Origin of the sequence: Streptomyces sp. NPDC048514 (genome assembly GCF_043199955.1) — a bacterium.
Lineage (GTDB): Bacteria > Actinomycetota > Actinomycetes > Streptomycetales > Streptomycetaceae > Streptomyces.
On record NZ_JBICWT010000005.1, the window covers coordinates 413,558 to 469,995 of the forward strand.

The following is a 56,438-nucleotide window of genomic DNA, read 5'->3' on the forward strand; positions in this document are numbered from 1 at the left end:
CCCGCGGGGCCCCCCCCCCGGGCCCGCGCCCCCCCCCCCCACCCCCCCCCCCCCCCCCCCCCACCCCCCCGCCCCGCCCCCGGCCCCCCCCCCCCCCCCCCCCGGGGGGGGGGGGGGGGCCCACGCCGGGAAGCAGGGGCCGCTCAGAAGTCCTCGTCCAGATCGACGGTGCCCTCCACCGCGACCTGGTACGCCGACGGGCGGCGCTCGAAGAAGTTGGTCAGCTCCTGGACGCCCTGCAGCTCCATGAAGGAGAAGGGGTTCTCGGAGCCGTAGACCGGCGCGAAGCCCAGCCGGGACAGCCGCTGGTCCGCCACGCACTCCAGGTACTGCCGCATCGACTCGGTGTTCATGCCCGGCAGGCCCTCACCGCACAGGTCGCGGGCGAACTGCAGCTCGGCCTCGACGGCCTCCTTCAGCATGTCGACGACCTGCTGCCGCAGCTCGTCGTCGAAGAGGTCCGGCTCCTCCTTGCGGACGGTGTCGACCACGTCGAAGGCGAAGGACATGTGCATCGTCTCGTCGCGGAACACCCAGTTGGTGCCGGTCGCGAGGCCGTGCAGCAGACCCCGGCTGCGGAACCAGTAGACGTAGGCGAAGGCGCCGTAGAAGAACAGCCCCTCGATGCACGCGGCGAAGCAGATCAGGTTGAGCAGGAAGCGCCGGCGGTCCGCCCTGGACTCCAGCCGGTCCAGCTTCTCCACCGAGTCCATCCACTTGAAGCAGAACTCGGCCTTCTCGCGGATGGACCGGATGTTCTCCACGGCCGCGAAGGCGGCGTTGCGGTCCTCCGGGTCGGGCAGGTAGGTGTCGAGCAGCGTCAGATAGAACTGGACGTGCACGGCCTCCTCGAACAGCTGGCGCGACAGGTACAGGCGCGCCTCCGGGGAGTTGATGTGCTTGTACAGCGTCAGCACCAGGTTGTTCGCGACGATCGAGTCGCCCGTGGCGAAGAACGCCACCAGACGGCCGATCAGGTGCTGCTCCGACGGCGTCAGCTTCGCGAGGTCGGAGACGTCCGAGTGGAGGTCGACCTCCTCCACGGTCCAGGTGTTCTTGATGGCGTCCCGGTAGCGCTCGTAGAAGTCGGGATAGCGCATCGGGCGGAGAGTCAGCTCGAAGCCCGGGTCGAGCAGGTTGGTGTTACGCGTCATTACTGGCAGGCCTCGCAGGACTCGGGGTTCTCAAGGGAGCAGGCGACCGCGTCGGGGTCGTTCACCTGCTGGACGGGGATGGACGGCTGCGCCTGTGCCTGCGCCTGGGCGGCACGGGCGATACGCGTCGCCGGGCGGGAGCGCAGGTAGTACGTCGTCTTCAGGCCCGACTTCCAGGCGTACGCGTACATCGAGGAGAGCTTGCCGATCGTCGGCGTCTCCAGGAACAGGTTCAGCGACTGCGCCTGGTCCAGGTACGGGGTGCGGGCCGCGGCCATGTCGATCAGGCCGCGCTGCGGGATCTCCCACGCCGTGCGGTACAGCGCCCGCACCTCGTCGGGGATCCAGGCGAAGTCCTGCACCGAGCCGTTGGACTCGCGCAGCGCCTCGCGGGTGCGCGCGTCCCAGACGCCGAGGTCCTTCAGCTCCTGCACCAGGTACGAGTTGACCTGGAGGAACTCACCGGACAGCGTCTCGCGCTTGAACAGGTTGGACACCTGCGGCTCGATGCACTCGTACACGCCCGCGATGGAGGCGATGGTGGCCGTCGGGGCGATGGCGAGCAGCAGCGAGTTGCGCATGCCGGTGGCCGCGATCCGCTCCCGCAGCGCCGCCCAGCGCTCCGGCCAGGTGAACTCGACGCCGTAGTGGTCGGGGTGCAGCACACCCTGGGCGGTGCGGGTCTTCTCCCAGGCCGGCAGCGGCCCGTTGCGCTCGGCGAGATCGGCGGAGGCCTCGTACGCGGCGAGCATGATGCGCTCGGCGATCCGCGTGGACAGCGCCTTGGCCTCGGGGGAGTCGAAGGGCACGCGCAGCTTGAAGAAGACGTCCTGCAGCCCCATCGCACCGAGGCCGACGGGACGCCACCTGGCGTTGGAGCGGCCCGCCTGCTCGGTCGGGTAGAAGTTGATGTCCACCACGCGGTCGAGGAAGGTGACGGCCGTGCGGACCGTCTCGTCCAGCCGCTCCCAGTCGATGTCCCCGCCGGTCACGAAGGCGCCGAGATTGACCGAGCCCAGGTTGCAGACCGCGGTCTCCCCGTCGTCGGTGACCTCCAGGATCTCCGTGCAGAGGTTGGAGGAGTGGACGACGTGGCCCGGGACCGCCGTCTGGTTGGCGGTGCGGTTGGCGGCGTCCTTGAAGGTCATCCAGCCGTTGCCGGTCTGCGCCAGGGTGCGCATCATGCGGCCGTACAGCTCACGCGCCGGAATCGTCTTCTTCGCCAGGCCCTTCGCCTCGGCCTCGCGGTAGGCGGCGTCGAACTCCTCGCCCCACAGGTCCACCAGCTCCGGCACGTCCGCGGGGGAGAACAGCGACCATCCGGCGTCGGCGTTGACCCGGCGCATGAACTCGTCCGGGATCCAGTGCGCCAGGTTGAGGTTGTGCGTACGCCGGGCGTCCTCACCGGTGTTGTCGCGCAGCTCCAGGAACTCCTCGATGTCGGAGTGCCAGGTCTCCAGGTACACCGCGGCCGCGCCCTTGCGCCGGCCGCCCTGGTTCACCGCGGCCACCGAGGCGTCGAGCGTCTTGAGGAACGGGACGATGCCGTTGGAGTGCCCGTTGGTGCCGCGGATCAGCGAACCCCGGCTGCGGATGCGGGAGTACGACAGACCGATGCCCCCCGCGTGCTTGGAGAGGCGGGCGACCTGGTGGTAGCGGTCGTAGATGGAGTCCAGCTCGTCCAGCGGGGAGTCGAGGAGGTAGCAGGACGACATCTGCGGATGCCGCGTACCGGAGTTGAAGAGCGTGGGGGAGGACGGCAGGTAGTCGAGGCGGCTCATGAGCCGGTAGAGCGCGGAGACCTCGTCCACCGAGCGGGCGGTGTCGTCCTCGGCCAGGCCGGCGGCGACGCGCAGCATGAAGTGCTGCGGCGTCTCGACGACCTTGCGGGTGATGGGGTGGCGCAGCAGATAGCGGCTGTGCAGGGTGCGCAGGCCGAAGTAGCCGAAGCGGTCGTCGGCGTCCGGGTCGGTCAGCGCGTCGAGCCGGGCCGCGTGCAGCCGTACGAACGCGGCGGTCCGGTCGGCGATGAGCCCCTCCCGGTGCCCGACGGCGACGGACTGCGTGAAGGAGGTGACGCCCTGCGAGGCGGCCTCGTCGCGGATGGCGAGGGTCAGCAGGCGGGCGGCCAGCCGGGAGTAGGCGGGGTCCTCGGAGATCAGTCCGGCGGCCGCCTCCGTGGCCAGCTCGCGCAACTCCGCTGTGATTTCGGAGGCAGCCCGTGCGGACCGGCCGCGCAGCGCGGCGGCGGCGACCCGGCCGGGGTCGGCGTCGGGGAGGTCGGCGGTCAGCTCGGTCAGGGTCCGCAGCAGTGCGGCACCGGGACCGTCGGTCTTCAGCTCGCCGACTGAAACCGGTTCGGCTGGCGCGATGGTCACGTGGGGCTCTCCCTCGCTCGGCACGGGGGCCTGGCGGAGGGCAGGGGGCAGCCACGAGCGCGCACGGCGTCGCGTCCACCGGCCCACTCCACGAGGCCCGGACGTCTCAAGGCACCCGGACCGGACGGCCGGGTGCGCTGTGGGCAGGTCCTCGGACTGAACAGGCGTGCGGATGCACGCAAGTACACCGTTGCGGGACAGTTCCGGATTCACACCGGATTCCCCTGCGGTGACAGCGAGGATGAGCATACATCTGGTGCCAGGCTGTCGTTGCACCCCCACATCTAGTGTCTGTTGCGTGTTGCGGTGGTGTCAGAGCGTCAACCCGCGGCAGCACGGCGGGCCGCCGGGTACGTGCGTCCCGGCGGCCCGCCGTGGCTGGTGTCAGGCTTCCCGAGGGCGGCTCAGTGAGCGGTTCCCGCGGTCGCGGGCGGAAGCTCCACCTGGACTCCCGCGTCGCCCGCGTCGGCCGTGTAGTCCTCCGGACGGGTCTCGTCGAGGCCCTCCGGAGCCTTCACGGCCTTCAGTGCGAAGGTCAGCACCACGGTGACGGCGACGTTCAGGACGAACGCCGTGAGGCCGATGTAGCCGATCTCGCCGATGCCGGGGATCTCCTTCGCGGAGCCGCCGAAGTGCGCCTGGGTCGGCGAGGCCACCCCGTACGCGGCGACCGTGCCGTACACCATGCCGACCGCCCAGCCGGCCAGCAACGCCCAGCGGTGGAACCAGCGGGTGAACAGGCCACCGACCAGGGCCGGGAAGGTCTGCAGGATCCAGATGCCGCCGAGCAGCTGGAAGTTGATGGCGACCGTCTTGTCCATGGTGAGGACGAAGACCAGCGCGCCCACCTTCACCAGCAGCGACACCAGCTTGGAGACCTGCGCCTCCTGCTTCGGCGTGGCGTTCGGCCTGAGGAAGTCCCGGTAGATGTTGCGGGTGAAGAGGTTCGCCGCCGCGATGGACATGATCGCCGCCGGCACGAGGGCACCGATGCCGATCGCCGCGAACGCCACGCCCGCGAACCAGTCCGGGAACATGTCCTCGAACAGCTGCGGGATCGCCAGCTGCCCGTTGGTGACCTTCACCCCGGCCGCGATCGCCATGAAGCCAAGCAGCGCGAGCAGGCCCAGCATGAGCGAGTACAGCGGGAGGATGGTGGTGTTGCGGCGGATCACCTCACGGCTCCTGGACGACAGGGTCGCGGTGATCGAGTGCGGGTACATGAACAGCGCGAGCGCCGAGCCGAGCGCCAGGGTGGCGTACGTCCACTGGCCCGCCTCCGGCGGGACGAGCGCGCCGCGCGGCTTGTGGGTGACCGGGCTGATCTGGCCGAACGCGTCCGAGGCCTTGGCGAAGATGTCGTCGAAGCCGCCCAGCTTGATCGGGATGTAGATGATCGCCACCGCGATGACGATGTAGATCAGCGCGTCCTTGACGAACGCGATCAGCGCGGGCGCGCGCAGTCCGGAGGAGTAGGTGTAGGCCGCGAGCACACCGAAGGCGATGAGCAGCGGGAGGTCCTTCACGAACCAGTTGGTGTTCTCGCCGCCGCCGACGCCCATCACGTCCAGCACCGCCTGGATGCCCACGAGCTGGAGCGCGATGTACGGCATCGTCGCCAGGATGCCGGTGACCGCCACCGCCAGCGACAGGCCCTTGGAGCCGAACCGGCCGCGCACGAAGTCCGAGGTGGTCACGTAGCCGTGCCTGTGCGAGACCGACCACAGCCGGGGCAGGAACGTGAAGATCAGCGGGTACACCAGGATCGTGTAGGGCACCGCGAAGAAGCCGGACGCGCCCGCCGCGTAGATCGCCGCCGGTACGGCGACGAAGGTGTACGCCGTGTACAGGTCGCCGCCGAGCAGGAACCAGGTGACCCAGGTCCCGAACGACCGTCCGCCCAGACCCCATTCGTCCAGCGAGTGCTCGTTCTCGGCCTTGCGCCAGCGCGCGGCCAGGAAGCCCATGACCGTGACGGCCAGGAAGAAGAAGATGAAGACGCCGAGGGCGACGCCGTTGACTCCGTCCTTCACTTCGCGACACCCCCCTGCGCGTGCTTGCGGGCGCGCTCGTCACGCCGCCACAGCGCGTACGCGGTCACCGTGAGCGCCGTGGAGATCAGCACCCAGAGCATCTGGTACCAGTAGAAGAACGGGATCCCGATGAAGGCGGGATCCGTCTTGGCGTACGAGCCGACCCACAGCATCGCCACGAAGGGCGCGACGAGACAGAGGCCGATGACCACCCGGGCGGGTGTGACGGTGGGTGGTCTCACTTCAGGCGCTTCGGACATGTCACGGCTCCGTCCCCTCGTTGATCACCTGTGTAATGCGCAGGCAATCTAGGTGACGCCGTCGTGGCACGGGAAGACCCCGTCCGCATAACGGTATGTCGATTTCGGGATCGCGGAGTGAAGAACCGTGGTCCGCGGACGCCCGTCCGCTCAGTCCTGCGGTCGCTTCAGGCGGGCCACGAACTTGTACCGGTCGCCCCGGTACACCGACCGCACCCACTCGACCGGCTTGCCCTCGTGGTCCACGGAGTGGCGGGAGAGCATCAGCATCGGCAGGCCCACGTCGGTGCCGAGCAGACCCGCCTCGCGGGGGGTGGCCAGGGAGGTCTCGATGGTCTCCTCGGCCTCGGCGAGGTGGACGTCGTAGACCTCGGCCAGCGCGGTGTACAGGGACGTGTACTTCGCCAGCGACCGGCGCAGTGCCGGGAAGCGCTTGGCGCTCAGGTGGGTGGTCTCGATCGCCATGGGCTCACCGTTGGCCATGCGCAGCCGCTCGATCCGCAGCACGCGCCCGCCGGCGGTGATGTCCAGCAGCTCGGCGAGCCGGTCGTCGGCGGTGATGTAGCCGATGTCCAGCAGCTGCGAGGTCGGCTCCAGGCCCTGGGCGCGCATGTCCTCGGTGTACGAGGTGAGCTGCAGCGCCTGGGAGACCTTCGGCTTGGCGACGAACGTGCCCTTGCCCTGGATGCGCTCGAGCCGGCCCTCCACGACCAGTTCCTGCAGAGCCTGGCGGACGGTGGTGCGGGAGGTGTCGAACTCTGCGGCCAGCGTGCGCTCGGGCGGGACCGGCGTGCCCGGCGCCTGCGTCTCCGTCATGTCGAGCAGGTGCTTCTTCAAGCGGTAGTACTTGGGCACGCGCGCGGAGCGGACGGTGGGGCCGGCCTCGTTCTCCGCACTGCTGACCTCGGTGCTCATGCTCTGCCTTCCCGGCTCCGAATGCCGAAAGCGACCGACCTGGCATCGGCCGCGGCTCACATCGTGGCACGGCTTCGTGGGTCAGGAGTCCATCCGCACGCTCCGTGATCTCCTCTGTATACCGGCGCACCCGCTGTTGGTCTAGTCCATCGCGTCAGGGCGTGCGCGGCGGCGGCGTCCCGCGGCGGCGGCCTGCCGCCGCCGCTGCCGCGGCTAGATCCCCTGCCAGTCCGGCTTGTCAGCGTAGGTGTGCCGGAAGTAGTCGGCCAGCTTGAGCTTGGCCGCCGCCGCTTCGTCGGCGACCACGGTGGCGTGCGGGTGGAGCTGGAGCGCGGAGGCCGGGCAGACCGCCGCGACGGGCCCCTCGACGGTCGCGGCGACCGCGTCCGCCTTGCCCTCGCCGGTCGCCAGCAGCACCAGGTGCCGGGCCTCCAGGATCGTGCCGATGCCCTGCGTGATGACGTGGTGCGGGACCTGCTCGATGTCACCGTCGAAGAAGCGGGCGTTGTCGATCCGCGTCTGCTCGGTCAGCGTCTTGATCCGGGTGCGCGAGGCGAGCGAGGAGCACGGTTCGTTGAACCCGATGTGCCCGTCGGTGCCGATGCCGAGCAGCTGCAGGTCGACCCCGCCGGCCGCGGCGAGCGCACGGTCGTAGGCCTCGCACGCAGCCTGCACGTCCTCGGCCGCGCCGTCCGGGCCCAGGAAGGCGTCCATACCCATCCCGAGCGGCTCCAGCACCTCCCGGCGCAGCACCGAGCGATAGGACTCGGGGTGGTCGGCCGGCAGCCCCACGTACTCGTCGAGCTGGGCGATCCGGGCCCGTGAGACGTCCACGGCACCGGAGCGCACCTTGGCGGTCAGTGCCTGGTAGACGGGCAGCGGGGTGGAGCCGGTGGCCACGCCGAGCAGGGCGTCGGGCCTACGTCGCAGCAGCTCTGCCATTGCCTCGGCGATCAGTTCCCCGCCCGCCGCGGCGTCCGGAACGATGACAACTTCCACGCTGGGCCTGCCGTTCTGAAGAGGGCTCTGTGCGTCTCTATGTGGTTTAGACCAATCTAACAGAATCGGCGTTCGGCGGGGTGTCCGGCGGACGGTTCCGCGCGGGTGGCCGGGGAGACGGAGGCGTGCGCGGAAATTGCCATGGCCATCTGGCCCCACGACCGACCGGGGCGGGCTAGGCTGCGTGGCATCGCGTGCCATTTTGCGGTGCGTGCTGTACGACCCCGGTACAACCATGGACACCACTTCGTGGTCTAGTCCACAATCCAAGTGAATCAAGCCTCCGTCTTCCCCGCACAGGAAGGCGGATCGAGGAACCGGCGCTCTCTGCCCTGACTGCCCCGGCTCCTCGACCTTCGGCCGGTCGGGACCGCACACCCCGCGGCCGATGATGCTCCGGGCTGCGGTGCCGGGAGGGTTGAGGGTCCCTTCCAGGCGCCGCGGCCCGCGGGTGTTTTTCGGCCACTCGCGAGGCCCCGGGTACGCTCGCACACGTGCCCTCCATGAACGAACTCGTACGCCAGCACACGGCCCTCGACGACTCCGATCTCGAGTGGCTCCACCTGCTGGTCTCGGAGTGGCAGCTGCTCTCCGACCTCTCCTTCGCCGACCTGGTCCTGTGGGTCCCCACCCGCGACGGCACCCGGTACGTCTCGGTCGCCCAGATGCGCCCCAACACCGGCCCGACCTCCTACCAGGACGACATGGTCGGCCACCTCGTCCCGCGCGGCCGCCGGCCCATGCTGGACGCGGCGCTGGACGAGGGCCGGATCGTGCGGGAGGGCGACCCGGAGTGGCGCGAAGAGGTCCCGGTACGGGTCGAGTCCATCCCCGTACGGCGTGACGGACGCGTCCTCGGCGTCATCGCCCGCAACACGAACCTGCTCACCGTCCGCACCCCGAGCCGTCTGGAGCTCACCTACCTCCAGAGCGCCGCGGACCTCGCGCAGATGATCGCGGCCGGCTCCTTCCCCTTCCCCGGCCAGCAGGTGGACATGGACGCCTCGCCGCGCGTCGGTGACGGCCTGATCCGGCTGGACGCGGAGGGCGTGGTCCAGTACGCCTCCCCGAACGCCCTGTCCGCCTACCACCGTCTCGGCCTCGCCGCCGACCTGGTCGGCCACCACCTCGGGCACACCACCGCCGAACTCGCCCCGACCCGGGGCCCGGTGGACGAGGCGCTCGCCAAGGTGGCCAGCGGCTGGGCGCCGCGCGAGTTCGAGATCGAGGCGCACGACGGGGTGATCCAGTTCCGGGCCATCCCGCTCAAGCCCAAGGGCACCCGGATCGGCTCGCTGGTGCTGTGCCGGGACGTCACCGAACTGCGCCGCCGCGAACGTGAATTGATCACCAAGGACGCGACCATCCGGGAGATCCACCACCGGGTGAAGAACAACCTCCAGACGGTCGCCGCCCTGCTGCGCCTCCAGGCCCGGCGCATCGACTCGGAGCGCGGCCGGGAGGCCCTGGAGGAGGCCGTACGGCGGGTCGGCTCCATCGCCATCGTGCATGAGACGCTGTCTCAGAACCTGGACGAGCGGGTGGAGTTCGACGACATCGCCGACCGGGTGCTCGCGATGGTCGCCGAGATCTCGCCGGGCAAGGTGGCGGGCCGGCGCACCGGACGCTTCGGGATACTCGACGCCGAGGTCGCCACTCCGCTGTCGATGGTCCTCACCGAGGTTCTGCAGAACGCCCTGGAGCACGGCTTCCGCGAGGGGGACACCGGCACGGTCGAGGTCTCCGCGGTCCGCGGCGGCACCTCGAAGGAGGCGCGTCTGCTGGTCACCGTCCAGGACGACGGCGTCGGCCTGCCCGACGGCTTCGACCCGCACCGCTCGGGCAACCTCGGCCTGCAGATCGTACGAACCCTGGTGGAGGGCGAGTTGGGCGGCTCGTTCGACATGGTCCCGGCGCCGGAGCGGGGGACGCGGGTGATCCTGGACATTCCGGTGCCGTCGCAGAAGTAGACGGCGGTGTCGGCACACGCAGAAGTAGACGGCGGTGTCGGCACACGCAGAAGCAGAGGGCGGTGTCGGCACAGCAAAAAGCCCCGGACCACCATTGGTCCGAGGCTCGTGCTCGTTGCTGCTCCGCTGTAGGGCTAAGCGCATCGGGGGATACTGCGCGCTGCGGCTCGGGGGCGGGAGATGCGTACGTACTGTCTACGGAGTAATGCCGTCAGGCATACGCGCCGCCAAGCTCAGGCTGTCAGCAGGGGTGGGAGTGTCAGGCGGAGGCCTGACGAGCCCGGTTGCGGGCGGCACGGCGCTTCATCGCGCGACGCTCGTCCTCGCTGAGACCACCCCAGACGCCGGAGTCCTGACCGGACTCGAGCGCCCACTGCAGACACTGCTCGATCACCGGGCAGCGACGGCAGACGGCCTTGGCTTCCTCGATCTGCAGCAGCGCAGGACCGGTGTTGCCGATGGGGAAGAAGAGCTCGGGGTCTTCCTCGCGGCAAACGGCGTTGTGACGCCAGTCCATGGCTGCTACCTCTCCTTGGTATTACGTGCAAGTTGCTTGTGAATGTGAACGCTTTCACGAATCCCTCAACAAGTGAAGGGCCGACCGCCGAGTCTTCCCCGGCGTGGTCCTTGGTTTGGAGAGGGGTTCTGTCGTTCAGTGGAGGCCGGTGTTGCGGGCCGTCCCGAGCGACATGTAGAGACTCGCAAACCTCAGCGGCGGATACAACCCCTTCCGGAAAGTTTTTTTTGATTCCTCGGTGTCGACTGGGTCACAGCCGTACTTCCATGGGGTGGATCCTGGCCTAAACGTTCGAGTGAAAGGACTTTCGCCCGTTCCGCTCACACAATCACACGCAGTGCGCGGCGTACGCCTGTGAACGTCACGCTGGTTCGCAGTCCCAGGTGGTCGCCGTCCATCTGAAGGGGGAGGGGCGCCTTCGAATGCAAGGTGAACCGGTCCAGATCGTGCAGTGAGAGCGCGTGCCTGCCGTGGGGTCCGCGCTCGGGGGACGAAGCGAGCAACTGGGTGCCATACCGGGCAACCGCGGCCGTCGACAGACGGCTGAGACCGAGCACATCGATGCCGCTGTCGAACGAGGCCTTAGGTGATGTGTACATGGGGCGATTGCCGAGATACGTCCACGGGGACGTGTTCGAGACTATGGCGACGACGAGATCGCCGACCGGGTCAGCGCCGGCGCGCTCCAATGTGATCGCGCCGTGCCGGCGGTTCGGCTCGCCGAGGAACTGCCGGACCACCTGACGTACGTACAGCGCGTGCGTCGACTTCTTGCCGCGCTCGCGCTGCTGCTCGACCCTGCCCACCACGCCCGCGTCGAAGCCGAGCCCCGCGTTGAAGGTGAACCAGCGGTCCGGGACCGCCTCGTCCTCGGTGCCGGGTGTGCCGGAGGTCAGCCCGAGGCCGACGACCCGCTCCCGGCCCTCGCGCAGGGCGTCCAGCAGGGCGCCGGTGGCCTCGACGGGATCGTTGGGCAGGCCGAGGGCGCGGGCGAACACGTTCGTGGAGCCGCCGGGGACGACCGCGAGACCGGGCAGCCGCCCCAGGTCGGGGCCGGCGTGCAGGAGACCGTTGACGACCTCGTTGACCGTGCCGTCGCCGCCGAGGGCCACCACCATGTCGATGTCGTCGCTCTCCGCCGCCTGCCGGCCGAGGTCGCGCGCGTGGCCGCGGTACTCGGTGGTGACCGCGTCCAGCTTCATCTCGCTCGCCAGCGCGTGGATCAGGACGTCACGCCTGCGTGCGCTTGTGGTGGTTGCCGCCGGATTGACCACGAGAAGTGCACGCATGCATGGCAGCGTACCTACTGGGTGGTACCGGGCCCAGACCGAGGGTAGGGATCCGGTAAGAGGTGGACGCGTGAGCCTGGACACCCCGAGGGGTGCGGGTGCGGGGAGACCCGGTCTGCGGGGCGGGGGCGCGGGCTACCCTGCTGGGGTGAGTACTGACCAGAACCGAGCCGAGGACGGCGCCGGAGCCGCCGCCGACGAGCCGCGCCCGCGTCGGCTGACGTACGCGGCCGCACTCACTGCGGTCGAGGGGATCGCCCTGGTGGCCGGCGGAGTATGGGTGCTCGTCCTCGGACTCACCGGCGCCCCGGACGACCGGCAGCAGGCCGTGACCCTGGGGATCACCCTGGCCGTGCTCGCGCTCCTGCCGCTGCTGGCCGCGCGCGGGCTGCTGCTCCGCCGTGGCTGGAGCCGCGGCCCCGCGGTGATCACGCAGCTGATGGCGCTGCCCGTGGCCTACAGCCTGCTCCAGGCCGACAGCATGGCCGTCCCGGCGGGTATCGGCCTCGCGGTGGTCGCCGTGGCGGCGCTGGTGCTCCTCGTCAACGGCGAGACGACCCGGGCCCTGGGCATCAAGGGGCCGGGCCGGGCCGACTGACCGACCACGCTCGCCACCGGCCTGCCCGCCGGCCGAGCGACCGGCCGTTCTTCGAGGAGGATCTCCTCGTCCTACTCCTCCACCAGCAGCTTCTCCCGAAGCTGGGCCAGGGTGCGGGCCAGCAGCCGGGAGACGTGCATCTGGGAGATGCCGACCTCCTGTGCGATCTGCGACTGCGTCATGTTCCCGAAGAAGCGCAGCAGCAGGATCCGCTTCTCGCGCGGCGGCAGGTCCTCCAGCAGCGGCTTGAGGGACTCGCGGTACTCCACGCCCTCCAGTGCCTCGTCCTCGGCGCCGAGGGTGTCGGCGACCGCGGGGGACTCGTCGTCGGTGTCGGGGACGTCCAGGGACAGCGTGGAGTACGCGTTCGCGGACTCCAGGCCCTCCAGGACCTCCTCCTCGGAGATGGCGAGCTTCTCGGCCAGTTCGTGGACCGTGGGCGAGCGGCCGTGCAGCTGTGACAGTTCGGCCGTCGCCGTGGTCAGCGCCAGCCGCAGCTCCTGGAGCCGGCGCGGCACGCGGACCGCCCAGCCCTTGTCGCGGAAGTGCCGCTTGATCTCGCCGACGACGGTCGGGGTGGCGTACGTGGAGAACTCCACGCCGCGCTCCGGGTCGAACCGGTCCACCGACTTGATCAGGCCGATCGTGGCGACCTGGGTCAGGTCGTCCAGCGGCTCGCCGCGGTTGCGGAAGCGGCGCGCGAGGTGCTCGACGAGCGGCAGGTGCATACGGACCAGCTGGTTGCGCAGCTCCGCGTACGCCGCGCTGCTCGCGTCCAGCTTGCGCAGCTCGACGAACTTCGCCCGCGCCCCGCTGCGGTCGTGCGGGTCGTGCGCCGCGGCCTGTACGGCCTTCTTGCCCGGCGCGTCGTCCTCGGCGTCCCGCTGGTGCTCGCTCATCGTCCCGCCCGTAGCCCTTCCCCGAGGCCCCGCCTTCGCGCGGCCGGCGGGTTCGGCCCCGCCACGCCCCCGCGAGGGTGTGCCCTGCACGGCACCGTCACCGCCGCCCGGCGTCGAGTCGTCCTCCGGGTGCGGCCTGGCCTGCTCGGGGATGCCGTCGATGCCGTCCGCCATGCGCCGGGAACCGTCGCGGGGGCTCTCCCCGGACGTCTCGGCTCCGGAGCGGGGGGCACCCCCGTCCCCGGCCGGCAGCTCCCGTGTGCCGCGCTCTTCGTCCCGCACCGGACCGTCCCCGTTCCTCACGCCGGCCCGGGACCCGCGCCGCGCTGTTTGTAGAGGCTGATCGACACGGTCTTGTCCTCGTCGACGGCGGACGAGACCTTGCCCGCGAGGGCCGACAGCACGGTCCAGGCGAAGGTGTCCCGCGAGGGGGCGTGCCCGTCCGTGGTCGGCGCCGACACCGTGACCTCGAGCGAGTCGTCGACCAGCCGGAAGACGCAGCTGAGCACGGAGCCCGGTACTGCCTGCTGAAGCAGGATCGCGCAGGCCTCGTCCACGGCGATGCGCAGGTCCTCGATCTCGTCCAGGGTGAAGTCCAAGCGGGCCGCCAGACCGGCCGTGGCCGTCCGCAGCACCGACAGGTAGGCACCCGCAGCCGGAAGCCGGACTTCCACGAAGTCCTGGTTCGCCACGGGCTCGCCTGCGATCTGGGACACCCTCACCTCCATGGTGGTACAAGCTCTACGGGGCCGAGGGTCGCCCCTCGGGGTAACGCATACGTGGTTCCGCGGTGACGCTATCGCGCTCCGAACGTTCCTGTCCCCGGGACCCCGACCCCCTGGCGTCACTCACAGTAAAGCTGTGGATACGCTCCGTGTCTAGAGGGTCTGCGGGCCCAAATGGGAGAACCGAGCGCCGGGTTGACGTACCCAGACGTCAGATGCTCGAACCGTCGTGCGGCCGCGGTCGCCAGTGTCACACGAAAACCCGGTGGGCGGGAACGCGCTCAGACCAGGACGTGGTCGACGAAGCACCACCGCCAGTCCTCGCCCGGCTCGTACGTCCGCATCACCGGATGACCGGACTGCGCGTGGTGCTGCGTCGCGTGCCGGCCCTGCGAGGAATCGCAGCAGCCGATGTGGCCGCAGGTCAGGCACAACCGCAGTTGCACGGGGTGCGTGCCGTCCCGCAGGCACTCCGGGCAGGTGTCGTGCAGCGCCTCCGGTTCGGGGTGCGGCAGCGCGTCGGCATGCGTGCACTGTTTCATGATTGCCAGGTTACGACGGGTGTGCGGGTGGCCGCGCGGAAAAAGAGGGTGGGCGAGGACATGGACGTGATGCCGCTGCTTCTGCTGGTGGCGGGCAGCGCCGCGATCGCGGCGGCGGCCCGGCGGAGCCCGGTTCCCGCGCCGCTGCTCCTGGTGGCGGTCGGCCTGGTGGTCGCCTACGTCCCCGGGATCCCCGACTACACCCTCGAACCCGAGGTGGTCCTGCCGCTGCTGCTGCCGCCGCTGCTCTACACCTCGGCGAGCGACAGCTCCTACCTGGACCTGCGCGCCCAGTTGAGACCGGTGGCCCTGCTGTCGGTGGGGTACGTGCTCTTCGCGACCGTCGTCGTCGGCTGGGCCGCCTATCTGATCATCCCCGGGATGCCGCTGACCGCCGCGCTGGTCCTGGGCGCGGTCGTGGCACCCCCGGACGCGGTGGCCGCAACGGCGGTCGCCCGGCGGGTCGGGCTGCCGTCCCGCATCACCACGATCCTGCAGGGCGAGTCCCTGCTGAACGACGCGACCGCGATCACCGCCTACAAGGTGGCGCTGGCCGCGGCCGTCGGCGAGGGCGCGACCTGGGCGGGCGGAGTCGTCGAGTTCCTGATCGCCGCGGTGGGCGGCGTCGGGGTGGGGCTCGTCCTCATGGCGCCCCTGCACTGGCTGCGCACCCACCTCAGGGAACCGCTCCTGCAGAACACGCTCTCCCTGCTCATCCCGTTCGTCGCCTACGGAGTCGCCGAACAGGTGCACGCCTCCGGAGTCCTCGCCGTGGTGGTCGTCGCCCTCTACCTCGGCCACCGCGCGTGGGAGGTCGACTTCGCCACCCGGCTCCAGGAGGAGGCGGTGTGGAAGATGGTCGCCTTCATCCTGGAGTCGGCGGTCTTCGCCCTGATCGGCCTGCAGCTGCCGGTCGTCCTGAAGGGGCTCGGCGCCTACGAGGGCGCGGCGGCCGCCGGGTACGCCGTCGTACTCTTCGTGGTCGTCGTCCTGACCCGGTTCGTCTGGGTCTTCCCGGCGGCGTTCGTGCCCCGGCTGCTGTCCGAACGCATCCGCGAAAGCGAGGAAAACCCCACCTGGCGGGGCGCGGCGGTCACCTCGTGGGCCGGCATGCGGGGCGTGGTCTCCCTGGCCATCGCCTTCTCCATCCCGCTCACCGTGCACGGCGGCCGGCCCTTCCCGCAGCACAGCCTGATCCTGTTCCTGACCTTCACCACCGTCATCGGCACGCTGGTCGTCCAGGGGCTGAGCCTGCCCCCGCTGATCCGCCTGCTGAAGTTCCCCGGCCGCGACCGGCAGGCCGAGACGCTCGCCGAGGCCAACGCCCAGGCCCAGGCCTCACGGGCCGCCGAGACCCGCCTGGACGAACTCCTCGCCGACGAGCGCAACACCCTGCCCCCGCCGCTCGCCGACCGGCTGCGCCAGGTTCTGGAGCGCCGCCGCAACTCCGTCTGGGAGCGCCTCGGCCAGACCAACCCGGTCACCGGCGAGTCCGTGGACGACACCTACCGCCGGCTGTCCCGCGAGATGATCAGCTCCGAGCGCGAGGTCTTCGTCCGGCTCCGCGATCTGCGCTACATCGACGACGAGATGCTGCGGGCCCTGCTGCGCCGGCTGGACCTGGAGGAGGCGGCGGCCTACCGGGAAGCCGGCTAGCCGGGCGGCGGCTACGGGAACGGCCGGCCCGTGACGACGGCCGCGATCGTGGTCCCCCGCGGGAAGGCGCCCTCGGCCGCGAGAGCGGTCAGTCCGTAGAGCAACTTGGCGACATAGAGACGTTCGACGGGCAGGCCGTGACGGCACTCGAAGTCCTGTGCGAACGCGTCGAGTTCGGGGGTCGTGCGGGCGTAACCGCCGAAGTGGAAGCTGTCGTCGAGCGACCAGGAGCCGGTGCGGGCGCCGAAGGCGCGCTCCTGCAGGGCCTGCACGTCGGCTGCCAGGAAACCGCCTCTGAGGACGGGTATGCCGAGGGCGCGCTGGTCCGGGGCCAGCCCGGCGGCGAGCCCGGCGAGCGTGCCGCCGGTGCCGCAGGCGACCGCCACGACGTCGGCCGCGCCGCGCAGTTCCGCGCCCAGGGCACGGCAGCCGCGCGCGGCCTCGGCGTTGCTGCCCCCCTCCGGGACGACGTACGCCTCCTCGGCACCCACCGCCCGCAGGAGACGGGCCAGCGTCGGCGGCTCGGTCTTGCGCCGGTACGTCGCCCGGTCCACGAAGTGCAGCCGCATGCCGTCGGCCGCACACCGGGCCAGTGAGGGGTTGCGGGGACGGTCGGCCAGCTCCTGGCCGCGGACCACGCCGACCGTAGGGAAGCCGAGCAGCCGGCCCGCGGCGGCGGTGGCCCGCAGATGGTTGGAGTAGGCGCCGCCGAAGGTGACCAGTGGGCGTCCCGCGGCCGCCTCGATGGTGGGCGCCAGCTTGCGCCACTTGTTGCCGATCAGCTCCGGGTGGATCAGGTCGTCCCGCTTGAGCAGCAGCCGCAGACCACGGCGGTCGAAACGGTCGTCGCGCACCTCCTGGAGGGGCGAGGGGAGGCGGGGGGAGAGCGGGGCGGTGCTGGTCACGCGCCCATTGTCGCCCGCCTCCGCGCGCTGCCCCGAGGGACCACCCGCGGACCACCCCGGGGGGGGGGCCACCCCGCGCTGTCCCGTGGGCCCGCCCGCCCGCCCGCGCGCCGGCCGGCGGGACCGCCGCGTGCCGCCCTGAGGGACCGTCCCCCGCGCTGCCCCGAGGGGTCGTCTCGCGTCGCTACCCCTTGAGGCGTTCCGCCACGCGGTCGCGCAGCCAGGCCATCGTGAACCCTCGCGGATCCACCTTCCCCGGCTGCCACTCCCGGTGGCCGATGACCGACCGTTCCGTCCAGTCGTGCCGCCGGCACACCGCGGCCGCGGCCCGCACGATAGCTTCCAGCTGCTCCGCGGGCCAGGGGTCCTCGCCGTCCCCCAGGTTCTCGCACTCGAAGCCGTAGAAGTACCGGTTGCCGTCGGTGTTCGCCTCGTTGTCCGCCGGCAGCCCCTTCTCGGCGATGACCGCCCGCAGTACCTCGTCGTCGCCCAGGCCGGCGTGGTTGGTGCGGCCGTATCCGACCAGGTGGACCGTGCCGTCCTTGGTGATCACCCCGTGGCAGAGCGGTCCGGGCAGCGACGCGTGACCGTCGCGGCAGATCTCCACCGTGCGCTCGCTGCCGTGCGTCACCGTGTGATGGATCATCACGCCGTGCACGGGGCCCCAGGGGCCCTTGTGGTTGCGGTTGTGGTGCTGCCAGTCGCCGACCTCGACGACCGTGCCGCCCTCCGCCCTCAGCGTGTCCAGAAATGCGCTCGCGGACATGGGTGGGGCCATGACCGACTCCTTCGTGCCCGGTGGCCGCCGGTCGCGGCCCGCTCGTACCGCAGCTTTCTACCGAAACCGGACGTGTCCGGCCACATCGTTCGCACGCTGTGCGAGCCGATCCGGACAGAGGGGGCACGGGGTGCCATGTGGACGGGATCCCTCTTACTGCCCACTCGTGTGATGATCCATTCCCGCTCTTTCGGGTAATGGCGGGCGCACGTTGCGTGATGGAAGCCTTGTCCGCGAGACCGGTGTGCGATTCGGCGCCGGGCATACATGGGAGGGCGTTTCCTTATGTCGGTAGGCGAAGAGGTCCGCACGGAGCAGGGCAAGCCGCAGCAGTCCCTCGGGACGGCGGCGGCGCGGAACCTGGCCACCACCACCAAGTCCGTTCCGCAGATGCAGGAGATCAGCTCCCGCTGGCTGCTGCGTACGCTCCCCTGGGTGGACGTCCAGGGCGGCACGTACCGGGTGAACCGGCGCCTGACGTACGCCGTCGGTGACGGCCGCATCACCTTCGTGAAGACCGGGGACCAGGTGGAGGTCATCCCGGCCGAACTGGGCGAGCTGCCGGCTCTGCGGTCGTACGAGGACGAGGAGGTGCTGGCGGAGCTGGCCCGGCGGTGCCGGCAGCACGAATTCGCGCCGGGTCAGGTGATCGCCGACTTCGGCAACCAGACCGACGAGGTGTACCTGCTCGCCCACGGACGGGTGGAGAAGGTCGGCACGGGTCCCTACGGCGACGACGCGGTCCTCGGCGTGCTCGCCGACGGCGCCTACTTCGGCGAGCAGTCGCTGGTCGACCCGGACGCCATCTGGGAGTACACCGTCCGCGCGGACACCGCGACCACGGTGCTGATCCTCAGCCGGCAGGACTTCGAGCAGGTGGCGGAGCGCTCCGACTCGCTGCGGGACCACCTCGAGCAGGTGCGCGCCGTCCCCGAGCAGCAGACGAACAAGTACGGGGAGAAGGAAGTCGCCCTGGCCGCCGGCCACTCCGGCGAGCCCGACATCCCGCACACCTTCGTGGACTACGAGTCCCGGCCCCGCGAGTACGAACTGAGCATCGCCCAGACCGTGCTGCGCATCCACTCGCGCGTGGCCGACCTGTACAACCAGCCGATGAACCAGACCGAGCAGCAGCTGCGGCTCACGGTCGAGGCGCTCAAGGAGCGCCAGGAGCACGAGCTGGTCAACAACCGCGAGTTCGGCCTTCTCAACAACTGCGAGTACGACCAGCGGATCCAGCCGCACGACGGCGTACCCGGCCCGGACGACCTGGACGAGCTGCTCAGCCGCCGGCGGGGCACCAAGCTGCTCCTGGCCCACCCGCGCGCCATCGCCGCGATCGGACGCGAGCTGAACAAGCGGGGCCTGGTCCCGGAGACGGTCGACATGGCCGGCAACCGCATCCCCACCTGGCGCGGTGTGCCGATCTACCCGTGCAACAAGATCCCGATCAGCGAGGCCCGTACGACCTCCATCATCGCCATGCGTACCGGCGAGGCGGAGCAGGGCGTCATCGGCCTCAGGCAGTCCGGTATCCCGGACGAGATCGAGCCGAGCCTCTCCGTCCGGTTCATGGGCATCAACGAACAGGCCATCATCAACTACCTGGTGACGGCCTACTACTCGGCGGCCGTCCTGGTGCCGGACGCGCTCGGCGTGCTGGAGAACGTCGAGATCGGCCGGTGGAGGTGACGTTTCCGCACGTCACGGCAGCGTCCCCGCCCACCGGGGCGGGGGCACCCTCGGGACACGCGTCCGGCCGGGCCGGCGCCGCCGGTGCCCGCGGGTCCGGCGAGGGGAAGGCATGGCCGAGTACATGACGGAGACCGAACAGCGTGCCCCCGGCGTGCCGCCGGCCGGCACGCCGGGGGTGCCACGGGGGCGGGCCGGCGACGGTGCCGCCGGCCCGCCCGACGGGCAGGAGGCGGCGGCACTGCTGGAGGGCACCCGTGCCCTGGTCGACCCGGCGTTGCGCGCGGCCGTGGAGTCGCTGCCCGGCACCATGCGCCGGGCGGCGCTCCACCACTTCGGCTGGCAGCACGCGGACGGCACCGCGGCGGCGGGCAACGCCGGCAAGGCGATACGGCCGGCGCTCGTCCTCGCGGCGGCCGCCGCGCTCGGTGGCCCAGCGGCCCGGGTGGCGGCCGTCCGGGCGGCAGCCGCGGTGGAACTGGTCCACAACTTCACCCTGCTGCACGACGACGTGATGGACCGGGACACCTCCCGGCGGCACCGGCCCACGGTGTGGACCGTGTTCGGTGTCCCGGACGCGATCCTCGCCGGGGACGCCCTGCAGGCACTCGCCCTGGGGCTGCTCGCCGGGGACGCGCATCCGGCCGCCGTCCCGGCCCTGGCCCGGCTCACGGCGTGCGTCGTGGAACTGTGCGAGGGCCAGCACACCGACACGGGCCTGGAACGCCGTGCCCCCGAGGAGGTCACCCTCGACGAGGTGCTCGTCATGGCCGAGGCGAAGACCGGCGCGCTGCTGGGCTGCGCCTGCGCCATCGGCGCGCTCTACGCGGGCGCCGGGGAGGAGGAGGTGAGCGCGATGGACGGCTTCGGCCGGCAGGCCGGGCTCGCCTTCCAGCTGATCGACGACGTCATCGGCATATGGGGCGACTCGCGGCAGACCGGCAAGCCGGTCGGCGCGGATCTCGCGGCCCGCAAGAAGTCGCTGCCCGTGGTGGCGGCGCTCACCTCCGGCACTCCGGCGGCGGCCGAACTCGCCGAGCTGTACGGGAAGCCGTACGCGGCGGAGGACGCGGAAGCCGCCGGGGAGATCGCCCGCACCGCACAGGCCGTGGAGCGGGCCGGCGGCCGGGACTGGGCACAGGCCGAGGCGGCCGACCGGATGGCCCGCGCCGTGCAGGAACTGGCCCGCGCGGTCCCCGCCCCCGAGGCCGCTGGTGGTCTGCTGGCGCTCGCCGAGTTCGTGACCCGGCGCAGCGGCTGAGCACCACCGCCCCCGCCCCCGGCAGCCGGGCAGAGCCGCCGGCCGAAACGTCGAAGTCCCCGGGGCCGCACGGCTGCTGACCGCACGCGCTCCTCGGACACTCGTGCTCACCGGGTACTCGTGCTCCTCGGACACTCGTGCCCACCGGGTACTCGTGCTCCTCGGACACCCGTGCCCACCGGGTACTCGTGCTCACCGGGCACTTGTTCTCGGGCACCAGCGCTCACCGGGCGCTTCGACCGGCCGGGCCCCGCACGTCTTCACCGCGTGCGGGGCCCGCCGCCGTGTGCGCCGAAATCCCTTGCGGTCACCTCCATGGGAGTACTACAAATGAAGCACTACAGACGGAGTGGTCAATCGGCCGCGCCGAACCTTCACATAGAGGGACCAGCTTGCGCAAGCTCACGTACTTCATCGCCTGTTCGCTCGACGGCTTCATCGGCGACGAGCACGGCGACGCCACGGCGATGCACCGCTTCCTGGACGAGGAGTACATCCAGTTCCTCACGGCGGAGTTCCCGGAGACGCTGCCCACGCACGTCCGGGAGCAACTCGGCATCGGTGGAATGGAGAACAAGCGGTTCGACACCGTCGTCCAGGGCCGGGCCAGCTACCAGGTGGCTCTCGACGAGGGCATCACCAGCCCCTACGGTCACCTGCGGCAATACGTCGCCTCCCGCCGCCTGGGGGAGTCGCCCGACCCGGCCGTCGAGATCATCGCCGACGACCTGGCCGGCCGGGTCCGCGCCCTCAAGGCCGAGGAGGGCGGCGCGGGCATCTACCTGTGCGGCGGATCGCGGGTCGCCGGAGAACTGCTGGACGAGATCGACGAACTCGTCATCAAGTCCTACCCGCTCGTCTACGGCACGGGCATGCCGATGTTCGCCACCGGGCTCGACATCAAGGAGTTCACCCTCGACGAGGTGCGCGTCTTCGCGAACGGGGTCGTCGTGCGGACCTGCACGAGGAAGCGCTGAGTCTGCCGGGGAGCACCGAGTCCGGGAGCGCTCTACCCTGAGGACATGGACAGGGAGGAATCCGTCTGTCCCGTCTGCGGACAGCCCGTCGCAACCGTCGTACGGCGGCACAAGACCCTGGGCGCCTGGGTGCCGGTCTGGGGCCCGGCCCCATGCGGCAATCCCGACTGCGCGGCCGGTACGGGCACCGACGTCGCCGCCACGCCGCCCGCCGAGCCCCCCGCGCGGCGACAGCCCGGGGAACCCGCCGGGAAGTGAGTGCGGGACACGGCCGTAGCGTGGGTGCATGCCGAAACTGCCCCGCATCTTCCACGTCACCGAACGCGCCCTGTGGGAGGCCGCCCGCGAACGCGGCACCTACGAGATGTCCACCCGTGGTCGCACGCTCGACGAGGAGGGCTTCATCCACTTCTCCACCCGTGACCAGCTCCCGCGCATCGCGGACCTCCTCTACGGCGACTACGCCGGCCCGGACGAACTGGTCGTCCTGGTCGTCGACCCGGCCCGGGTCGGAGTCCCGGTGAGGTACGAGGCGGTGCAGCCGGGCGGAGAGGAGTTCCCGCACGTGTACGGGCCGGTGCCGGTCGGCGCCGTGGTGGACGTGGAGCCCTGGGGCTGACGGGCCACAGGGAGGCCCACCCCGGGCTCCGGGCGGGCGGCGGGTGTCACCGCGCGGGCCGCTGCAGGAACCTCAGCTGGTTGCCCGCCGGATCGCGGAAGGCGCAGTCCCGCACCCCGTACGGCTGGTCCGTCGGCTCCTGCAGCACGTCCGCCCCGGACTCCCGCACCCGGTCGAAGAGCGCGTCGCAGTCCTCGGTGGTGAAGATGACGCCGCGCAGCATGCCCTTCGCGAGCAGTTCCGCCATCGCCTGCCGGTCGGCCGGGGAGGCGTCCGGGTTCGCGCCGGGCGGCTCCAGCACGATCTCCACGTCCGGCTGGAGCGGCGAGCCCATCGTCACCCACCGCATGCCCTCGAAGCCCACGTCGTTGCGGACCTCCAGGCCGAGCACATCCCGGTAGAAGGCCAGCGCCTTGTCGTGGTCGTCCACCGCGATGAAGCACTGCTTGAGTTTCACGTCCATGGGGCCACGGTAGGCCGCTTCGCGCCGCACCGCGCGAAGATCGGTTCGGTACGGTCGGTGGCGGACGGGTGTCAGTACGGCCGGCGGCGCGGGCGGGTGAACGTACGGGCCACGCAGCTCGGGATCACCGCGCTCGGCTCGTGGTCACGGGCCCGGTAGGCGCTCGGCGTCTCGCCGACCAGCTCGGTGAAGCGGGAGCTGAAGGAGCCCAGCGAGGTGCAGCCGACGGCGATGCACACCTCGGTCACGGTGAGGTCGCCCCGGCGCAGCAGTGCCTTGGCCCGCTCGATCCGGCGGGTCATCAGGTAGCTGTACGGCGTCTCGCCGAAGGCCTTGCGGAAGCTGCGCTGGAAGTGGCCGGCGGACATCAGGGCGTCGCGGGCCAGCTCGGTCATGTCGAGCGGCTCGGCGTAGTCGCGGTCCATACGGTCGCGCACGCGGCGCAGCCGTCTGAGGTCCTCCAGGACGGTCATCGCCCCAGCCTCGCACACGACCGCAAGACCGCACCCGGCCCGCTGTGGACGCCGTGTTCGGCGCACTGCGGACCGGGTGCGGACCGGGAGACCGTGCGGTCAAGGAAACCGCGGGCCGAAAGCAGGATCGAAGATCAGGCCTTCTTGGTCTCCCAGAAGATCTTGTCGATCTGGGCGATGTAGTCCAGCGCCTTCTGGCCCGTCGCCGGGTCGGTGGACGCCTTGGCGGCCGAGAGGGCCTTCAGGGTGTCGTTCACCAGCTGGTGCAGCTCGGGGTACTTCTCGAAGTGCGGGGGCTTGAAGTAGTCGCTCCAGAGCACGGAGACGTGGTGCTTGGCGAGCTCCGCGCGCTGCTCCTTGATGACGGTGGCACGCGTCTGGAAGTGGGGGTCGTCGTTGCCGGCCATCTTTTCCTGGACAGCCTTGACCGACTCCGCCTCGATGCGGGCCTGGGCCGGGTCGTACACGCCGCAGGGCAGGTCGCAGTGGGCGCTGACCTTGACCTTGGGGGCAAACAGGCGGGAAAGCATGGAGCATTCCTTCCTCGTGATCGTCTTCTCAGGTGCGACATTACTCCCTGAGCAAGGTGATTTCTCGGGTGCCCCCTAGGGCTTAGGACAAAAGTCCAGGGTCAGACTGAGACTGGTGGAGGAACGGACCGGGGAGGTGCCGGGATGCCGGAGCCGTCGCAGGACACCGAGCGGGGGAGGGCCGCCGCGCCCTTGGGGCTGGCCGAGGTCACGGGCCCGTCGATGGCGCCCACGCTCCAGCACGGCGACCGGCTGCTGCTGCAGTACGGGGCGGTCGTCCGGCCGGGGGACGTGGTGGTCCTGCGCCATCCGTTCCAGCAGGACCTGCTGGTCGTCAAGCGGGCCGTGGAGCGGCGCGAGGGCGGCTGGTGGGTGCTCGGGGACAACCCGTACGCGGGTGGGGACAGCACCGACTACGGGGTCGTGCCGGACGAACTCGTGCTGGGCAAGGCGCGGTTCAGGTACCGGCCCCGGCCCGCCGGTCAGCGCTCGCCGCTGACGCTGGCGCGCTGGGCGCTCTCGGCCGCGCGGCCGCTGTTCTCCGACCGGTCGGCCTCCAGGCGCTTGCGGGCCCGGTAGGCGGCCACGTTGGCGCGGGTCGCGCAGCGGTCGGAGCAGTAGCGGCGGGAGCGGTTGGTGGAGGTGTCGAGGTAGGCGTTGCGGCACGGGGACGCCTCGCACAGGCCGAGCCGGTCCACGCCGTACTCGGTCAGATGGAAGGCCAGGCCCATCGCCGCGATCGCCGCGAAGCCCGCGGTGGCGTTGGACGGGTGGTCGGCCAGGTGCATGTGCCACAGGGGGCGGTCGTCCTCGTCGCGGTGGTCGTGCCCGGAGATCTGCGGGCTCACCGGGAACTCCAGCAGCAGTGAGTTCAGCAGGTCCACGGCGAGGGTCTCGTCGCCCTTGTCGGCCGCTTCGAAGACCGCGCGCAGCCGGGCCCGGACCGAGCGGAAGCGGGTGACGTCGCCGTCGGTGGCGCGGCGGGCCGCCGACGCGTTGGCCCCGAAGAGGTCGCGGACGGCCTCGACCGAGGTCAGCGAGTCCTTGCCCCGGACCGGTTCCTCGCTGTTGACGAGGCGGACGGCGTAATCCGAGTAATAGGCCAGTTGCACTTGTAGTCCTTACGGGCGCGCTCTATGGTCATGTCTGCGGTCGGGTAACAGCCGGTCGTCTATCCAGGGTATTACGCGCGACGAGGGGAGAGAGGTTCCATGACCACGAGTACGGGAACCGACTGGGCGGCCTGGCAGGAAAGCTGGGACCGGCAGCAGGAGTGGTACATGCCGGATCGCGAGGAGCGCTTCCGGATCATGCTCGACATGGTCGAGGCGCTCGTCGGCCCCGCGCCGCGCGTCCTCGACCTGGCCTGTGGCACCGGCAGCATCACCGCCCGGCTCCTCGCCCGGTTCCCCCAGGCCACCAGCACCGGCGTCGACCTGGATCCGGCCCTGCTCGCCATCGCGCGCGGCACCTTCGAGGGCGACGACCGGGTCTCCTTCGTCACCGCCGACCTGAAGGACCCCGAGTGGCCGGCGAAGCTGCCGTACGACTCCTACGACGCCGTCCTGACCGCCACGGCCCTGCACTGGCTGCACAGCGAACCCCTCACGGCCCTCTACGGTCAGGTCGCGGAACTCGTCCGCGACGGCGGTGTCTTCATGAACGCGGACCACATGATCGACGAGACGACGCCCCGGATCAACGAGGCCGAGCGCGCCCAGCGCCACGCCTGTATGGACCAGGCCAGGCGGGACGGCGCCCTGGACTGGGCCGAGTGGTGGCGGGTGGCGGCCCAGGACCCCGTCCTCGCCGGGCCGACCGCCCGCCGTTTCGAGATCTACGGCGAGCACGCGGACGGGGACATGCCGTCGCCGGCGTGGCATGCGAGGACGCTCAGGGAGCAGGGGTTCGGGGAGGCCCGGCCGGTGTGGTGTTCCCCGTCGGACACCTTGCTGCTGGCGCTCAAGTAGGGCCCCGAACGTGAGCGAAGGCCGGGGCGGAAGGGGGACTCCCCTCCGCCCCGGCCTTCACTAATCCCCGGTGGTCAGAGGACCTTCGACAGGAACGACTTGGTCCTGTCGTGCTGCGGGTTGGTCAGGACCTCGCGCGGGTGACCGGACTCGACCACCACACCGTCGTCCATGAACACCAGCGAGTCGCCGACCTCACGCGCGAAGCCCATCTCGTGCGTGACGACGATCATCGTCATGCCGTCCTCGGCCAGGTCCCGCATCACGTCGAGCACCTCGCCGACCAGCTCCGGGTCGAGCGCCGAGGTCGGCTCGTCGAAGAGCATCAGCTTCGGCTGCATCGCCAGCGCACGGGCGATGGCGACACGCTGCTGCTGTCCGCCGGACAGCTGCGCGGGGTAGTGGCCCTTGCGCGGGCCGAGGCCGACCCGGTCCAGCAGGCGCTCGGCCCGCTCCCGGGCGACCGCCCGGGTCTCGTGCTTGACCTGGACCGGCGCCTCCATGACGTTCTCCAGGGCCGTCATGTGCGGGAAGAGGTTGAAGCGCTGGAACACCATGCCGATGTCCCGCCGCTGCGCCGCGACCTCCCGCTCCTTCAGCTCGTGGAGCTTGTCGCCCTTCTGCCGGTAGCCGACCAGGTCGCCGTCGACGTACAGCCGGCCGGCGCTGATCTTCTCCAGGTGGTTGATGCACCGCAGGAAGGTGGACTTGCCGGAGCCGGACGGGCCGATCAGGCAGAACACCTCGCGCGGGTTCACCTCCAGGTCGATGCCCTTGAGGATGTGCGCCAGCCCGAAGGACTTGTGCACGCCCTCGGCCTTGACCATCGGTCCGCCGCCGCTCGGGGCGATGTCCTTGCTGAGACTGCTCATCGGGCCACCTCCGGGCGACGGAACGAACCGAACAGACGGAGGTTCTTCTTCAGACGCTGGAACGGCGTCGGCGGCAGGCTGCGCGTCGAGCCGCGGGCGTAACGGCGCTCCAGGTAGTACTGGCCGATGCTGAAGATCGTGGTCAGGATCAGGTACCAGATGGAGGCCACGAAGTACATCTCCACGACCGCCAGCGAGGTACTGGAGATGTCCGTGGAGCGTTTGAGGAGTTCGGGGAACTGCACCGAGTAGGCGAGCGAGGACGTCTTCAGCATGTTGATGAACTCGTTGCCGGTCGGCGGCACGATGACCCGCATCGCCTGCGGCAGGATCACGCGCCGCAGCGTCCGGCCCTGGGTCATGCCCAGCGCGTGCGCGGCCTCGGTCTGTCCCTCGTCCACCGACTGGATGCCGGCCCGGACGATCTCCGACATGTACGCCGCCTCGTTCAGACCGAGACCCAGCAGAGCCGCCAGGAACGGGGTCATCACCTGGTTCATCTCGTCTTTGTAGAACCCCAGGTTGAGGATGGGGAAGATGAGCGAGATGTTGTACCAGAGCAGCAGCTGGACCAGCACCGGAGTGCCGCGGAAGAGCCAGATGTACAGCCAGGCGACGGTGCTGGTGACCGGGTTCGAGGACATCCGCATCACGGCGAGGACGATGCCGAGGGCGAGACCCAGGACCATCGCGAGCACCGAGATGTACAGCGTGTGCCAGACGCCGGACAGGATCGTCCCGTCGGTGAGGTAGTCCGGGATGATGTCGTAGTTGATGTTCGCGTTCGAGAAGGCGAGGCCGATCAGCACCAGGACGGCGATGACGGCCGCGCCCGCGACCCAGCGGCCGTAGTGGCGAACGGGTATGGCCTTGATCTGCTCCGGCGGCACCGACGGCGCCGGAGTCTTGTCGACCGTGTCAGTCACAGTGACAGCCCTTCAGGATTGCTCGAGGCTGCATCAAGAGCCGCCGTTGATCTTCGCCTCGGTGACCCCGCCCTGGGTGACGTTCCACTTCTCGAGGATCTTCTTGTACTCGCCGTTCTTGATGATCGCGTCCATGGCGGCCTGGATCGCGTCGCGCAGCTGGGTGTCGCCCTTGCTGATCGCGATGCCGTACGGGCCGGCCTCGATCTGCTCGCCGACCACCTCGAAGTCCTTGCCGCCGCCGGAGGTCTTGGCGTTGTAGGCCGCGACGGGGAAGTCGTTCAGGTCGGCGACCGACGCACCCTGCTTCAGCCGGAGCAGTGCCTCGGGGTCGGTGTCGAAGGTCTGCAGGTCGATCGCCTGCTTGCCGTCCTTCTTGCACTTCGTGTTCTGTGCCTTGGCGATGCCCTCAGAGGTGGTGCCGCGCTGCAGCGCCACGACCTTGCCGCACAGGTCGTCCAGGGTGGTGATGCCCTTGGGGTTGCCCTTCTGGACGAGGATCGAGGTGCCGGCGGTGAAGTAGTCGACGAAGTCGACGCCGTTGCCGACCTTCTTGCCGGAGTCCGAGTCGATGCCGTTCTGGCGGTCCTTGGTGTCGTTCATCGCCGACATGATCGCCTTGGCCCGGCCGCTCTGCAGACCCACGATGAGCTGGTCGAACTTGCCGTTCTGGAAGTCGAACCTCACGCCCAGCTGCTTGCCGAGGGCCTCCGCGATGTCCGGGTCGATGCCGACGGCCTTGCCGCCCTGCATGTACTCGACCGGCGGGTACGCGATGTCGGAGCCGACCTTGATGACACCGGCCTTCTTGATGTCCGCGGGGAGCTTGCCGGCGAGCGGTGCGGCGCCGGCCGACGAGCCGGTGCCGGCGTCGTTGCCCTTGTCCGTCTGGTCACCGCACCCGGTGAGGATCAGGGCGCCGGCGACCGCGATCGCACCGACCGCGGCAGTCCGGGTGCGAGCGGTCGTACGACGGGTGGAGCTTGCGGTCATGGTGGTTCCTCCGGCGGAAGGGAGTGGAGATGCCGTTGGGTCGACGACAGCACACACCATCGGGTGTCGCGACCTCGTGGGTTTACGGCATCCTGCCATTCGGACTGCGCCAATCAGGCGACTCGATATGTCAAAATCGGATAACGGGTGACCCCCGTGTTGCGTCAGGTCCTGTGGGTACGGGACTTCAGGGCCGCAGATCTGCGGAAATTCCCCTCTCCGGCCGGAGAATCTTCGGGCCGTCTCACGATGTGGTCGACAGTTGTACGTGCTGTGCAACATGGCCCGGTTACCGGTGAGTCACAACCGTGTCGTGCTCGTGTCAGCCCCGTGTCATCCCCGTGTGGCCTCCTGGTCCCCAGATGTGACCTTGCACCTATTGGACTCGTCGTGAGCGCCGTCCGTCCGGTAAGAAGGTTCTTTACACCCCTCATCCGGGGCTCAGGGCGCGTGTGCGGCGCGCCCGTCGCGTATGTGCTCGTACGTATCCGCAATCGAGCCGTGCGCGGTGCCCGCCCACCCCTCACCAGGAGTGGTCGACCCTCAAACCATGCATAGCTAAGGGGTAATACAAAGTGGCAGCGGAGATCGTCAATCCTCGCAGCGACGGCGGTACGGACCAGGACGGCGGGGCCGAGCCCCTCGATTCCTTCGACCCGGCGTTCGCGTTGCACCGCGGCGGCAAGATGGCCGTGCAGGCCACCGTGCCGGTCCGCGACAAGGACGACCTTTCCCTGGCGTACACGCCCGGCGTCGCGCGCGTGTGCACCGCGATCGCTGAGCAGCCGGAGCTGGTCAACGACTACACGTGGAAGTCCTCGGTGGTCGCCGTCGTGACCGACGGCACCGCCGTGCTCGGACTCGGGGACATCGGTCCCCATGCCTCCCTCCCGGTGATGGAGGGCAAGGCGATCCTGTTCAAGCAGTTCGGTGGCGTCGACGCGGTGCCGATCGCGCTCGACTGCACCGACGTGGACGACATCATCGAGACCGTGGTCCGGCTCGCTCCCTCCTTCGGCGGAGTGAACCTGGAGGACATCTCGGCCCCCCGGTGCTTCGAGATCGAGCGCCGGCTGCAGGAGCGCCTGGACATCCCGGTCTTCCACGACGACCAGCACGGTACGGCCGTCGTGACGCTCGCGGCGCTGCGGAACGCGGCGCGGCTCAGCGGCCGCGAGATCGGGCAGCTGCGGGCCGTCATCTCGGGCGCCGGCGCGGCCGGCGTGGCCATCGCCAAGATGCTGATCGAGGCCGGCATCGGCGACGTGGCCGTGGCGGACCGCAAGGGCGTCGTGTCGGCCGGCCGCGCGGACCTGACGCCGGTCAAGCGCGAGCTGGCCTCCTTCACCAACAAGGCCGGCCTCACCGGCTCGCTGGAGGACGCCCTCGCGGGCGCGGACGTCTTCATCGGCGTCTCCGGCGGTACGGTCGCGGAGGAGGCCGTGGCCTCCATGGCGGAGGGCGCCTTCGTCTTCGCGATGGCCAACCCGAACCCCGAGGTGCACCCGGACGTCGCGCACAAGTACGCGGCGGTCGTCGCCACCGGGCGCTCGGACTTCCCGAACCAGATCAACAACGTGCTGGCCTTCCCCGGGATCTTCGCGGGCGCGCTGCAGGTGCGGGCCACGCGGATCACCGAGGGGATGAAGATCGCCGCGGCGGAGGCGCTGGCCGCGGTGGTCGGTGACGATCTCGCCGCCGACTACGTGATCCCGTCACCGTTCGACGAGCGGGTCGCTCCCGCCGTGACCTCGGCGGTGGCTGCGGCCGCCCGCGCCGAGGGCGTGGCGCGTCGCTGACGTACGCCGAACGGCCCCGTCCGACCGGACGGGGCCGTTTTTTTGCCCCCTCCGGCCGCCGGTCGGGTGGTTCCGGAGCGTTTTCGGGCTGTTTCCGGCCCATCGGTGCGGGCCGTTCGGGGCGCGGCTGCGCCGCACGGGTGCCGTCGCGCAAGAGGGTATGTGTCACAGGGCTCCGCGGTTCCGCCGGCCGGACGGCGCACCTATCGTCGAGCCATGTTCGCTGTCTACGCCGCCCGAATCGACCGCGACCAGCCGCTCACCGGCCTCGAGTTGGGAGAGCGACCGGCTCCCGAGGCCCGTCCCGGCTGGAGCACCGTCACGGTGCGGGCCGCTTCCCTCAACCATCACGACCTCTGGTCCCTGCGGGGCGTCGGCCTGCCGGAGGACCGGCTGCCGATGATCCTCGGCTGCGACGCCGCCGGTGTCGACGAGGACGGCAACGAGGTCGTCCTGCACTCCGTCATCGGCCAGACCGGGCACGGTGTCGGCCCGAAGGAGCCGCGCTCCATCCTCACCGAGCGCTACCAGGGCACCTTCGCCGAACAGGTCGCCGTACCGGCCTGGAACGTGCTGCCGAAGCCGAAGGAGCTGTCCTTCGCCGAGGCCGCCTGCCTGCCGACCGCGTGGCTGACGGCGTACCGGATGCTGTTCACCAACGCCGGGGTACGGCCGGGGGACGCGGTCCTCGTGCAGGGCGCGGGCGGTGGTGTCGCCACGGCCGCGATCGTGCTCGGCAAGGCCGCGGGGCTGCGGGTCTTCGCCACCAGCCGGGACGAGGCGAAGCGCAAGCGGGCCCTGGAACTGGGTGCCGTCGAAGCGGTGGAGCCGGGAGCGCGGCTGCCGCAGCGGGTGGACGCCGTCATCGAGACCGTGGGTGCCGCCACCTGGTCCCACTCGGTGAAGTCCCTGCGGCCCGGCGGCACGATCGTCATCTCCGGCGCCACCAGCGGGGACCGGCCCTCGCACGCCGAACTGACCCGGATCTTCTTCCTGGAGCTGAAGGTGGTCGGCTCCACCATGGGCACCAAGGAGGAGCTGGAGGACCTGCTCTCCTTCTGCGCCGCGACCGGGGTACGGCCCGTCATCGACGAACAGCTGCCGCTGGACCGGGCCCGCGAGGGCTTCGAACGGCTCGCTTCCGGGGAGCAGTTCGGGAAGATCGTGCTCACCAACCCCTGAACCCCGAGCCCTTCTTCGGGCTGGAATCCGTCAGGCGGGTCCGGGCGCCGGGCCCGCCTTTTCCGCGCCGCTGCCGTCAACCACGGTTGACGAGACGGGTGTGTCAACGCAGCTGCTCGCCCTGCTGGACCGTGAGGGCCGACGGGCCTCCTTCGCGCTGTCCGCCCTCGGGCTGACGGAGCGCCGGAAAGCGTGCGGCGGCCCCTGGTCGCCCCCCCTGGCCGCCCGTCCCTTGACCGCCGGGAGCGCGGGGCAGGAGCCGGGGCAGGGGGACGGGGGCCGGGGCAGGGAGTCGGGTGGCGGGTCAGGGGGTCGGGTGGCGGAGCAGGGCCGCGATGTGGGCCGCTGCCGTCGACAGGTGGTGGCGGGTGTCGCGGAGCTGGGTGTCGGTGACGCCATGGTCGCGGGCCGCGTCGCGGATGTCGTCGCGGAAGCGGTCCAGCAGGCGGTCCAGGTCGCGGGCCGGGTCTCCGGTGAAGTCCTCGTGCGCCCAGGAGGGTTCGTACCCGGCCGGGAAGTCGTCCGCGGCGGCGGAGTAGTGCGGTGCGGCCGCGGGCGCTGACCCGGCCGTGCCGGCCTGGCCGCGGCCGAAGGGGCGGTCCTTGGTGAACTCCTTGCCGAGGCCCTTCCCGAAATCACCGAACTCCTTGGCCAGTTCCGTCAGGCCCTCGCGGACGCCGGTCGGCCAGTCGCCGCGGGCGAAGTGGTCCTGCACGCGGTCCTGGACCTGCCGTGCGATCCGCTGCATCTCCTCCTGCGCCTGCGCCCGCGCCCGCGCCTGGGCCTCCTGGGCCTGGCGGCGGGCCTGCTGGGCCTCCTCCCGGGCCCGGCGGCTCTCGTCCTTGGCGCGGCGGGCCTGCTCCTTCCACTCCTGCTTGACCCGGCGCATCTCCTCCTTGGCGGCGCGCCAGGCCTCCTTGTCGCCGAGATCGCCGTACTCCCCGAAGGGGCCCGCGGCGCCGCCCGGAGCCTTGGGGCCCCGGCGCGCCTCGGAGGCGGCCGCCCGCATCTCGCGGCGCAGGTCGCCCGCCGCGCCGCGCACGTCGGCCTGGATCTCGGCGGCCAGTTCGGCGACCGACTCGCGGATCTCCAGCTCCAGGTCCGCCAACTCCCCGCTACGGTCGGCCAGTTCGGCGCGCCCGGCGTCCGTGATGGAGTACACCTTGCGGCCGCCCTCGGTGGTGTGCCGGACCAGGCCCTCGGCCTCCAGCTTGGCCAGGCGGGGGTAGACCGTGCCCGCCGAGGGGGCGTACAGCCCCTGGAAGCGTTCCTCCAGCAGCCTTATCACCTCGTACCCGTGCCGCGGGGCCTCGTCCAGCAGCTTGAGCAGGTACAGGCGGAGGCGTCCGTGGGCGAAGACGGGGGGCATGTCAGAGCACCTTCTTCTCGGTCGTGCCGTCAGCCGGGGCGTCGGTGGCATCGGTGGCCCCGGCGGCCGGGCCGGAGACCAAATTCTCCCCCGGTGCGGTCGGTGCGTGGTCGACCGGCCCGGGTGCCGGGCCGGTGCCCGGGTCCCGTGGGGGCTCGGCCTCCCAGGCGGCGCCGTCCTCGTCCTCGCGCGCCGGGCGGCGCAGCAGGGCGATCGAACCGGAGACCGTGGTGGCCCGGAGTCTGCCGGTGCCCGCGCCGAGCCGGCCGGTGATCTTGTGGGCGCCCCACTGGCCCTGGACCCGCAGTCCCTCGAAGGCGTTGGAGATCGTGCCGCTCGCCGTGTTCGCCTCCACCTCGGCGTCCGCCGGGTGCGGCAGGCGGATGGCGATCTCGCCGGAGACGCTGGTGAGGCCGACCTCGGTGGGGCCGTCCGGATCCAGATCGACGATCATGGAACCGCTGACGGAGTCGGCGCGGACGGCGGGGCCGGAGCCGTCGACCACGGTCAGGTCCCCGGAGACCGAGTGGAACCGCAGGTCGCCGGTGACCGCCTGGGCCTCCAGGTTCCCCGAGACGGTGTCCGCACGGACCGGGCCCGAGACGCCGACCAGGGTGGTGTCGCCGGTCACTCCCTTGATCACCGCCGGGCCGCGGATGCCGGAGACGACCGCGCCGGCCCCGACCACGCCGACCTCGACGCGGGTGCCTGCGGGGACCGCGAGGGAGACGACGGCGCTGCGCCGCCAGCCCTTGCGGTCGAGCCACTTCAGGAAGCCCTTCCAGGGCAGGTCGTCGTAGGCCACGGTGAGGGTGCCGTGCTCGTGGGTGACCAGCAGGGGCGGGCCCTCGATCTCGGAGACCTCCAGGCGGGCGGAACCTTCTTCCGTGCCCACCACGTTCACCGTTCCGTTGACGATGCGGACGTGCAGGTCGCTCACGGTGGTGTCGAAGGTCAGCTTCTGAGGTTCGGCGACGGACCACTCGGACATGTGACCTCCTGGACAGGACTCGGCCGGGGACGCGCCATATCGCGTTCTCCCGAGAAACACGATATATCGTGGCCTTGGGAAGTCAAGACACCCTTTCGCGTGATCGCCGGCACTTGGCCGCTCCGCCGAGCCGGGCTCCGGTGAGCTGCCTCGCCGGGCACCCTGCGAGCAGTGCAGTGCAGTGCAGTGCAGTGCAGTGCAGGGCAGTGCAGGGCAGTGCAGTGCAGTGCGGTGCGGTGCAGAGCAGGGCACGGCAGTGCAGGGATGCGGGGTGGTGGGGCGCGGGCGTATCGCGGGGGCTGCGAGCGCCGGCCGACGGTGCTGGGTATGTGGGGCCGCGGGGCCGTCCCCGGCAGCGCGAGCGGCCCGGGGCGTGGGTGTGGGGGGCCGGCGTGCGGAGCTGAGCGGGGTGGCCTGGATTCGCGCCTGAGGAGCCGGCCGGCCCGGGGCCTCAGGGCCGCTTCCGAGCGGCGACGACAAGGACCTGCGGCACACCACCTCTGACCCGGCCACTGGTCCCTGCGCAGGGCCGATGGGCGCCGGGGCGGCCGGCCGCCGATCGGTCTGGCTCGAGCGGAGGGCCGGGGAGCGCCGGGTGGGCTGTTCGGCCCGGCTCGTGCGCAGGGTCGGGGGTGCCGGGCTCGGCGGTGTCCCGGCCTGCGGGCCGCCTACTCCTCGTCCTCGTCGTCCAGCCGGGCCAGCCAGGTCGCCAGACGTTCCACCGGGACCTCGAAGTCCGGGTTCAGGTCGACGAACGTCCGCAGCTGCTCGGCGAGCCACTCGAAGGTGATCTCCTCCTCACCGCGCCGCTTCTCCAGTTCTTCAATGCCTCGGTCGGTGAAGTACACGGATGCTCTCCTGTGAATCGGCCAGGGGCCGGGGGATGTACCGCTCCAGGGTATGCGGAGACGCCGACGGGCCTCACCCGGCGGACGGCGAGCAGGACGGAGCGACCGCACGGCGAGCGGACCGTGATCGGGCACGGTGACCAGGCGGTCGGCGGGGGAGCGGCAGCGCTGGCGGGCGGGCGGGCTGGCGGGTGGGCGCCCGGAGTGCCTCGCGCCGGGGACGGGAAAGGGCCCGGCCCCGAGTCCGGTGGAGACTCGGGGCCGGGCCCTTCGGTGAGCGTGCCGTAGGCCTTACGCCTCGAACACCTCACGCACCAGCTGCTCCTGCTCGGCCTGGTGGCGCTTGGCCGAACCCACCGCCGGGGACGAGCCGTGCGGGCGCGAGATGCGCCGCAGGCGCTCGCCCGCCGGGATGTCCGCGCCGACCGCCAGGTCCAGGTGGTCGATCAGGTTGAGCGCGATGAACGGCCAGGCACCCTGGTTCGCCGGCTCCTCCTGCGCCCACAGGTACTTCTCGGCGTTCGGGTACTTGTTGACCTCCGCCTGGATCTCGGCACCCGGCAGCGGGTACAGCCGCTCGATGCGGATGATCGCCGTGTCCGTGGCGCCGCGCTTGACCCGCTCGGCCTCCAGGTCGTAGTACAGCTTGCCGGCCACGAAGACGACCTTGCGGACCGCCGCCGGGTCCGCGGTGGCGTCGCCGATGACGGGGCGGAACTGACCCGACGTGAACTCCTCCGTCTTCGACGCGGCGGCCTTCAGGCGCAGCATCGACTTCGGGGTGAAGACCACCAGCGGCTTGTGGTGCGGGTTGTGCACCTGCCACCGCAGGAGGTGGAAGTAGTTCGACGGGAGGGTCGGCATGGCGACCGTCATGTTGTTCTGGGCGCAGAGCTGGAGGAAGCGCTCGACACGGGCCGAGGAGTGGTCCGGGCCCTGTCCCTCGTAGCCGTGCGGCAGGAGGAGGGTGACGCCGGACGTCTGGCCCCACTTCTGCTCCGCGGCCGAGATGTACTCGTCGACCACGGTCTGGGCGCCGTTGACGAAGTCGCCGAACTGCGCCTCCCACATGACGAGCGCGTCGGGGCGGGCCAGTGAGTAGCCGTACTCGAAGCCCATGACGGCGTACTCGGAGAGCAGCGAGTTGTAGACGTTGTAGCGCGCCTGCTCCTCGGCGAGGTACATCAGCGGCGTGAACTCCTCGCCCGACTCGCGGTCGATGAGGACCGCGTGGCGCTGGCCGAAGGTGCCCCGCTGGGAGTCCTGGCCGGACAGGCGGACCGGGGTGCCCTCCAGCAGGAGGGAGCCGACCGCGAGGGTCTCGCCCATGCCCCAGTCGATCGTGCCGTCCTCGACCATCGCCGCCCGCCGCTGCAGCTGCGGCAGCAGACGCGGGTGGACGTGGAAGGTGTCGGGGATGTTGACCTGCGACTCGGCGATCCGCTTGACGACCTCCGTGGAGATCGCGGTGTTCACGGCGACCGGGAAGTCCGCCTGCGGGTCCGACACCGGGCCGGAGGCCGGCTGGGACGTGGCCTCGCGGACCTCCGTGAAGACCTTCTCCAGCTGGCCCTGGTAGTCCTGCAGGGCCTGCTCGGCCTCTTCCAGGGTGATGTCGCCGCGACCGATCAGGGACTCGGTGTAGAGCTTGCGCACCGAGCGCTTCTTGTCGATCAGGTCGTACATCAGCGGCTGGGTGAAGGCCGGGTTGTCCGACTCGTTGTGACCGCGGCGGCGGTAGCAGATGAGGTCGATCACCACGTCCTTGTTGAACGCCTGGCGGAACTCGAAGGCCAGACGCGCGACGCGCACCACGGCCTCGGGGTCGTCGCCGTTCACGTGGAAGATCGGGGCCTCGATCATGCGGGCCACGTCGGTGGCGTACATCGACGAGCGCGAGGACTCCGGCGCCGCGGTGAAGCCGACCTGGTTGTTGATGACGATGTGGACCGTGCCGCCGGTGCGGTAGCCGCGCAGCTGCGACATGTTCAGGGTCTCGGCCACCACGCCCTGGCCCGCGAAGGCCGCGTCGCCGTGCAGCGCGACCGGCAGGACCGTGAAGTCCGTGCCGCCCTTGTTGATGATGTCCTGCTTGGCGCGGGCGATGCCCTCGATGACCGGGTCGACCGTCTCCAGGTGGGACGGGTTGGCGGCCAGCGAGACCTTGATCTGCTCGCCGTCCAGGCCGGTGAAGGTGCCCTCGGCGCCCAGGTGGTACTTCACGTCGCCGGAGCCGTGCATCGACTTCGGGTCGAGGTTGCCCTCGAACTCGCGGAAGATCTGCGCGTACGACTTGCCGACGATGTTGGCGAGGACGTTCAGGCGGCCGCGGTGGGCCATGCCGATGACGACCTCGTCCAGGCGGGACTCCGCCGCGGAGTCGATCACCGCGTCGAGCAGCGGGATGACGGACTCGCCGCCCTCCAGCGAGAACCGCTTCTGGCCGACGTACTTCGTCTGCAGGAAGGTCTCGAAGGCCTCCGCGGCGTTCAGGCGGCGCAGGATGCGCAGCTGCTCCTCGCGCTCCATCTTGGAGTGCGGGCGCTCCACGCGGTCCTGGATCCACTTGCGCTGCTTGGGGTCCTGGATGTGCATGAACTCGATGCCGGTGGTGCGGCAGTACGAGTCGCGCAGCACGCCGAGGATGTCCCGGAGCTTCATCAGCGACTTGCCGGCGAAGCCGCCGACCGCGAAGTCGCGCTCCAGGTCCCACAGGGTGAGCCCGTGCTCGGTGATGTCCAGGTCGGGGTGCTTGCGCTGCTTGTACTCCAGCGGGTCGGTGTCGGCCATGACGTGGCCGCGGACCCGGTAGGAGTGGATCAGCTCGAAGACACGGGCGGCCTTGGTGACGTCGTCGTCGTGCGAGGCGTCGATGTCCTTGAGCCAGCGGACCGGCTCGTAGGGGATGCGCAGCGCCTCGAAGATGTCGTCGTAGAAGCCGCTCTCGCCCAGCAGCAGGTTCGCCACCTGGCGCAGGAACTCGCCGGAGGCGGCGCCCTGGATGACCCGGTGGTCGTAGGTCGACGTGAGCGTCATGACCTTCGAGATGCCGAGCTTGTTCAGGGTGTCCTGGCTGGTGCCCTGGAACTCCGCCGGGTAGTCCATGGAGCCGACGCCCATGATCACGGACTGGCCGGGCATCAGACGCGGCACGGAGTGGACGGTGCCGAGGCCGCCGGGGTTGGTCAGGGAGACCGTCACGCCGGTGAAGTCGTCCATCGTCAGCTTGTTGTCGCGGGCGCGACGGACGATGTCCTCGTAGGCCTGCCAGAACTCGAAGAAGTTCAGCGTCTCGGCCTTCTTGATGGCGGCCACGACGAGCTGGCGGTCACCGTTCGGCTTGACCAGGTCGATGGCCAGGCCGAGGTTGACGTGCGGCGGCTTGACCAGGGTCGGCTTGCCGTCCTTCTCGCCGAACGCGTGGTTCATCGCCGGCATGGCCTTGATGGCCTGCACCATCGCGTACCCGATGAGGTGCGTGAAGGAGATCTTCCCGCCGCGGGCGCGCTTGAGGTGGTTGTTGATGACGATGCGGTTGTCGAACAGCAGCTTCACCGGGACCGCGCGGACCGAGGTGGCGGTCGGCAGCTCCAGCGAGGCGTTCATGTTCTTCGCGACGGCCGCGGACGGACCGCGCAGCGTCACGTACTCGGGACCGTCGGGCGCCTCCGTGGCGGGAGCGGCCTTCGCCTTGGGCTGAGCGGGCGCCTGTGCGGGCTGCGCCGGCTTGGCCGGGGCGGGGGCCGCCTTGGCCGCGGGAGCGGGGGCGGGGGCCGGAGCGGGAGCTGCGGCGGGCTTCGGCGCCGCCGGGGCCGGCGCGGGCGCGGCCTGGGCCTGGGCCTGGGCGGCCTGCGGGGCCGGGGTGGTGGTCTCTGCGGCCCCCGCGGCCGCAGGTCCCGCCGGAGCCGGGGTGGCAGGAGCACCCGGCTTGTAATCGGCGAAGAAGTCCCACCAGGCGCGGTCTACCGAATTCGGGTCCTGGAGGTACTGCTGATAGATCTCGTCGACGAGCCACTCGTTCGGACCGAACGCCGCTGCGGGGTTCTTCCCGGTGGCTTGGTCCTCGGTCGAGACGCTCGGGTTACTGGGGGACTGTGGCGACACGGCGGCAACCGCCCTCTTCCGCTTCACAAGGTGATGGACAGCGGAAATAAAGGCTACGCCTCCAAGACCGCGAAGGTCAGGTCGGGTCCGTTCATCGTCGCGTAAGTCACATCAGAAATCTTGTTTCAGGGCTTGATCTGGCGGGAAACAAGCGTGGTTCCGCATGTGGGAGGGTGCACCGGCGCCGGCCCTGCGCGCCTTCGTTCGACGGGTGGCGCGGGCCTGTCCCCGATCACACGTGTCCAGCTGCGCGGGAGCGGCGGCGACGGTCGTGGATCTTGTGCTTCCGATTCGAACTTTACGTCAACTTGAAACGGGGGACAGTCCCGGAAGAGTGACGATGATCCGGCAGCCCCGCTCGGATTCGGCCACACCGATCCGGCCGCCGTGCAGATCCACCGCCCACCGGGCGATCGCGAGACCGAGCCCTGTGCCGCCGTCGCTGCCCGGGCCGTGCGGCCGGGTCACGGAACCGCGGTTGAACCGCTCGAACACGCGGTGCCACTCCGACCGCGGGATGCCGGGGCCCTCGTCCAGGACCTCCAGCTGCAGCGACTGGGGCTGCGGGCCGCGCCGCGCCTTCAGCGTCACCCGGCCGTGCGGCGGGCTGTGCTTGACCGCGTTGTCGATCAGGTTCGCGACGACCTGGTGGATGCGCTCGGGGTCGGCGTGCGCGGTCAGCTCCGGCGGCGAGACGTCGAGATGCAGATGCACGTCCGTACGGGTGTGGCTGCCCGAGCCGGAGGCGATGCCCGCGCGCGCGGAGGCGACCATGTTGGCCTCCTTCAGTACGCCCGAGAGATACGGCCACACCTCGAAGCGGCGCATCTTCAGCGGTACGACGCCGTTGTCGAGGCGGGACAGGTCCAGCAGCGTCTCCACCAGCCGGCCGAGCCGCTCGGTCTGCTTCAGGGCCGTGCGCATGGTCTCCGGGTCGGCCTCGGTGACCCCGTCGACGATGTTCTCCAGCACCGCGCGCAGGCCGGCGATGGGCGTGCGCAGCTCGTGGGAGACGTTCGCCACCAGCTCCTTGCGCTGGAGGTCCTGGGCCTCCAGCTCGTCGGCCATGACGTTGATCGTCCCGGCGAGGTCGCCGAGTTCGTCCCGGCGGTTGTCCCGCACGCGGCGCGTGTAGTCGCCCTCGGAGATGGACCGGGCGACCGTGTTCATCTCGTCCAGCGGCATGGTGAGCGAATGTGCCACGAACTGCGTGATCAGCAGTGTGGCGATCATCGAGAAGACCGTGATGAAGCGCAGCTCCGTCTTGGTGTGCACCGCGACGATCGACAGACCCGTGGTGATCAGCACCGCGATGACGACCAGCGCGCCCAGCTTGGTCTTGATCGAGAACGGGCGGACGCCGCCCCAGGGGTCCTCCCCGGGGCTCCTCCGTGCGGCCTGGCGCCCGTCGGCGCTCACGGTGTCGGCGTCTCCAGTGCGTAGCCGACACCGTGCACCGTGCGGATCCGCTCGGCGCCGATCTTCCGCCGCAGCGCCTTGATGTGGCTGTCGACCGTGCGGGTGCCGGAGGCGTCCGCCCAGTCCCAGACCTCGGCCAGCAGCTGCTCACGGGAGAGCACCGCGCGCGGGGTGTTCGCCAGGCACACCAGCAGATCGAACTCGGTGGGCGTCAGGTGGACGTCCTCGGACCTCACCCGCACCCGGCGCTGCGCGTGGTCGATCTCCAGCTCACCGAGGCGCAGGATGCCGGAGCGGGGCGTGGACGCGGCCACGGCCGCCCGTTCCACGCGCCGCAGCAGCACGTGCACGCGCGCCGCCAGCTCCCGCATCGAGAACGGCTTGGTCATGTAGTCGTCGGCGCCGACCCCGAGCCCGACCAGCATGTCGGTCTCGTCGTCCCGCGCGGTCAGCATCAGCACGGGTACCGGCCGCTGCGCCTGCACCCGCCGGCAGACCTCGAGCCCGTCGAAGCCGGGCAGCATGATGTCGAGGATCAGCAGGTCGGGCTGCCACGCCTCGGCCGTGTCGACCGCGGCGGGACCGTCGGCCGCGGTCTGCACCGAAAATCCCTCGGCGCGGAGCCGGGCCGCGATGGCGTCGACGATCGTGGGGTCGTCCTCCACGACCAGCACCCGGCGCTGTGCGCCCGGGGTCGTCGTCGCGCCGCTCTGGGAGGTGTGTGTCTGCTCCATCGCCCGCCCCTGTTGTTGCTTTCCGGAATCCGTGGGGTGATCCCATGTCTGCGATTGACGCTTGAATGATCCGCGTCAGTGCAGCACATTACGGGGACTCACCGCGCTGTCGCTATCCAGGTCGGACGCCGAGGTGCACGGCGTCCGGAACGCCCCGGGCAACCGGCACCTCTTCGGTACGCACCTGTCGGAACCCGGCATTCCGCAAGGTTCCTTCAAATTCCGGAGAGGGTGTCGCCGACCACACCGCGAGCACCCCACCGGGTGTCAACGTCCTTGCGCACGCGGCAAGTCCGGCCGTCGCGTAGAGGCCGTCGTTGCCCTCCGTGACGGTCCACCCCGGACCGTTGTCGATGTCGAGGCACAACGCGTCGAACGTGTCCGATGTCTCATTGACGTAAGTGATCAGATCGGACTCCACGATCTCGCAGCGCGGATCGGCCAGCGCACCTGCGGACAGTCCGGACAGCGGGCCGTGGCGGTGCCAGTCGATGACGGCGGGTTCCCGCTCCACGACGACGATCCGTCCCCAGCGGGCGTCGGCGGCCGCGTGCGCGAGTGAGAAGCCCACTCCCAGCCCTCCGATCAGCACGTCCGGCGCCGGGCGGCCGTCCAGGGCGGCGTACGCGGCGTCGACCAGGAGCCGCTCCGAGCGGCCGTCGGAGGTGTCCATCAGGAAACAGCCGTTGGCGATGATCTGCAGCAGCGCACCGTGCCGGCGCAGCACCACTTCGCCGTACGGGCCGTCGCGCCGGTCCAGGACCACGGGTGAGTCGTACACGGCAGTCATGAGGTCATCCTGCTTGAACGAGGCCCTGCATTCACGGGAATTACGGATGACGGGCCGGCCGCGCGGACCGTGCCGTCCGGCCCGACGGCACCCCTGACACGACACCCTCGGCGCCCTGGGCGCCCTCGAATTCCACGGCGTCCACGGCGTCCGCTGCCTCCTCGGCCGCTTCGTCGGTCTCTCAGGTGCCCGGGCGACGGGCCTCGGACGCAGCCGGAGCATGAAAGGTTGCTGTGAATCCGCTCGCGCGTGGCGTCGGTCATAGACAGCGGACCGCGAACCGCCAAGGGTGGGGCGCGACGGAAGGAGCGCCTCACCGTGGAACGGATCGCGACGGGCCCCGAGGCGGCCGCGTCCCGGCCCTCGCCGGGCATCACCCTTTCCGGCACCACCGCCGCCCTCCCGCCTCCCGGCGTCGACGGCACCGCGGCCGTCCGGCCTCCCGGCGTCGACGGCATCGCAGCCCTCGCGGCCCCCGGCGTCGCCGGGCTGCTGGACGGCATGCCGCGTCAGCGCGGGGCGACGGCGCCCGCCCCGGTGTTCGTCGAAGCGCCCCCGGCCGCCCCGGCCCCACGCTGGTGGCACCTGCTGCCCACACCGGCGGGCACCCCGTTCACCTTCGCCTACGTCGCCGTCCTGGCCGTCACCTCCGTCGTCACCGCGCTGGCCGACCCCGCACTCGTCCACTCCCTCCACGCGGGCTCGAGCACCGACGTGGCCCATCTGCTGCGCGCCCCCGTCGCGGTGCTGCTGGCGAGCGCCGTGTGGATCGCGGGCGGCCTCCTCTCGCCGTACGCGCTGGCCGTCGCCGTCGTGCTCACCGCCCTGGAGCGGCGAACGGGCGGGGTGCGCGCGATGGGCGTGTTCCTCGCCGGGCATGTCGTGGCCACGCTCGCCACCGAGGTCCCGGTGGGCCTGGCGGTGCTGTTCGGGCACCTTCCGCAGACCTCGCTGCACCGCCTCGACTACGGCATCAGCTTCGGCGTCGCGGCCGGCATCGGCGCGCTGGCCGGTCTGCTCCGGCCGTGGCTGCGCTGGCCCCTGCTCCTGCTGGTGGGCGGCACGCTCGTGAACGACCTGATCGCCTTCTCGGACCCCATGACGAACTGGGGACACCTCATCGCCCTCGCGACCGGCGTCGCAAGCTGGCCGCTGGTCCGGCCCCGGCGGCGGGCCGCTGGTCCGGCCCCGCGTTCCCGGTGATCTCCCGCTTGCCGTAGCGCCCGCCGGGGTCGGCGGCACCCCCGTCGGCCGGGAAACACCGGCGTCGTCCGCTGATCGCCGACAGCGAACACCGTTCCGGGAACATCGGCGGCCCCCCGAGCATTGAGTCGGCATAGCTCAAGTTGACTGCCTAAGGGGAGATCATGGCTGCTGAGTCCACGGCGTTCACTCTCGTTCTGCCCGTGCTGCCGCTCGACGACGAGGTCGTGCTGCCCGGCATGGTGGTTCCGCTGGACCTGAGCGACGCCGAGGTGCGGGCCGCGGTGGAGGCCGCACAGGCCGCCGCCCGGTCCGAGCCCGGAAAGCCCAGGGTGCTGCTGGTGCCGCGCATCGACGGGACCTACGCGAAGACCGGTGTGCTGGGCACGGTCGAGCAGGTGGGCCGGCTGGCCGACGGCGATCCGGGTGCCCTGATCCGGGGCCGGAGCCGGGTGCGCATCGGTGCCGGCACCACCGGCCCCGGTGCCGCTCTCTGGGTGGAGGGCGCCCGCGTCGGGGAGAGCGTGCCCGATCCGCTGCCGGGTCAGGCCGCCGAACTCGTCAAGGAGTACAAGGCGCTCGCCACCGCCTGGCTGAAGAAGCGTGGCGCCTGGCAGGTCGTGGACCGCGTCCAGGCCATCGACGACGTCTCCGCGCTCGCCGACAACTCCGGATACTCGCCGTTCCTGACCATCGAGCAGAAGGTCGAGCTGCTGGAGACCGCCGACCCGGTGGCGCGGCTGAAGCTCGCCGCGCAGCAGCTGCGCGACCACCTGGCCGAGCAGGACGTGGCCGAGACCATCGCCAAGGACGTCCAGGAGGGCGTCGACAAGCAGCAGCGGGAGTTCCTGCTGCGCCGCCAGCTGGAGGCGGTCCGCAAGGAACTGCGCGAACTGAACGGCGAGCAGGAGGGCGAGGAGTCCGACGACTACCGCGCCCGGGTGGAGGCCGCCGACCTGCCGGAGAACGTCCGCGAGGCCGCGCTGAAGGAGGTCGACAAGCTGGAGCGGTCCTCCGACCAGTCCCCCGAGGGCTCGTGGATCCGCACCTGGCTGGACACCGTGCTGGAGCTGCCGTGGAACGAGCGGACCGAGGACGAGTACGACATCCAGGGCGCCAAGGCGGTCCTGGACGCCGAGCACGCGGGCCTGGAGGACGTGAAGGAACGCATCACCGAGTACCTGGCGGTGCGCAAGCGGCGCGGCGACCGGGGCCTGGGCGTCGTCGGCGGCCGGCGCGGCGGTGCCGTGCTCGCCCTGGTGGGCCCGCCCGGCGTCGGCAAGACCAGCCTGGGCGAGAGCGTCGCCCACGCCATGGGCCGCAAGTTCGTCCGGGTCGCGCTCGGCGGCGTCCGCGACGAGGCCGAGATCCGCGGTCACCGCCGTACCTACGTCGGCGCGCTGCCCGGCCGGATCGTGCGCGCCGTCAAGGAGGCCGGGTCCATGAACCCGGTGGTCCTGCTCGACGAGATCGACAAGGTGGGCTCGGACTTCCGCGGCGACCCGGCCGCGGCCCTGCTGGAGGTGCTCGACCCGGCGCAGAACCACACCTTCCGGGACCACTACCTGGAGGTCGAACTCGACCTGTCGGACGTGGTCTTCCTCGCCACCGCCAACGTCCTGGAGGCCATCCCGGAGGCGCTCGCCGACCGTATGGAGATCGTCCGCCTGGACGGCTACACCGAGGACGAGAAGGTCGTCATCGCCCGGGACCACCTGCTCCCGCGCCAGCTGGAGCGGGCCGGCCTGGCCGCGGACGAGGTCACGATCGACGAGAGCGCGCTGCGCAAGCTCGCCGGCGAGTACACGCGCGAGGCGGGCGTGCGCAATCTGGAGCGGTCCGTCGCACGACTGCTCCGCAAGGTCGCCGCCCAGCACGAACTCGGCGAGCGGAAGCTGCCGCTCACCGTCCGGGACGAGGACCTGCGCGGTCTGATCGGGCGCCCGCACCACGTGCCCGAGTCCGCCCAGGACCCGGCCGAGCGCCGTACGGCCGTCCCCGGGGTGGCGACCGGCCTCGCGGTCACCGGCGCGGGTGGCGACGTGCTCTTCGTCGAGGCGTCCCTCGCCGACCCGGAGACCGGCGCGGCGGGCCTGACCCTGACCGGTCAGCTGGGCGACGTGATGAAGGAGTCGGCGCAGATCGCGCTGAGCTTCCTGCGCAGCCGCGGCGCCGAGCTGGAGCTGCCCGTGGGCGACCTGAAGGACCGGGGCGTGCACATCCACTTCCCGGCGGGCGCGGTTCCCAAGGACGGCCCGAGCGCCGGCATCACGATGACGACGGCTCTCGCCTCCCTGCTCTCCGGCCGGCTGGTCCGCACGGACGTGGCCATGACCGGTGAGGTCTCGCTGACCGGCCGGGTGCTGCCCATCGGCGGCGTGAAGCAGAAGCTGCTCGCCGCCCACCGCGCCGGGGTGACCACCGTGATCATCCCGAAGCGCAACGAGCCCGACCTGGACGACGTCCCGGCCGAGGTGCTGGACAAGCTCGACGTCCACGCCGTGACCGACGTCCGCCAGGTCCTGGAGCTGGCGCTCGCACCCGCCGTGAACGGCGCGACGCCCGAGGTTCCGGTGGCGGCGTGACGGACGCCGCCGGATGAGTGAGGGCCCGGGTCCCGTGAGGGGCGCCCGGGCCTTCGCCATGCCGCGGCCTTCGCCATGCCGTGGCCTTCGCCATGCCGTGGCCTTCGCCATGCCGTGGCCTTCGCCATGCCGCGCCCAGGTCCGGCCTCTCCCCGTCACCTCTTTCTCCGCCGGCCGGCTCCCGACCAGGCGCGGACAGCGATCAAGTCGGTAGAATTCGGACGTGGACGGGCAGGACGGCAGGCCCTCCGGTCTGATCGGTGCGGTGATCGCGGGCTACCGGGTCGAGCGGGAAGTCGGCCGCGGTGGCATGGCCGTCGTCTACTGCGCCAAGGACCTTCGCCTCGGCCGGACGGTCGCCCTGAAACTGCTGGCTCCCGAGTACACCCGCAACGACGGATTCCGCCGCCGTTTCGCGCAGGAGTCCCGGGTCGCGGCCGCGATCGACCATCCCAACATCGTCCCCGTCTTCGAGGCGGGCGAGGCCGACGGGATCCTGTACATCGCCATGTGCCTCGTCTGCGGACTCGACCTGCGCGCCCTGATCGACCGGGAGGGCCCGCTGCCGGTGGCCGCCGCTCTGCGCATCGCGGCCCAGCTGGCCTCCGCGCTCGACGCGGCCCACGCGCGCGACCTGGTGCACCGGGACGTCAAGCCCGCGAACGTCCTGGTGGCCAAGGGCATCGACAGCGACCATCCCGAGCACGTCTACCTCACGGACTTCGGCCTGGCGAAGAAGTCTCTGGCACTCACCGGGTTCACCACCGCGGGCGAGTTCGTCGGGACCCTCGACTACGTGGCGCCCGAGCGGATCGCCGGCCGCCCGGTCGACGGCAGGTCCGACCTGTACAGCCTGGCCTGTGTGGTCCACGAGACCCTGGTCGGCCACCCGCCCTACCAGCGGGCGGACCACCTCGATCTGCTCTGGGCCCACCAGTACGACCCGCCGCCCACGCTGAGCGAGGAGCGGCCGGGCATCCCGCCGGCCGCCGACGACGTCCTGAAGCGGGCCCTGGCGAAGATCCCCGACGACCGCTACGACTCCTGTCTGGAGTTCGTGGCGGCCCTGCGTGCCGCGACCGGAGAGGCCGGCCCGCGCGGCCGTACGCCGACGCTGCTGGACGCCCGGGTGGCGGCAGGCGCCGCCGATCCCCGCCCGGCGCCGGGCTCGGAGCCCCACGCGGCTCCCGGCCCGGAGTCCGGCACGCCTTCCGGCCCGGAGTCCGGCACGCCTTCCGGTCCGAAGGCCCACGCGGCCTCCCGCCCGGGTGCTCCCACGCCGTCCCGCCCGGTGCCCGCTCCGCCCTCCTGGGCCGCCCCCGTCCTCCGGGGCCCGATCGCCGCGCGGCACGGCTGAGCCGTGAAGTCGATCGCCGCGCGGCACGGCTGAGCCGTGAAGCCGGCGGTTACCGCCTTCGCCGTCCCCGCCCTGGGCACGTCGCCACCGGGTGACCCCGGCACGCAACCGCACGGCAGCCCGGCACGCAACCGTGCGGCACCCCGGCACGTAACCGCGCGGCACCCCGGTCCCGCCCCCTGTCCCACCCCGGTGTGCCGTCAGGCCTCAGGGGGCGGTGACCGACTGCTCCGCCCACACCGTCTTGCCGACCCGGTCGTGCCGGGTGCCCCAGCGCTCGGCGAGCTGGGCGACCAGCAGCAGACCCCGTCCCCCCTCGTCGAAGGTCCGGGCCCGGCGCATGTGCGGGGTGGTCCCGCTGGAGTCGTACACCTCGCTGATCAGCGTCTTGCCCTGGTGGATCAGCCGGAGCCGGATGGGCGGGCGGCCGTAGCGGATGGCGTTGGTGACCAGCTCGCTGACCATCAGCTCCGTGGGGAACGCGGCCTCGTCCAGGCCCCACGCGGAGAGCTGCTCGGTGGCGTAATGGCGGGCGATCGAGACGACCGTGGGCTCGTTCGCCAGCTCCCAGGAGGCGACCCGGTCCTCGTGCAGCGCCCGGGTACGGGCCACCAGCAGGGCGATGTCGTCGTCGGGCCGATGCGTCAGCAGCTCGGTGAGCACCCGGTCGCAGACCGAGTCCAGCGACTTCGCCGGGCGGCCGAGCGCGGCGAACATCTTGTCCAGCGCCTCGTCGATGTCGTGCTCACGGGCCTCGAACAGCCCGTCCGTGTAGAGGGCGAGCAGACTGCCCTCCGGCAGCTCGGTCTCGACCGCCTCGAAGGGCAGCCCGCCGAGCCCGAGCGGCGGCCCCGCGGGCACGTCGACGAAGCGGACCGTGCCGTCCGGGGTGACCACGGCCGGCGGCGGGTGGCCGGCCCGGGCCATGGTGCAGCGGCGCGCGACCGGGTCGTACACCGCGTACAGGCAGGTGGTGCCGATGCCGCCGGCGGTCTCGGCGGCCGGGTCCGCGCTGCCCTCGTCGGCGGCGAGCCGCAGGACCAGGTCGTCGAGGTGGGTGAGGAGTTCGTCGGCCGGCAGGTCGACGTCCGCCAGGGTGCGCACCGCCGTACGCAGCCGGCCCATGGTGGCGGAGGCACGGATGCCGTGACCGACCACGTCGCCCACGACGAGCGCCACCCGTGCGCCCGACAGCGGGATCACGTCGAACCAGTCACCGCCCACGCCGGCCCGGGTCGCGGCGGGCAGATAGCGGGTCGCGATCTCCAGCGCCCCCTGTTCGGGCAGCGTGTGCGGCAGCAGGCTGCGCTGCAGGGCCATGGTCGTGGTGCGGGCCCGCGTGTAGGTGCGGGCCTGCTCGATGCCGCCCGCGGCCTTGGCCGTGTACTCCTCGGCCAGCCGCAGATCCTCCGGGCCGAACGGCTCCCGGCCGCGGTGCCGTCCGAAGAGGGCCACGCCGAGGGTGCTGCCGTGGGTGAGCAGCGGCACCGCGAGCAGCGACCGGGCGCCGGAGGTGCGCAGCCACGCGGCGCCCGGGTCCAGCGCCGCCCACGCGGCGACGGCCGGGTCCGTCGTGTCGTACAGGAGCGGCCGGCCCGCCGCCAGGCAGCGCACCGGCGGGGAGTCCGCCGGGCAGACGATCGCCTCGCCCACCCCGGCGCCGTGCCCGGGCCCGTCGCCGTCCGGCACCGCGCGCAGTGCGGCGCGGCGCAGTACCACCGGGCCGGGCCCCGGAGCCTGGTCCTCGGTGCCGGTGCGCGGGGAGTCGAGCAGGTCGACCGCCATGACGTCGGCCAGCCGGGGGACCGTGACCTCGCCGAGTTCCTGGGCGGCACGGGCCTGGTCCGCCGCCGTGCCGACGCGCGAGCCGCCCTCGTCCGAGGGGTGCTCTCGTGCGGCGGGGTCCTCGGTGGGCTGCTGGGTGGACAGGCAGACGGCGCGCACCTGGCCGCCGGCGTCCTTGAGCGGGGTGAGCACGGCGGTCCGGCCCAGCTCCGGTACGAGGCGGACGCGCACCTCCTGGGGCCGCCCGGACTCCAGCGCCTGCCGCATCGAGCGGTCGGTCTCGTCGCTGGCAGCGCCGGGCACGATGTGGGCGAGCCGCAGCCCGCGGATCGCCGCCTCGGGCAGGGCCAGGGCGTGCTCCATGCGGCGGTTGGCGCGCACCAGCCGCAGCTCCGTGTCGAAGATGACCAGCGGAAACGGCGACTGCAGGAACGTCCATTCCTCCAGCGGCTCGCCCCGGGGCGGCTGGGCGCGGGCCGTCACGGCGCTCACCACCAGCCAGTCGACGCTTCCGGCGGCCGAGGTCCGGCGGTGCGCGAGTACACCCAGCTCCAGGGCCCGGCCGTCCCGGTGGCGGAGCGGGAGGGTGCCGTTCCAGCGTTCGCGCCCGGCCAGTGCGCGCCGGGCCGCTCCGCCGTCGGCGTCGAGCAGCGCGGTGGCGGGCCGTCCGACGACCGCCGAGGAGTCGTAGCCGAGCAGCCGCCGGGCGCCCTCGCTCCAGCCGGTGAGGATGCCCCGTGCATCGATGGTGGCCGTGGCCGTGTACGTCGACTGTCGATCCATCGCCGCTCATCTCGCCCTTGCTCGGCAGGCTCTCCCTGACCAGCATGATCCCGGGCGGCGCGGAGCACCAACGCAGAATGCGGCACGGAAAAAGGGGCCGTAGGCGCCCCGGCCGCGTGCGGCCGGGTGCGCGGGGAGCACCGGTGTCACGCGGGCGTCATCCGGTGGCGTGGGGCCGCACCGGGGTCGTGCGGCCCGCACCCTGTGTCGTGCGGGCCGCAGCTCGAGTGCGGGGGCGAGGCTCTCCCGGAGCCTCGCCCCCGCCGGGTGAGGCTCTTCCGCAGCGTGCCCCCCGCCGGGTGCGGCAGGGGCCACGGGCGCGGATGTCAGCCGTTGGCCAGGGCCTGCACCCGGTCCAGGGCTCCGTTGAACCTGTCGTGGTCGCCGACGGTCGGGCCGGAGGAGGTGTACTGCCACATCGTGTAGTACGGCCAGCCGGCCGGCAGCGTCCCCGGGTCGGAGGCGTACCGGGCGATCCACAGCGGGTCGTTCGCGGCGAAGCCGCCGTAGTTCCCCGTGCACTGGGACCACCAGCTGGTGGCGGTGTAGATCACGGGATACCTGCCGGTGCGGGCCTTGTAGGTGTTGACGAAGTCGGCGATCCAGCCGACCGTCTGGCTCGCGGTCCTGCCGTAGCAGGCGGCACCGTAGGGGTTCCACTCGATGTCGAGGACGCCCGGCAGGGTCCGGCCGTCCCGGGACCAGCCGCCGCCGTGGTCGACGAAGTAGTTGGCCTGGGTGGCGCCGCTGGTGGTGTCCGGGGTCGCGAAGTGGTAGGCGCCGCGGATCATGCCCACGTTGTAGGAGCCGTTGTACTGCTGGGCGAAGTACGGGTTGGTGTAGTACGTGCCCTCGGTGGCCTTCGTGTACGCCCAGCGCACCCCGCTGCTCCACAGGGTCGACCAGGCGACGTTGCCCTGGTACGCGGAGACGTCCACGCCCTCGGTCTGGGTGACGTCGGCCGTGCTGGGCGTGCCGCCGCGGCCGTCGTGCGCGAGGACGCCGATGCCCAGGTGTGCGGAGCCGCGGACGGGCGTGGTCGCGGCCTGGGCGGAGGTGAGGGGCAGCGTGAGGGTCAGCGCCGCGAGCAGGGCCGTGAGGAGGACGGCCAGGGGGCGCGGGCGGACGGGGCCGGGTCTGTGCACGGGCATGACGTGCCTCCGGAAACGAGGTGGGGGAAGCGTGGCGGTGACCGATGCGTGGGGGGCCGCACCACTGGCGTGGGCATGCCACTGTTTGCCTGGTAAAGAAGCTACGCACGTAGATGACGGGGTGGGAAGGGGGTCCGGAGCCCGCCGTTGGTCTACGCCTGCGAAATACTGACGGAGCTGGGGCGATGAGGGCGAATGACGGAAACTTTCAGTACCGCGAAACCGATCAGGGGTAGTGACGTGCACGAGGACGCGAACGGCGACGCACATCGCGTCACCGGCCAGATGACGCCCAGTGGTGCGGACCAGGAATTCCTGGCACTGGAACGCGAGTTGACCGTGCTGCTCCGGCGTGCCCGGGCCAACCAGGGGGAGATGGCCCGCGAGGTCCATCCGGACCTGGAGTCCTCCGCGTACGGCCTGCTCATCCGGCTGGACGAGCTGGGCGGCCAGCGGGCCACCGAACTCGCCGCCTACATCGGCGTCGGCAAGGCCACCATGTCCCGCCAGTTGCGCGCCCTGGAGGACCTGGGCCTGATCGCCCGCCAGCCCGACCCGGCCGACGGCCGGGCCTGGCTCGTCACCCTCACCGACACGGGGCGCGGCCGGGTCGGCAAGGTCCGCGAGGCACGCCGTGCGCGCTACGTCAGCCAGCTCGCCCACTGGGACCGCCACGAGGTCTCGGAACTCGCCCGGCTGCTGCACGAGTTGAACGGCGTCATGGAGAGGTAGTCCCCGCCTGCCGGGGCCGCACCGCTGAGGCCCCTCGGCAGAGCCCCGCAAGGCCCCGCGAGACCCTCGGCAGAGCCCCGCAAGGCCCCACGAGACCCTCGGCAGAGCCCCGCAAGGCCCCACGAGACCCTCGGCGGTCGCTCACAGCTCCACGTACGCCACCGTCGCGTCGTCGTGCGTCTTGCTCCGGCCGAGGAACGTCCGTTCCTCCCGGTCCGCCGTCTCCAGCTCCCTCACCCGCTCGACCAGCGAGCGGGCGCCGGCCTTGACGACCGTGTCGAACAGGGCCGTCCAGTCGCCCTGGTGGAACTTCTCCGTCCAGCGGGTCGCCCCGTCCGTCAGCGCGGCCAGCGCGCGGACCTCTCGCCGGGGCACGGCACCGGTGACCGCGCGTGCGGCCACCGAGGGGTCGGCGGCGGCCGTGAAGAAGCCGCCCTCCTTGTTGCGCAGCGTGGCGTCCACCAGGGCGTCGGTGGCGAGCGCGGACGGGGGCAGCCGGTCGAGCCGGTCGTCCAGCACCGCGGTGACCGTGCCGTCGGGCCCCTGCAGCAGCAAGGCCGAATCGGACAGCACCAGATACTCCACCGTGTCGGCGGACCAGCGGGTCAGGACCACGGTTGCCTGCGGGGTCCGTGGGTGAGAAAGGTCACAGGTGCCGACGTGGGCCTCGGCGGTCCGGCGGACAGCGCGCCCCAGGAGCTCCGGCAGCGTCAGATCTCGCCTGGAAACGGTCAGTTCGGTCAGCGCCCCGCCCAGCCGCGCGGTGAACCAGGGAACGGAATGCAGGCAGCCCGTTCCACCGGCCGGCGGCGTGACCCCGTCCAGGACGACCACGCAACCTCCCTGTCCGGAGGCGGGTAGTCCGACGCCCACGAAGTCCTCGTTGGGGCGGGCGGCGGCGCCGGGTTCCGAGACGAGATCAGTTCGCATCCGGCCAGTCTGCACCAGGCCTTCACACGCTTCGCCAAAGGCTGGCAAGCACCGTCGAATGAGCACGACCTCGCAGGTCAGGCGCCTGGTTTGAGCGGGATTGAGGTGCTCCGGGAAGACGTGGTGGCGAATACTGCCAAAGCCTGCCGCCGCACGTCCAACCGGCCCGCCGGACAGGCCCGCCGCATGCGCCGGCGGAACTTGCCCGCCAACTCCCCTCCGATGTTCACTCCTTCGGGTGGCGGGTCAGGTGATGCACGACCACTGCCCACCGGCGCTGGGAGGGTCGGGAACCGTACGAAGCGGGTGCATGCACCACTTGGCACCGAAATGACGGGGCGCCACCCGGGCCCTTGGGTACACGAGTTCAGGAATGCGAGCACCGGTGCAGAAGAAGCGGCCTCGGCGCACAGGCAGGCAGACGTCCCCCGCGGGGACCGCCCAGCAGACTTCCGTGGGCACCGGCCGTCCCACCCACGTGCGCACTCGGCTGATCGTCGCCGTCGCCGTGGTGGCCGCGGCCGTCGCGGGGGCCGGAGCGCCCGCCGTGCTCACGGCCTCCCAGGACGTCGGCGACTCCCAGGAGCTGGTGACGCTGGCCACCCGCACCCAGGACGCGCTCGCCCTCGCCCACGCGCTCGCCGACGAGCGTGACGAGGTCACCTCCTACATCGCGGCCGGCCGTGCCAAGGCCAAGGCGCCCTCCGAGGACCGCAGCGCCCGCGTGGACCGGCAGGTCGAGGACCTGCGCGCGGACAGCGACACCCCCGCGAGCATGCGTGCCGACCTCGACGGCATCGCCGCCGTCCGCCGGGCCGCGCTCACCGGCAAGAGCACCGCCCTCGAGGCCCACCAGGCCTACTCCGAGACCATCACCGACCTGCACCGGGTCGCCGAGCAGCTGGCCGAGCAGATGCCTTCGCGGGCCGGCTCCGGCGCCTACGCGCTCGCCGAGCTGGACTCCGCGGTCCAGCAGTCCGCCGCCGCCCGCGGTCTGCTGCTCGCCGCGCTGAACGTCCCGTCGGGCACCGAGACGGTGATCAGCCCCACCACCGGCCTGCCCACCACGACCGCCACCTCGACGGATGCGGACAGGAAGCAGCGCGACGCCCTCACCGCCGCGGCCCAGCAGGCCCGGCTGCGCGCCGACTCCGCCCTCGCCGACTTCCGCGAGACCGCCCCCAAGGCGGCCGCCGCCTCCTACGGCTCCACGGTCACCGGTCCCGAGGTCAACTCCGCGGAGAAGTACCTCGCCACGCTCACCGACCAGCCGACGCTGGCCGACGACGAGCTGGCCACCAGCACCAAGAAGCTGGACGCCGCCCTGTCCGCCCGTGTCGACCTGATGCGGGGCACCGAGTCCGCGCTGTACGACCACCGCACCAAGGACCTCGAAGAGCTCCGGGACGACGACGTCACCGCCCTGGAGATCCGCGTCGCCGTCCTCGGCGCCCTGCTGCTGGTGACGATCGGCGTCGCGACCGCCATGGCCCGCACCCTCACCCGCCCGCTGTCGGTCCTGCGCCGCGGCTCGGCCCGCCTCGCGCAGGCCGAGGACCCGGCGGCCCAGGAACCGATCGGCTTCACCGGCCGCAACGACGAGTTCGCCCAGGTGGTCCGCTCGGTCAACGCCCTGCACGCGCACGCGCTCGCCCTGCACGAGCGGGTGGGCACACTGGAGACCGACCGCAAGCACCTGGTCGGCCAGCGGCAGAAGATGGCCGACGCCCGTGAGGAGCTGCGCGCCGAACTCGCCGAGTCCGCCGCCCAGCTGGACATGCTGCGCACCAGCATCGGCTCCACCTTCGTGAACCTGGCCCTGCGCACCCTGGGCCTGGTCGAGCGCCAGCTGGGGGTCATCGAGGGCCTGGAGGAGCGCGAGCAGGACCCCGACCGTCTCGCCACGCTCTTCAAGCTGGACCACTTCGCCACGGTCATGCGCCGGCACAGCGAGAACCTCCTGGTCCTCGCCGGCACCGAGCACGTCCAGCAGCACCACGGCCCGGTGCCGCTGGTCGACGTGGTCCGCGCGGCGGTCAGCGAGATCGAACGGTACGAACGCGTCCGCATCGCCGCCCTGCCGCCGCACGCCCATGTCGCGGGCTTCGCCGCCGACGACCTCTCCCACCTGCTCGCCGAACTCCTGGAGAACGCCACCTCGTTCTCCCCGCCGGACCTGCCGATCGAGGTCTCCGGCTGGCTCCTGGAGTCGGGCGAGGTCATGCTCTCCGTCCAGGACGAGGGCATCGGCATGGCGGGGGAGCGCCTCGACCGGCTCAACGCCCGCCTCGCCGAGTTCGACCCGGAGTCCCCCTACGACCAGGAGGGCGAGGACGGCCTGGGGCTGGGCCTCTACGTCGTCGCCCGGCTGGCCCACCGGTACGGGGTCCGCGTCCAGCTGCGTGAGCAGAAGCAGGGCGGGATCGCCGCGGTCGTGGTGCTTCCCGCCACCCTGCTCGCCGATGCCCCGCCGGTCGCGCTCCCGCCCGGGACCACCGTCCCGGGCGGCACGGGCACCTTCTCCCTCCCCGGCGCCGACGCCGAGGTCAACTCCAACGTCCTGCACGGCCGCACCAAGGAGGGCGACGTCCTGGTCACCCTCGCGGAAGAGGCGGTACGGAACGCCTCCGGCGGCCAGGCCGAGGACAGCCAGGACGGCGACCCGCCCGGTCGGGCCGGGGAGAGCCACGAGGGAACCCCGGACGGTCGGTCCGGGGAGGGCCACGAAGGCGCCGTGGGCGCCCTGGCCGACGACGGCTACGACGACGCCGACGAGAGCCACGGCGACGCCCCGGCCGGTCGGGCCGGGGAGAGCCACGAGGGAACCCCGGCCGGTGTGGCCGAGGCGAGCCACGAGGGCGACCTGGCCGGTCCGGCCGAGGAGAGCCACGGGCACGCAGTCGGTGGTCCGGCGCACGAGGGCGGGGGCGTCTTCGGCGGTCCGGCCGAACACACGGCCCACGATCACGCGGCCCACGAACACGCGGAACCGGGCACCCCGCACCCGCGCAGCCACCCGAAGGCCCCGCCGGAGACGCCGGCCGAGACGACGATGGAGCTGCTGCTCCCCGACCTGTCGGCGGAGCCGGCGCAGAGCGTGCCGCACGACCCGGCGGCCGCCGCCGGCGGATCCGCCCGGCAGGAGCCGGCCGCCCCCGCCGGCGAGAGCCGCACCCGCGGAGCCATCGGAAACGGCCGCCCCGCCGAAGGCGCGGCCGAGGCCGCCCCGGAGGACCCGGTCACCAGCAAGGGCCTCCCCAAGCGCACACCCAAGATCACCGCACCCTCCGCCCCGCCCCGCCAGCGCAGCACCAGCGTCGACGCCGAGGCCCTGCGCCGCAGGCTCGGCGGCTTCCGCCAAGGCGCCCAGGCCGGCTATCGCGACGTGGAGGCGGAGATCTCCGAACAGACGGCCGGCCACCCACGGCCCGCCGGCTACGCACACGCCGAAGAAGCCACGGGGGGCACAGCCGAGGAGGCAAGCAGTTGACCGCGCCCAGTACCTACGGACTGAGCAGTGAAGCCCGCAACCTGCACTGGCTGCTGACCAACCTGGTCGAAGAAGTCCCCGGCATCCAGTCCGTCGCCGTGGTCTCCTCCGACGGTCTGCTGCTGCTGTCGTCCGACCCGGGGCACGCGGAGGAGGCCCGCGAGGCCCGCGGCGCCCAGCGCGGCGGCCCCCGCGGCTCCGCCGCCGACCTCGCCACCATCGTCTCCGGCATCGGCAGCCTCACCGTCGGCGCCGCGAAGCTGATGGACTCCGGCGCGGTCAAGCACACGATGGTCGCGATGGAGGAAGGCAGCCTGTTCGTGATGTCCATCAGCGACGGCTCGCTGCTCGGCGTACACGGTTCCGCCGCGTGCGACATGAGTGTCGTGGCGTACCACATGGCCCTGTTCGTGGGCCGCGCCGGCCACGTCCTCACCCCGGAACTGCGCTCGGAGCTGCGGCAGTCGCTCGAGTCCCGGCCGGCCGGGAGCACCCGATGAGCGGAACCGCGAAGCTCCCCGTCCGCGGCGGCGACCGCAAACCCGCCCGCGTGCGCCCCTACTCGCTCACCGGCGGCCGTACCCGCTTCGGCCACGTCCTCCTCGTGGAGACGTTCGTGGCCGCGCTGGAGGCCGGCGAGGAGCGCAAGGAACTGACGAACAGCCCGCTCACCACCCGGATCATGCCGGAGATGCAGGCCATCGTCGAACTGTGCCGCCGTATGCGCACGGTGGCCGAGATCGCCGCGCTGCTGAAGATGCCGCTCGGCGTGGTCCGCGTACTCCTGAGCGA

General features: G+C 71.4%; 49 protein-coding genes and 1 riboswitch (1 of these 50 cut by a window edge). Of the genes, 19 read left to right on the forward strand and 30 right to left on the reverse strand.

The window, feature by feature from the left end; translation table 11 throughout:
- Positions 1–143: 143 nt before the first annotated feature.
- The 6 genes from ACGFT2_RS13575 to nagB all read right to left on the reverse strand — a co-directional run bounded on the left by ACGFT2_RS13575 (position 144) and on the right by nagB (position 7,739).
- Positions 144–1,154, reverse strand: a complete 1,011-nt coding sequence (locus tag ACGFT2_RS13575; RefSeq protein WP_393277285.1) for a ribonucleotide-diphosphate reductase subunit beta — start codon at positions 1,152–1,154, stop codon at positions 144–146.
- A complete protein-coding gene (locus tag ACGFT2_RS13580; protein WP_393277288.1) occupies positions 1,154–3,532 on the reverse strand; it encodes a ribonucleoside-diphosphate reductase subunit alpha in 2,379 nt (792 codons plus the stop codon). The genes ACGFT2_RS13575 and ACGFT2_RS13580 overlap by 1 nt, the downstream gene beginning before the upstream one ends.
- A gap of 146 nt (positions 3,533–3,678) precedes the next feature.
- Positions 3,679–3,756: riboswitch (cobalamin riboswitch) on the reverse strand.
- 180 nt (positions 3,757–3,936) lie between these two features.
- A complete protein-coding gene (mctP, locus tag ACGFT2_RS13585) occupies positions 3,937–5,565 on the reverse strand; it encodes a monocarboxylate uptake permease MctP (RefSeq protein ID WP_393277291.1) in 1,629 nt (542 codons plus the stop codon).
- Complete coding sequence (locus tag ACGFT2_RS13590; protein WP_393277293.1) at positions 5,562–5,825, reverse strand: DUF3311 domain-containing protein; 264 nt, start codon at positions 5,823–5,825, stop codon at positions 5,562–5,564. Before ACGFT2_RS13590 ends, mctP begins: the two co-directional genes overlap by 4 nt.
- Before the next feature lie 150 nt (positions 5,826–5,975).
- A complete protein-coding gene (locus ACGFT2_RS13595) occupies positions 5,976–6,740 on the reverse strand; it encodes a GntR family transcriptional regulator (RefSeq protein WP_393277296.1) in 765 nt (254 codons plus the stop codon).
- Positions 6,741–6,953: 213 nt separating this feature from the next.
- Positions 6,954–7,739 (reverse strand): glucosamine-6-phosphate deaminase, encoded by a 786-nt coding sequence (gene nagB, locus ACGFT2_RS13600; RefSeq protein ID WP_393277299.1) that lies wholly within the window; start codon positions 7,737–7,739, stop codon positions 6,954–6,956.
- Positions 7,740–8,233: 494 nt separating this feature from the next.
- Between nagB and ACGFT2_RS13605 the strand changes: the two genes are divergently transcribed.
- A complete protein-coding gene (locus ACGFT2_RS13605; RefSeq protein ID WP_393277302.1) occupies positions 8,234–9,709 on the forward strand; it encodes a sensor histidine kinase in 1,476 nt (491 codons plus the stop codon).
- Positions 9,710–9,968: 259 nt separating this feature from the next.
- Here the strand turns inward: ACGFT2_RS13605 and ACGFT2_RS13610 are convergent, their stop codons facing one another.
- Both ACGFT2_RS13610 and ACGFT2_RS13615 read right to left on the reverse strand, forming a co-directional pair.
- Positions 9,969–10,226 (reverse strand): WhiB family transcriptional regulator, encoded by a 258-nt coding sequence (locus ACGFT2_RS13610; RefSeq protein ID WP_003992873.1) that lies wholly within the window; start codon positions 10,224–10,226, stop codon positions 9,969–9,971.
- 320 nt (positions 10,227–10,546) lie between these two features.
- Entirely contained in the window at positions 10,547–11,515 is a 969-nt protein-coding gene (locus ACGFT2_RS13615) for a diacylglycerol/lipid kinase family protein (protein ID WP_393277305.1), read from the reverse strand.
- Between the two features lie 148 nt (positions 11,516–11,663).
- Between ACGFT2_RS13615 and ACGFT2_RS13620 the strand changes: the two genes are divergently transcribed.
- A complete protein-coding gene (locus ACGFT2_RS13620) occupies positions 11,664–12,113 on the forward strand; it encodes a hypothetical protein (protein WP_393277308.1) in 450 nt (149 codons plus the stop codon).
- A gap of 71 nt (positions 12,114–12,184) precedes the next feature.
- Here the strand turns inward: ACGFT2_RS13620 and ACGFT2_RS13625 are convergent, their stop codons facing one another.
- The 3 genes from ACGFT2_RS13625 to ACGFT2_RS13635 form a co-directional block, all read right to left on the reverse strand.
- Positions 12,185–13,294 carry an RNA polymerase sigma factor SigF gene (locus ACGFT2_RS13625; RefSeq protein WP_393277311.1) on the reverse strand — a complete coding sequence of 370 codons (1,110 nt, stop codon included), beginning with the start codon at positions 13,292–13,294 and terminating at the stop codon, positions 12,185–12,187.
- A gap of 17 nt (positions 13,295–13,311) precedes the next feature.
- The gene (locus ACGFT2_RS13630) at positions 13,312–13,728 is read right to left on the reverse strand and encodes an anti-sigma regulatory factor (protein ID WP_189820337.1); all 417 of its coding nucleotides are present in this window, start codon (positions 13,726–13,728) and stop codon (positions 13,312–13,314) included.
- A gap of 290 nt (positions 13,729–14,018) precedes the next feature.
- A complete protein-coding gene (locus ACGFT2_RS13635; RefSeq protein ID WP_393277315.1) occupies positions 14,019–14,279 on the reverse strand; it encodes a UBP-type zinc finger domain-containing protein in 261 nt (86 codons plus the stop codon).
- A 60-nt stretch (positions 14,280–14,339) separates the two neighbouring features.
- Between ACGFT2_RS13635 and ACGFT2_RS13640 the strand changes: the two genes are divergently transcribed.
- A complete protein-coding gene (locus tag ACGFT2_RS13640; RefSeq protein WP_393277320.1) occupies positions 14,340–15,935 on the forward strand; it encodes a Na+/H+ antiporter in 1,596 nt (531 codons plus the stop codon).
- An 11-nt stretch (positions 15,936–15,946) separates the two neighbouring features.
- Here ACGFT2_RS13640 and ACGFT2_RS13645 read toward each other — a convergent pair whose 3' ends face one another.
- Entirely contained in the window at positions 15,947–16,840 is an 894-nt protein-coding gene (locus ACGFT2_RS13645; RefSeq protein ID WP_393277323.1) for a 1-aminocyclopropane-1-carboxylate deaminase/D-cysteine desulfhydrase, read from the reverse strand.
- Between the two features lie 184 nt (positions 16,841–17,024).
- Positions 17,025–17,618, reverse strand: coding sequence for an N-acetylmuramoyl-L-alanine amidase (locus ACGFT2_RS13650; RefSeq protein WP_393277325.1), 594 nt, complete (start codon positions 17,616–17,618; stop codon positions 17,025–17,027).
- A 285-nt stretch (positions 17,619–17,903) separates the two neighbouring features.
- On the opposite strand from ACGFT2_RS13650, the gene ACGFT2_RS13655 reads away from it, so the two are divergent.
- From ACGFT2_RS13655 to ACGFT2_RS13675, 5 genes are all read left to right on the forward strand, one after another.
- Complete coding sequence (locus ACGFT2_RS13655; protein ID WP_393277328.1) at positions 17,904–19,310, forward strand: family 2B encapsulin nanocompartment shell protein; 1,407 nt, start codon at positions 17,904–17,906, stop codon at positions 19,308–19,310.
- 112 nt (positions 19,311–19,422) lie between these two features.
- A complete protein-coding gene (locus ACGFT2_RS13660) occupies positions 19,423–20,571 on the forward strand; it encodes a family 2 encapsulin nanocompartment cargo protein polyprenyl transferase (protein WP_393277331.1) in 1,149 nt (382 codons plus the stop codon).
- Between the two features lie 392 nt (positions 20,572–20,963).
- Complete coding sequence (locus ACGFT2_RS13665) at positions 20,964–21,548, forward strand: dihydrofolate reductase family protein (protein WP_393277334.1); 585 nt, start codon at positions 20,964–20,966, stop codon at positions 21,546–21,548.
- 45 nt (positions 21,549–21,593) lie between these two features.
- On the forward strand, positions 21,594–21,806 hold the full coding sequence (locus ACGFT2_RS13670) for a hypothetical protein (protein ID WP_393277337.1): 213 nt from the start codon (positions 21,594–21,596) through the stop codon (positions 21,804–21,806).
- Between the two features lie 28 nt (positions 21,807–21,834).
- The gene (locus tag ACGFT2_RS13675) at positions 21,835–22,167 is read left to right on the forward strand and encodes a DUF952 domain-containing protein (protein WP_393277340.1); all 333 of its coding nucleotides are present in this window, start codon (positions 21,835–21,837) and stop codon (positions 22,165–22,167) included.
- Between the two features lie 46 nt (positions 22,168–22,213).
- Here ACGFT2_RS13675 and ACGFT2_RS13680 read toward each other — a convergent pair whose 3' ends face one another.
- From ACGFT2_RS13680 to sodN, 3 genes are all read right to left on the reverse strand, one after another.
- Positions 22,214–22,630, reverse strand: coding sequence for a VOC family protein (locus tag ACGFT2_RS13680; RefSeq protein WP_393277343.1), 417 nt, complete (start codon positions 22,628–22,630; stop codon positions 22,214–22,216).
- A 71-nt stretch (positions 22,631–22,701) separates the two neighbouring features.
- The gene (locus tag ACGFT2_RS13685) at positions 22,702–23,103 is read right to left on the reverse strand and encodes a helix-turn-helix transcriptional regulator (protein WP_353601084.1); all 402 of its coding nucleotides are present in this window, start codon (positions 23,101–23,103) and stop codon (positions 22,702–22,704) included.
- A gap of 134 nt (positions 23,104–23,237) precedes the next feature.
- Positions 23,238–23,633 (reverse strand): superoxide dismutase, Ni, encoded by a 396-nt coding sequence (gene sodN / locus ACGFT2_RS13690; protein WP_143627044.1) that lies wholly within the window; start codon positions 23,631–23,633, stop codon positions 23,238–23,240.
- Between the two features lie 144 nt (positions 23,634–23,777).
- Between sodN and sodX the strand changes: the two genes are divergently transcribed.
- The gene (gene sodX, locus ACGFT2_RS13695) at positions 23,778–24,212 is read left to right on the forward strand and encodes a nickel-type superoxide dismutase maturation protease (RefSeq protein WP_393277348.1); all 435 of its coding nucleotides are present in this window, start codon (positions 23,778–23,780) and stop codon (positions 24,210–24,212) included.
- Here the strand turns inward: sodX and ACGFT2_RS13700 are convergent.
- On the reverse strand, positions 24,116–24,745 hold the full coding sequence (locus tag ACGFT2_RS13700) for a CGNR zinc finger domain-containing protein (RefSeq protein ID WP_393277351.1): 630 nt from the start codon (positions 24,743–24,745) through the stop codon (positions 24,116–24,118). The two genes, sodX and ACGFT2_RS13700, sit on opposite strands and share 97 nt — an antisense overlap.
- A 99-nt stretch (positions 24,746–24,844) precedes the next feature.
- Between ACGFT2_RS13700 and ACGFT2_RS13705 the strand changes: the two genes are divergently transcribed.
- Positions 24,845–25,603 carry a class I SAM-dependent methyltransferase gene (locus tag ACGFT2_RS13705; RefSeq protein ID WP_393277354.1) on the forward strand — a complete coding sequence of 253 codons (759 nt, stop codon included), beginning with the start codon at positions 24,845–24,847 and terminating at the stop codon, positions 25,601–25,603.
- A gap of 74 nt (positions 25,604–25,677) precedes the next feature.
- Here ACGFT2_RS13705 and ACGFT2_RS13710 read toward each other — a convergent pair whose 3' ends face one another.
- The 3 genes from ACGFT2_RS13710 to ACGFT2_RS13720 are packed head-to-tail and all read right to left on the reverse strand — an operon-like array spanning position 25,678 to position 28,394.
- Positions 25,678–26,475 (reverse strand): amino acid ABC transporter ATP-binding protein, encoded by a 798-nt coding sequence (locus ACGFT2_RS13710; RefSeq protein ID WP_393277358.1) that lies wholly within the window; start codon positions 26,473–26,475, stop codon positions 25,678–25,680.
- On the reverse strand, positions 26,472–27,401 hold the full coding sequence (locus tag ACGFT2_RS13715) for an amino acid ABC transporter permease (protein WP_393277361.1): 930 nt from the start codon (positions 27,399–27,401) through the stop codon (positions 26,472–26,474). The genes ACGFT2_RS13710 and ACGFT2_RS13715 overlap by 4 nt, the downstream gene beginning before the upstream one ends.
- 33 nt (positions 27,402–27,434) lie before the next feature.
- Complete coding sequence (locus tag ACGFT2_RS13720; RefSeq protein ID WP_393277364.1) at positions 27,435–28,394, reverse strand: ABC transporter substrate-binding protein; 960 nt, start codon at positions 28,392–28,394, stop codon at positions 27,435–27,437.
- 575 nt (positions 28,395–28,969) lie between these two features.
- Between ACGFT2_RS13720 and ACGFT2_RS13725 the strand changes: the two genes are divergently transcribed.
- Entirely contained in the window at positions 28,970–30,193 is a 1,224-nt protein-coding gene (locus ACGFT2_RS13725; protein WP_393277367.1) for an NADP-dependent malic enzyme, read from the forward strand.
- A gap of 216 nt (positions 30,194–30,409) precedes the next feature.
- Entirely contained in the window at positions 30,410–31,375 is a 966-nt protein-coding gene (locus tag ACGFT2_RS13730) for a zinc-binding dehydrogenase (RefSeq protein WP_393277370.1), read from the forward strand.
- A 304-nt stretch (positions 31,376–31,679) separates the two neighbouring features.
- Here the strand turns inward: ACGFT2_RS13730 and ACGFT2_RS13735 are convergent, their stop codons facing one another.
- The 7 genes from ACGFT2_RS13735 to ACGFT2_RS13765 form a co-directional block, all read right to left on the reverse strand.
- On the reverse strand, positions 31,680–32,744 hold the full coding sequence (locus tag ACGFT2_RS13735) for a PadR family transcriptional regulator (protein ID WP_393277373.1): 1,065 nt from the start codon (positions 32,742–32,744) through the stop codon (positions 31,680–31,682).
- Position 32,745: 1 nt separating this feature from the next.
- The gene (locus tag ACGFT2_RS13740) at positions 32,746–33,735 is read right to left on the reverse strand and encodes a DUF4097 domain-containing protein (protein WP_393277376.1); all 990 of its coding nucleotides are present in this window, start codon (positions 33,733–33,735) and stop codon (positions 32,746–32,748) included.
- A 668-nt stretch (positions 33,736–34,403) separates the two neighbouring features.
- Positions 34,404–34,583, reverse strand: a complete 180-nt coding sequence (locus ACGFT2_RS13745) for a DUF6104 family protein (RefSeq protein WP_152776632.1) — start codon at positions 34,581–34,583, stop codon at positions 34,404–34,406.
- A 291-nt stretch (positions 34,584–34,874) separates the two neighbouring features.
- Positions 34,875–38,687 carry a multifunctional oxoglutarate decarboxylase/oxoglutarate dehydrogenase thiamine pyrophosphate-binding subunit/dihydrolipoyllysine-residue succinyltransferase subunit gene (locus ACGFT2_RS13750; RefSeq protein WP_393277379.1) on the reverse strand — a complete coding sequence of 1,271 codons (3,813 nt, stop codon included), beginning with the start codon at positions 38,685–38,687 and terminating at the stop codon, positions 34,875–34,877.
- A gap of 303 nt (positions 38,688–38,990) precedes the next feature.
- Positions 38,991–40,106, reverse strand: a complete 1,116-nt coding sequence (locus ACGFT2_RS13755; RefSeq protein WP_393277382.1) for an ATP-binding protein — start codon at positions 40,104–40,106, stop codon at positions 38,991–38,993.
- On the reverse strand, positions 40,103–40,840 hold the full coding sequence (locus tag ACGFT2_RS13760; protein WP_393277385.1) for a response regulator transcription factor: 738 nt from the start codon (positions 40,838–40,840) through the stop codon (positions 40,103–40,105). The genes ACGFT2_RS13755 and ACGFT2_RS13760 overlap by 4 nt, the downstream gene beginning before the upstream one ends.
- A gap of 112 nt (positions 40,841–40,952) precedes the next feature.
- Complete coding sequence (locus ACGFT2_RS13765; protein WP_393277388.1) at positions 40,953–41,630, reverse strand: spermidine synthase; 678 nt, start codon at positions 41,628–41,630, stop codon at positions 40,953–40,955.
- Between the two features lie 318 nt (positions 41,631–41,948).
- On the opposite strand from ACGFT2_RS13765, the gene ACGFT2_RS13770 reads away from it, so the two are divergent.
- From ACGFT2_RS13770 to ACGFT2_RS13780, 3 genes are all read left to right on the forward strand, one after another.
- Positions 41,949–42,833 carry a rhomboid-like protein gene (locus ACGFT2_RS13770; RefSeq protein WP_393277392.1) on the forward strand — a complete coding sequence of 295 codons (885 nt, stop codon included), beginning with the start codon at positions 41,949–41,951 and terminating at the stop codon, positions 42,831–42,833.
- A gap of 164 nt (positions 42,834–42,997) precedes the next feature.
- Positions 42,998–45,418 (forward strand): endopeptidase La, encoded by a 2,421-nt coding sequence (gene lon, locus ACGFT2_RS13775; protein ID WP_393277395.1) that lies wholly within the window; start codon positions 42,998–43,000, stop codon positions 45,416–45,418.
- 223 nt (positions 45,419–45,641) lie between these two features.
- A complete protein-coding gene (locus ACGFT2_RS13780; protein ID WP_393277398.1) occupies positions 45,642–46,775 on the forward strand; it encodes a protein kinase in 1,134 nt (377 codons plus the stop codon).
- A 207-nt stretch (positions 46,776–46,982) separates the two neighbouring features.
- On the opposite strand, the gene ACGFT2_RS13785 is transcribed toward ACGFT2_RS13780, so the two are convergent.
- Positions 46,983–49,343: a SpoIIE family protein phosphatase gene (locus ACGFT2_RS13785; protein ID WP_393277401.1), complete on the reverse strand. Its 2,361-nt coding sequence runs from the start codon at positions 49,341–49,343 to the stop codon at positions 46,983–46,985.
- Between the two features lie 326 nt (positions 49,344–49,669).
- Entirely contained in the window at positions 49,670–50,494 is an 825-nt protein-coding gene (locus ACGFT2_RS13790; RefSeq protein ID WP_393277404.1) for a lysozyme, read from the reverse strand.
- 240 nt (positions 50,495–50,734) lie between these two features.
- Here ACGFT2_RS13790 and ACGFT2_RS13795 point away from each other — a divergent pair, with 240 nt between their 5' ends.
- The gene (locus ACGFT2_RS13795) at positions 50,735–51,226 is read left to right on the forward strand and encodes a MarR family winged helix-turn-helix transcriptional regulator (RefSeq protein ID WP_393277407.1); all 492 of its coding nucleotides are present in this window, start codon (positions 50,735–50,737) and stop codon (positions 51,224–51,226) included.
- A 141-nt stretch (positions 51,227–51,367) separates the two neighbouring features.
- Here the strand turns inward: ACGFT2_RS13795 and ACGFT2_RS13800 are convergent, their stop codons facing one another.
- The gene (locus tag ACGFT2_RS13800) at positions 51,368–52,156 is read right to left on the reverse strand and encodes a protein phosphatase 2C domain-containing protein (protein ID WP_393277410.1); all 789 of its coding nucleotides are present in this window, start codon (positions 52,154–52,156) and stop codon (positions 51,368–51,370) included.
- Between the two features lie 385 nt (positions 52,157–52,541).
- Between ACGFT2_RS13800 and ACGFT2_RS13805 the strand changes: the two genes are divergently transcribed.
- The 3 genes in view from ACGFT2_RS13805 to ACGFT2_RS13815 are tightly spaced (each overlapping or abutting the next) and all read left to right on the forward strand, a layout consistent with a single transcriptional unit that may run on beyond the window.
- Complete coding sequence (locus tag ACGFT2_RS13805; protein ID WP_393277413.1) at positions 52,542–55,646, forward strand: nitrate- and nitrite sensing domain-containing protein; 3,105 nt, start codon at positions 52,542–52,544, stop codon at positions 55,644–55,646.
- A complete protein-coding gene (locus ACGFT2_RS13810; RefSeq protein WP_393277416.1) occupies positions 55,643–56,146 on the forward strand; it encodes a roadblock/LC7 domain-containing protein in 504 nt (167 codons plus the stop codon). The genes ACGFT2_RS13805 and ACGFT2_RS13810 overlap by 4 nt, the downstream gene beginning before the upstream one ends.
- Positions 56,143–56,438 carry the 5' portion of a DUF742 domain-containing protein gene (locus ACGFT2_RS13815; protein WP_393277419.1) on the forward strand. The gene runs 112 nt beyond the window's last position, so 296 of the gene's 408 nt are visible here — the first part of the coding sequence; the start codon lies at positions 56,143–56,145; the stop codon falls past the right edge of the window. The genes ACGFT2_RS13810 and ACGFT2_RS13815 overlap by 4 nt, the downstream gene beginning before the upstream one ends.

Excerpts from the sequence above, each read along its gene's own strand:
- ACGFT2_RS13575 (WP_393277285.1), bottom strand. The coding sequence starts at position 1,154 with ATGACGCGTAACACCAACCTGCTCGACCCGGGCTTCGAGCTGACTCTC.
- ACGFT2_RS13590 (WP_393277293.1), bottom strand. The coding sequence starts at position 5,825 with ATGTCCGAAGCGCCTGAAGTGAGACCACCCACCGTCACACCCGCCCGG.
- ACGFT2_RS13595 (WP_393277296.1), bottom strand. The coding sequence starts at position 6,740 with ATGAGCACCGAGGTCAGCAGTGCGGAGAACGAGGCCGGCCCCACCGTC.
- ACGFT2_RS13610 (WP_003992873.1), bottom strand. The coding sequence starts at position 10,226 with ATGGACTGGCGTCACAACGCCGTTTGCCGCGAGGAAGACCCCGAGCTC.
- ACGFT2_RS13615 (WP_393277305.1), bottom strand. The coding sequence starts at position 11,515 with ATGCGTGCACTTCTCGTGGTCAATCCGGCGGCAACCACCACAAGCGCA.
- ACGFT2_RS13635 (WP_393277315.1), bottom strand. The coding sequence starts at position 14,279 with ATGAAACAGTGCACGCATGCCGACGCGCTGCCGCACCCCGAACCGGAG.
- ACGFT2_RS13640 (WP_393277320.1), top strand. The coding sequence starts at position 14,340 with ATGGACGTGATGCCGCTGCTTCTGCTGGTGGCGGGCAGCGCCGCGATC.
- ACGFT2_RS13650 (WP_393277325.1), bottom strand. The coding sequence starts at position 17,618 with ATGGCCCCACCCATGTCCGCGAGCGCATTTCTGGACACGCTGAGGGCG.
- ACGFT2_RS13655 (WP_393277328.1), top strand. The coding sequence starts at position 17,904 with ATGTCGGTAGGCGAAGAGGTCCGCACGGAGCAGGGCAAGCCGCAGCAG.
- ACGFT2_RS13660 (WP_393277331.1), top strand. The coding sequence starts at position 19,423 with ATGGCCGAGTACATGACGGAGACCGAACAGCGTGCCCCCGGCGTGCCG.
- ACGFT2_RS13670 (WP_393277337.1), top strand. The coding sequence starts at position 21,594 with ATGGACAGGGAGGAATCCGTCTGTCCCGTCTGCGGACAGCCCGTCGCA.
- ACGFT2_RS13675 (WP_393277340.1), top strand. The coding sequence starts at position 21,835 with ATGCCGAAACTGCCCCGCATCTTCCACGTCACCGAACGCGCCCTGTGG.
- ACGFT2_RS13680 (WP_393277343.1), bottom strand. The coding sequence starts at position 22,630 with ATGGACGTGAAACTCAAGCAGTGCTTCATCGCGGTGGACGACCACGAC.
- ACGFT2_RS13685 (WP_353601084.1), bottom strand. The coding sequence starts at position 23,103 with ATGACCGTCCTGGAGGACCTCAGACGGCTGCGCCGCGTGCGCGACCGT.
- sodN (WP_143627044.1), bottom strand. The coding sequence starts at position 23,633 with ATGCTTTCCCGCCTGTTTGCCCCCAAGGTCAAGGTCAGCGCCCACTGC.
- sodX (WP_393277348.1), top strand. The coding sequence starts at position 23,778 with ATGCCGGAGCCGTCGCAGGACACCGAGCGGGGGAGGGCCGCCGCGCCC.
- ACGFT2_RS13705 (WP_393277354.1), top strand. The coding sequence starts at position 24,845 with ATGACCACGAGTACGGGAACCGACTGGGCGGCCTGGCAGGAAAGCTGG.
- ACGFT2_RS13710 (WP_393277358.1), bottom strand. The coding sequence starts at position 26,475 with ATGAGCAGTCTCAGCAAGGACATCGCCCCGAGCGGCGGCGGACCGATG.
- ACGFT2_RS13720 (WP_393277364.1), bottom strand. The coding sequence starts at position 28,394 with ATGACCGCAAGCTCCACCCGTCGTACGACCGCTCGCACCCGGACTGCC.
- ACGFT2_RS13730 (WP_393277370.1), top strand. The coding sequence starts at position 30,410 with ATGTTCGCTGTCTACGCCGCCCGAATCGACCGCGACCAGCCGCTCACC.
- ACGFT2_RS13735 (WP_393277373.1), bottom strand. The coding sequence starts at position 32,744 with ATGCCCCCCGTCTTCGCCCACGGACGCCTCCGCCTGTACCTGCTCAAG.
- ACGFT2_RS13740 (WP_393277376.1), bottom strand. The coding sequence starts at position 33,735 with ATGTCCGAGTGGTCCGTCGCCGAACCTCAGAAGCTGACCTTCGACACC.
- ACGFT2_RS13760 (WP_393277385.1), bottom strand. The coding sequence starts at position 40,840 with ATGGAGCAGACACACACCTCCCAGAGCGGCGCGACGACGACCCCGGGC.
- ACGFT2_RS13765 (WP_393277388.1), bottom strand. The coding sequence starts at position 41,630 with ATGACTGCCGTGTACGACTCACCCGTGGTCCTGGACCGGCGCGACGGC.
- lon (WP_393277395.1), top strand. The coding sequence starts at position 42,998 with ATGGCTGCTGAGTCCACGGCGTTCACTCTCGTTCTGCCCGTGCTGCCG.
- ACGFT2_RS13785 (WP_393277401.1), bottom strand. The coding sequence starts at position 49,343 with ATGGATCGACAGTCGACGTACACGGCCACGGCCACCATCGATGCACGG.
- ACGFT2_RS13790 (WP_393277404.1), bottom strand. The coding sequence starts at position 50,494 with ATGCCCGTGCACAGACCCGGCCCCGTCCGCCCGCGCCCCCTGGCCGTC.
- ACGFT2_RS13800 (WP_393277410.1), bottom strand. The coding sequence starts at position 52,156 with ATGCGAACTGATCTCGTCTCGGAACCCGGCGCCGCCGCCCGCCCCAAC.